The sequence below is a fragment of the Nonomuraea sp. NPDC001636 genome (assembly GCF_040298265.1).
Lineage (GTDB): Bacteria > Actinomycetota > Actinomycetes > Streptosporangiales > Streptosporangiaceae > Nonomuraea.
In genome coordinates this window covers 107,719-162,503 of record NZ_JBEOZT010000010.1, presented here as the reverse complement: position 1 = coordinate 162,503, position 54,785 = coordinate 107,719, and the positions used below count along the sequence as shown (strand labels likewise).

Below are 54,785 nucleotides of genomic sequence, written 5' to 3'. Positions count from 1 at the left end.
GCGACGATGATCGGCCGCAGATTCGGCAGCAGGTGGCGCAGGCAGATGGCGGTCGCCGACCGGCCCTGCACCCAGGCGGCGGCCACGTACGGCAGGCTGCGCTCACGCAGCGCCGCGCTGCGCACCACCCGGGCCACGTACGGCGTGTACGCGACCGCCAGGCCGATCACCACGCCGGGCACGCCGGGACCGAGCACGGCCACGGTGACCAGCGCGAAGACGATGCCCGGCACGGAGAACAGCACGTCCAGCAGGCGGGAGACGACCGCGTCCACCTTGCCGCCCGCCCACGCGGCGACGATCGCCAGCGTGGTCCCGGCGGCGCTCGCGACGCAGATCACCAGCACCGGGGCGAGCAACGTGGTCCGCGCGCCGTACATCAGCCGGGACAGCACGTCCCTGCCCAGGACGTCCCCGCCCAGCGGATGCGCGACGGAGGCGCCGCCCAGCGCGTTGAACAGGTCGGGCTGGTCGGGGTCGTAGGGCGCGAGCAGCGGCGCGAGCAGGGTGATCGCCACGACGACGGCCGGCAGGACGGCGGCGGCCACGCCCAGCCCGCCCAGGCGGCGGGTCACTGCCGCGACAGGCGCGGGTCGAGAGCGGAGTAGCACAGGTCCACCACCAGATTGATCAGGACGAAGGCGGTGACCAGCACGAGCACCACCGCCTGGACGATCGCGAAGTCGCGTTGCAGGATCGCGCGGACGAACAACGAGCCCAGACCGTCCAGGGCGAAGATGCTCTCCACCACGACCGAGCCCGCGATCAGCCCCGCGACGTTCAGGCCGACCACGGTCACCACCGGGATGGCCGCGTTGCGCAGCACGTGCCTGCGGACGATGTGCCCCTCGGCCAGGCCGCGGCTGCGGGCGGTCTCCACGTGCTCGCGGCCCAGCTCCTCCGACACCGAGGCGCGCGTGATGCGGGCGAGGAAGGCGGCGCTGGCCAGGCTGAGCGTGATCGCCGGCAGCGTGAGGTGGTGGATCCGGCCGCCGAACCTGTCGCCGGGCCCGAAGACCGGGAACCAGCCGAGTCCCAGCGCGAAGACGATGACGAGGATCACCCCGACCACGAACGGCGGCGTGGCCAGGAACACCGAGGAGACCAGGCTGACCAGGCCGTCGGCCCGGCCGCCGCGCAGCGCCGCGAGCAGGCCCATCGCCACGCCCCCGGCCACGATCAGCAGCGACGCGTAGACCACCAGGAAGACGGTCGTCGTCGCCCGGGACGCCATCAGCGCGGAGACGTCCTGCCGGTAGACCAGGGAGGCGCCGAAGTCGCCCGTCACCGCGTCGCGCAGCCAGGCGGCGTAGCGCAGCAGGAACGGATCGTCCAGGTGGTACTGCGCGCGGATGGCCGCGACCTGCTCGGGGGTGCCGCTGCGGTTGCCGAGCAGGAACGCCATCGGCCCGCCGGGCACCAGGTAGAGCAGGCCGTACACCAGGAAGGAGGCGACCAGCAGGACCACGATCAGCCCCGCCAGCCGTTTCGCCAGGAACCTCATGCCGCGCCGAGCCCCGCGGCCCACGGGTAGTACAGGTAGGGGAAGGAGGCGACGGCTCCGGTCACCCGCTTGTTCATGTACAGGATCACCGGCAGGTTGTTCAGCGGCATCCACGGCACGTCGGTGGTGACCTTCTGCTGGATCGCCGTCACCAGCCCCGCCCGCTCCGCCTCGTCGTAGGCGGCCCGCGCCTTGGTGATGTCGGCGTTCACCGCCGCGTAGTCGTTGAAGTTGGTACGGCCGCCCGCCAGGAAGACGGTGTAGATGTCGAGCGGGTCCGGCACGTTGCCGTACCAGGTGGAGAAGAAGGCGTCGATGCCCTCGCGGGCCTTGGGGTCGCTGTAGAGGTTCCCGTACTGCTCGACGGGGATCACCTTGATCTCGATCTTCAGGCCGAGCGCCTCGCCGGTCGCCTTGATCAGGTTGGCGGTCTGCTCGTGGACGGCCGAGCTGCCCTGGATCCCGATGGTGATCGTCTGGGTGGGGGAGCCGGCCTCGGTGAGCAGCTGCTTGGCCTTGGCCAGGTCGGGCGTCTCCGGCGGGATCGCGTCGTGGGCCTTCTGGAAGGCGTCCCGCTGGTATCCCCAGTACTCGGCGCCGGCCAGGGTGCGCTGCGGCAGCGCCGTCCCCTGGAAGACCACCTTGGAGATGGCCGCCCGGTCCAGTGCCAGCGACAGCGCCCGGCGGACCTTCGGGTCGGCGTACGGGCCGGACCTGGCGGCGCCGAGCAGCGTCCAGAAGGTCAGCGACCTGCCGAGCGTGACCGAGCCGGTCGGCGACTGCCGGAGCTGGCCGAGCCCCGCCGGCGGCAGGTAGAAGTACTGCCCGTCCACCTCGCCGGAGCGCAGTGCGTTGATGGCGGTGGTCTCGTCGGCGATGAACCGGAAGACCAGCTCCTTGGTCTTCGGCCGCAGCGCGGTGTCCCAGTAGGCGTCGTTGCGGATGATCGTCAGCGCGTCGCCGGACTTCCAGCTCCCGTACTTGTACGGGCCGGTGCACATCACCCCGCCGGTCGGCGAGCCCAGGTCCTTCTTCCCGGCGTACTCGGCCGACACGATCGCGCCGGCCGCGGTGGCCATCGCCTGGTTGAACAGCACGTCGGGCTGCTTCAGCGTGACGGTGACCTGCATCGGCCCGGTCGCCTTGATCGACTGCACGGTGTGGAAGTAGTCGCCCCACCAGGTGCCGAGCGCGGGGTCGAGGTGGCGGTTGAGGCTGGCCGCGACGTCCTCGGCGGTCAGCGGCGTGCCGTCCCAGAACTTGACGCCGTCCCGGATCCTGTAGACCCACGTGGTCGGGGTGGGGTTGTCGGCCTTCTCGGCCAGGCCGGGCTGGATGCCGAACTCGGGGGTCAGCCGCAGCAGGCTCTCGCACATGTTGGCCAGCACGGTGTTCTCGGCGTAGTTGAACGACCTGATCGGGTCGACCGTCTGCGGCTCGTACGGCAGGTTCCACGTCACCTTGTCCAGTTCCCCGGTGGCCGGGGCGGTGACGGTCTTGAGCTCCAGCTTGGGCGCCTCGCCCGAGCCCTGCTGCTGTTGTTGCGGTGCTGCGGCCTGCTGGCCGCATCCGGCCAGGGCCACCGCGAGTGCGGCGGCCACCGGTAGGGCTCGACGGATCATCAGGAGGACCTTTCGCGAACGCGTCCGTTGCGGACGACGAACTGGGGGATGGGCTTGTCCACGACCGCCTGGGCCATGGACTCGGCGCGTACCAGGAGGAAGTCGGCGGGATCTCCGGGCCGGAGCCGGGCCTGCTCCAGGCCCAGCAGCGCGGCGCCCCCGTGCGCCGCGATCTCGTAGCACCTGGCCAGCTCCTCGTCGGTGCGGGCGTCGGTGCGGTAGGCGAGCAGGTGGGCGCGGTTGATCATGTCGCCGTCGCCGAACGGCGTCCACGGATCCCGCACCCCGTCGGACCCGAGGCCGACCAGCACCCCGGCCTCGACCAGCGGCCCGACCGGCAGGACCGGGTCCGCGCCGAGCGCGCAGGTGGTCAGCGAGACCTTCGCCTCGGCCAGCGTCTCGGCGAGGTCCGCGCGGTCGGCCAGGCAGAAGGCGTGGCTGATTGTGGTCGGCACGCCGCTGGACCTCGCCCTGCGGGCGATCTCCAGCACCTGCGCGACCCCTTCGTCGCCGCCGTCGTGCAGATGGATGTCGAGGGGGACGGTGTGCCGCTCGGCCAGGCCGTACAGCAGGTCGAGGTGTCCGTGCAGGTCGCCGTCGATGCCCACGGGGTCGAGCCCGCCGAGGATGTCCGCGCCCTCCTTGAGCGACTGTTCCATGAGCTCCGCCGTGCCCGGCCGCGACAGCAGCCCGAGCTGGGGGAAGGCGACGATCTGCACGTCCAGCAGGCCGGCGCGGGCCTGAGCGGCCTCCCGTACGCCGTGCACGTTGCTCAGCCCGTACACCGGGGCGACGTCCACGTGCGCCCGCCAGGCCCGGGTGCCGCGGGCGATCGCGTGGTCCATGAGCGCCAGGGCCCGCGTGGCGACCGGGGCGGTCATCTCCGCCCGCGCCGCGACGTCGCCCTCGATCAGGTCGCGCAGCGTCCCGGCCGGGGTGCGGCTCAGCCAGGGCTGGCCCCAGGTGGTCTTGTCGGGGTGGACGTGCGCGTCCACCGGGGCGGGCAGGGCGAGCAGTCCGCCCGCCGCCACCACCTCGCAGTCCTCCGCCCGGCGTGCCAGTGGGACGACGCGACCGTCTTCGATCAGGACATCGTGGGGGCGTACATCGGTGAACAGAATCTGAGCCATACCGGCTGATCCCCTTAACCCGAGGGCGACAGTGGCCTAGAATTATCAGACATCAGATGATTAGAGAAGAGGACAAATGCGGCACGTGGGCCGGACCTCCCTCGTCGACTCCGCCATCCGGGAGCTCCGCCAGGAGATCACCAGCGGCGTCTGGCCGGTCGGGGCCAAGATCCCTACGGAGAGCCGGTTGGCCGAGGCGCTGGGCGTGAGCAGGTTGTCGGTTCGCGAGGCCGTACGCGTGCTCGTCCACGCCGGGCTGCTCACCACCCGTCAGGGCGACGGCACCTACGTCACCGCGACCGACGAGAGCGAGGTGGCGTTCAAACGCCGCCTCGACCGCGCCGCCACCATGGACATCATCGACGTCCGACGCGGCCTGGACCTCGTGGCGGCCCGCCTGGCCGCCGAACGCCGCAAGCCGGCCGACCTCGACGACCTGAGGACGGCCCTGGGCCGCCGCACCGCCGCCCACCAGGCCGCCGACCTCGACGCGTTCGCCGACGCCGACGTGGAGTTCCACCTGTCCATCGCCGCGGCCTCGCACAACCCCGTCCTGCTGGACCTGTACCGCGGCATGAGCGAGGCGGTGCGCGAGACCGTCCGCCGCGACCACTGCATGGAACGCGCCGTGCTCGGCTCCGACTCCACCCACGAGGACCTGTACGAGGCGATCGAGTCCGGCGACGCGGCCGGCGCGGCCACGATCGCGCTCACCATCCTCAACGACCAGGAACGCGACCTCTGACGCCCGCTCTGCCTATGATCCATCCCATGCCGATCCCCCGAGCGGTCGCCGTGGTCGTCGACGGCGCCCGGGTCCTGGTCATCAAGCGGTACCTCCGGCGCGGCCCCGGCGTCGCCTGCGGCATCTGCACCGCCAAAGGCCGGCAGGGGCAGCCGTGTCCCGGGCACCACTACGCGCTGCTCCCGGGAGGCCACGTGGAGGACGGCGAGTCGCCGGAGAGCGCCGCCGTACGCGAGCTCCACGAGGAGACAACTCTCACCGCGACGATCGACCGGCTGCTCTTCACCGGCTCGCACGGCGGCCGGCCCGCCTCCTACTTCCTCATGCGGGACGTGACCGGCGTCCCGTCGCTCTCCGGTGACGAAGCCGAGGACCACGGGCCGGACAACACCTTCGAGCTCGTCTGGGCGAGCGCCGCCGAGTTCGGGCGGCTCGACCTCTACCCCGCCGACGTGCGCGAGCCGCTCACCCGGCTGCTCCACGGCTGACCCCGCGCCCGGAACCGGCACGCGGCCGGGGGCGCGTGGGCCGGACAAATTCCGCCCTGGGGTGCTCCCATGAACAAGTCCCTACGATTGGCGCCCATCACGCCTGCCAACGTCGAGACGGCCCTCGCGGTGAACGTCCGTCCCGACCAGGAGCGTTTCGTCTCGCCGGTGGCGAAGTCTCTCGCGGAGGCCTACGTGCAGCCGCAGGTGGCCTGGCCGCGCCTCATCCTGGACGGTGGCGGCGGAGGCGCAGGGGCAGGGCGTCGGACGATTCGCCGTCCGGGCTGTGGCCGCCGAGGTCAGGCGTCGCGGCGGCGCGCAGATGTACGTCACGTGGGAGCCGGGGGAAGGCGGCCCCGAGGACTTCTACCGGAAACTCGGCTTCCAGCTCACGGGTGAGCAGAGCGGCGGCGAGAAGGTCGGCGTACTGGACCTGGCCGTACCGGGCATGCTCTGACAGAGCCCCGACGGTGTGCCGCCCGACCTCCAGCCCTGGGCACGGCGATCACCCCGGAGCCGCAGTGCCTCCCTCGTTGAACCGCACGAGCGTCCACCTGGGCGGCGGCCACTGCGTCGGCTCCTGGTCGGTGACCCATTCCGTCACCGAGGCCGGGGACACCCTGAGGTCGAAGGACCGGTAGACCGGCAGCAGCCCGAGGGCGTTGAACGAGATCTCGACCGTCTCGGCGTGGCCGACCACGACGACGGTCTCGCCGCGGTGGCGGTGGGCGAGGTCGCTGATGGTGTGGCTGGTGCGGGTCACCATCTCGGCCCAGGTCTCGTTGCCCTGCTGCCACGGACGGTAGATGCCGCCCCCGTCGATGTCGAGGCGCCGGAACTCCGCGTGGGTGAGTCCGTCCGCCTCCGGCGGTGTGTGCCACGTGCAGAGCCCGCAGTCCTGTGACGACGGCAGGCCGGCGGCCGTCGCGATCGCGGCGGCTGTCTGCACGGCGCGTGGCAGGGGCGAGGAGTAGATCGCCGCCGTGTCGTCGCCGATTTCCATGGTGAGCTGCCGCCCGAGCTGTGCCGCCTGCTGATGTCCGATGTCGGTGAGGCCGCGGCATCCCTTCGGGCCGCCTATGACGCCGTCCTGCTTGTGCAGGGAGTCCCCGTGGCGTACGAAGAACATCCGGGTTCGCATGCCGTGGATCATGTCAAAGGGGCGGCCGTCGAGGCGCCTGCGGCCCGATGCTCCCGGCGAGGGTGCGCCTCGTATTCTTGATCAGGTCGCCGAGGGCGCGGCCGTGAAGGGAACGGGATGAGTCGTTACTCACGGGTCGTGGTGAAGCTGAGCGGCGAGGCACTCGCGGGAGACGCCGGGTGGGGAACCGATCCGGTCAGTCTCGCCCAGCTGGCGGATGAGATCCTCTCCGTCAGCACGTTGGGCGTCGAGGTCGCGGTGGTCATCGGCGGCGGCAACTACTTCCGCGGCCGGATGGCCGACGGCTGGGGGATAGGCCGCGCAGAAGCCGACAACATCGGCATGCTCGGCACGGTGATGAACGCGCTGATGTTGCGTGGAGTGCTCACCGCGCGCTCGCGGACCGATGTGCGGGTGATGACTGCGGTGCCGATGCAGAGTGTCGCCGAGCCCTTCATCCGGCTGCGCGCCGACCGGCACCTTCGCCGTGGGCTGATCGTCCTGCTCGCCGGTGGCATCGGCCAGCCGTACGTCACGACGGACTATCCGGCTGTCCAGCGGGCTCTGGAGCTCGAAGCGGACGCGCTGCTGGTCGCCAAGCGCGGCGTCGACGGGGTGTACGACAGCGACCCGAACGTGAACCCGGACGCCAAGCGGTACACCAACCTCACCTATCGAGAAGCCCTGGCGGCCGGGGTGAGGGTGATGGACGAGAGCGCCTTCGTACTCGCCAATGAGCAAGGGCTGCTCATGCACGTGTTCGACGTGGCGGCGACGGGCGTGATGAAGGCGATCTGCGAAGGGGAAGACGTGGGAACGAGGATCACCCGGGATGCCGATTCCTCCAGATAGCCGATCTCAGGCGGGCATGAACGAGCAGGTTGCGGCCGCAGAAAAATACCTGTCACGGTGGCGTCGTGTCGCTGTCCATGACGAACCTTTCGGAGGGCACGTACGGCAGATCTGTCGTGGGCGGCTGGCAGGATCACCGTCGTGACGGACAGCGATGATCTCCTTCGGCGGGTGTCGGCGAAGGCGAACGCGACCACGGAGCACCTGCCTCCTCCCGCGACGGCGGAGGAGGTGGCGCAGGCCGAACGCATGCTGGGATTTCGGCTTCCTCCGGTGCTCACCCACCTCTACCGCGAGGTGGCCAACGGCGGCTTCGGTCCCGATTACGTCCTTCTCCCGCTCGCGGGAGAAGGACGTACCGTCGTGCGCGAATACCGCGAGGGCCGGGAGACCTCGGGGCCCGGCGCTGACGCGCACTGGCCGGCGGACGTGCTGCCCATCCTGGACTGGGGGTGCGGCATGTACGCCGCCGTGGACTGGCGCAGCCCCGAGGGGCCCGTACTGCTCTTCGAACCGAACGGGATCAGCGACGACCGGCACCACGCCTGGTATGTCGACTCGGAAACCCTGACCGACTGGCTGGAGACCTGGATCGCGGAAACGGGCTGGTACGAGGAAGACGCCGACGAAGACGGCGACATGCGGCCATGGGAGTCGGCTCAGCAGCGGCTGGCCGAATGAGCCGCCCTCCCCGGAACTCCGTTCGCCCTCTGCCTCGGAGGACAAAGCGGTTGCGCAGCGGGTGACCAGCGGCACATCATCTGGAACGTGGCCGCCCTGCCTGACCCCCTGCCCGTGTTCTTCGCCGTCTGCTGCGACGCGCTTGAGCAGCACATCCCGGTTCGTGCCCCCACCAGCCATCAGGAGACTCAGTGACAGAGGAAAGGGAAGTCCCCGTAGGCGAGGCGTTGAACGGCCTCGACGTCTACCCGCTTCCCGAAGGATGGACCGCTCTGGGCGCGATAGTCCTCGTGAAGTGCCTCGACGAGGAAGGCCACTCCTCATGGGCCTTCAGGACCACGGACGGGCTGAGCGACGAGGAACTCCTCGGCGCCCTGACCGTCCGAACCGACCTCCTCCGCCGCAAGCTGTACGAGGCATACACGGGCGACGAGGACGACGACGAATAAGACCGGATGCTCTTGCGGCGACGACCGAACGGACGGGAAATCCGACCCACAGTGTCAGCTTGGCAACCGCATTGATCACGGCCGGGACGAGGTGATGCTGTGGGATTCAGGACATACGCCAGACGCGTCCGCGACCGTGACCTTCCTCACAGGAGACGCTTGTCCGCGCTGAGGTGCGCAGTCGGCTGCTACCACCCGATCGGCTTCAATGCGACCTACTCATACCTTGCCACGGCAGGAAACCTCCGACGTGATGAGTCGGCTCTGCTCCGGGCGCTGGACATGCTGGAACTCAGCCGGAATGCCTGGCTGGCGGAGGTCGACGCCTTCGCGGACCGGCGCCGCCTCGAAAAGCCGAAGCATCGCCGTAGTCCGTTGGCGTCCGAGGTGCGGTACCTGCACGGATGGAGATGGCCCGGACCGGAGGGCCATCGGGTGATGCTCCGAGAGGTCGGGATCCTTTGGGACCGGCATGCGACCGACCCGTGTCCTGACGTACCAACTTCGGTGCGGCACGACCTCCTCGAATTGAACGCCACACTTGCCGGCTGCGTATCGACCTACCTACGCAACGACGGCACACTCGGTTCCGGTCACAAGGCCACTCTTCTCGGCTGCCTGCGCAAACTCCGACGGCATCTGCATCACCCGGGCTACCTCTCCTCTGTGCAAGACGCCTTTGGCTACTACAGCCGTCTGTTCAATGTGGCGGAACTGGTCCTCAACGACGCTTACCCGTTCTCTGCCAAGACGTAGGGCAAGGGCTGGTTCCAGAACGAGGATCAGCGCATGCTGACCGCTTCATATGAGCACGATCAACCACGCGGTCGTACGGTTCTCGTTGCGTAGAACGTCGGTTTCGGAGTCTGAATTGCTCTGCCTTCGTTCGTGGCTGTTGTTTTCACAGGTCCAGCGGCGGCAGTCCACGCATATCGCGGTAGCGCCGCCGCGCTGCGGTAAGGCTGTCCGACCCGTTGGGGCCACCCATGACGACCTCGGCGTTGTGATCGTCCTGGCCGTCGTCCTCCCAGGTGCACTCTTCGCAGAACCCGAAGCCGCCGCGGTCCAGAAGGGTGGGGTGAAAACAGCATGGGCACGTGTATGGCTCATCGGCCGGCGGTAAGTCCAGGCGATCTCCGCCCTGCTCTGCGATCACGGACAAGACCCATCCCTTGCGCTCGCGGATCTCCTCGATGCTGGGATGGTTCATATCCGTCCTGATGTCGTACGGCTCCGAACCCTTGTCATTCTGTCCAATCACACGCTGATTGTGCGGCGATCACCTGGTCAGGCTGGAAAGTGCTCGCATTGTTTGTTCGACTACGCTCGTCGACGAAGGAAGGCCATCGGCACGCAAATGAGCGTGGTGGTGATCATCACCACCAAGAAGGGCAGCATGTCGACTCGAATGTTCATCTCCGGCTGGTAGGTGTTCATGTACCACTCGTCCAACGCAGCCAGGAACCAGGCGGCTGCCGGCCACAAGAGGTAATGGGCGTGCCGCTGCGTGCGTCGAAACGCCAAGAACAAAGCCACGAAGACGACTCCGCCCACTGTCAGCGGGATCGTCCGATAAAGCATTCCGATCAGTTCGGCCACGCGAACACCTCAATATGTAGGTGAAGCTCCGCCACTATAGGTTTATTGCGGCGTCGTGCGCATCTTCATTGCAAGAAGCTCCTGTCCGCCCGCAGGTGAAGCGGGCCATCGTTACGGGGAGAGATAGAGCGTCTCAGGTCTGCTCGGTTTGTCCCCGGGGATGACGGGCGAACCAGCTCACCCACCTACGACTTCGGCGTGACGCCGGGTGACGAGAATGGAGTCCGCGCTGTCAGCTTGGGAACTGCAACGATCAACCGGCGTCGGGGCCCTGAGCTGGACGAAAGGCCGGTCGTGAATGTTCGTGATTGACTCTCGTTCCCCTGTCCGATCGCACGACGATCAGCTGACGACCAGGGACCTCACAGCTCGTGTCGGGGCTGGCTTTCTCGTGCAGTTCCCAGGTGTCCGCCCTGACCCACTCCGTACGCCTCGCGCATCCAGCCGGCGAATTCCTCATCTAGCTCAGCGAGATCAGAGATGCGGAAGGCATGAACGTACAGCCGCTTCGTGTAAGGAGCCACGCTGGTGATGCGAGCGTCGTCGCTGATCGCGCGCTGGATGTCGAAGTAGCCTCGGAGCCCTCGCGCGTCTGGCTTTGCTCCGGCGAATCCACGACGTGTTCCCTTGACGGTGATCATGCTCTTGGACACCGCATACGTGAAGGGCCCGCATGCCTCAACCAGCCTGACGAATTCGCGGTACAGGGCTACCGATGCGTCGGGCTTGCCGTCAAGATGATCGTCGATCGTCCAGGTCTCATGGTTCATGGACCGAGAAAGTAGCAGGCGGTGGCGACGGTTTTCGGACTGCGAACCCGTACGTTCTCCTCTGCCTGACACCCCAATGCGCAAGGACGCGTTGCGCGAAGTCTCGTCACGAGCAGTCCTTATCGGAGGACAAGGCCACGGCTCACCGTTGATCGCCGTCCGAACGGGCACGCAGTGGGCACGGCCTGGCGGCTCGTACACACCCGCTCGCTCTGCTCGGGCACTACCTCACCCGCTTACGGCCCACCGGAGCGTGACTCGTGATCATAAGCGTTGGACAGCACCTCTGCGCGGCCAAGAAGATCCCGGCATGGGAACCGACATCCATGGATTCATCGAGTGCCGCACATGGACGTCCGGACTCGATGTCGGTGAGACCGTCTGGTGCGCTGCCATCTCACTGAAGATGGTGGTCGGCAGAGACTACGAAGCCTTCGATTGCCTCTTCGGGGTTCGCAGCTCAGGCCACTGGCGACCGGTAGCGGCCGATCGCGGGCTCCCCCAGGATGCGTCGGAGACCACCAAAGCTGAGTTGGCGGAATGGGGGGAAGCCGCCTTCGGTGTCACGTGGTTGAACTGGGATGAGGTCACCGCGATCGACTGGGATGAACCCGCGCTTCACCCGACCAACGTAGCCCACTATCGGCAGCTTCCCGATCAGAGCCTAGAACTCGTTCGCCGCTCGGTATGGAGCCGTAGGTTCGCTCGGGTGAGTGGCGTGGATACCTTGACGGTCGACCCTAATCAAGTCGCTGTGTTGTGGGATGAAGGCACCGAGTGGAGGGACGGAGACACCGTCTTCCGCGTTGAGCGTGCTACGCGCCGCTGTGCCGTACCACCTGACAGCCTTTGGCACGGGGTGTGGACAGTTATGCGTACGCTCGCGCACGTCCACGGAGACGATGCTGTCCGCCTGGTGGCCTGGTTCGAGGAGTAGGCGATCCAGCATGCGGAGCAGCGTTTCCCATGCTTGGAAGCAGGTGACCGGAATCGAACCTGTTGCTGTCAGCTCGGGAAGTCTTTCCACATCATGCCGTTCCCCCTGTGAGAGCGGTGACCTGGGCGGATGCCGGTCGAGTGACCGTGAGTCTCCGTGGGTTCCCGCTGGTCGCCGTCCGAACGGGCACGCAACGGGCATGCTGATGGCTTTCCCTGTGATCTGGTCAGCTGTTGGTGTGGCACCCACCCTCGGACAGGCCGGATTCGCCTCGGATGTGAACAATGCGATCAGGCGTTCCGAGGGCGTCGGTACGGATTCCGCCCTCGACCAGACCCTGGCCTGTGTCTGCGAAAAGAAATCTATGCGCGTAGACCTGTCGAAACAAAAGCCAGTCGTAGCGAACGACCGGACGTCTCCAGATGGTTTCGAACCAATCGGCCGTGATCGCTGCCAACTCCACAGGACTACCGGACGCTGAGAAGGCGAGGGGCGTGGGTTCGGCGGGGAAGGTGAGTAGCTGGTTGTGGAGCTGGTCGCCGCGAATCTTGGATCCATCGAGGTAGACGCCTGCCGTCATGAGGCTGAGGCGTAATCCAGGGGCCGGCAGATCCGCGTAGACAAGGAGCTTGCCGAAGGATGTCTCTCCCTGCTGGAGGCGATACCCGTACGCAACATAGTCCGGAAGCAGCACCTCGACACCATCAGGTGTCAGCGACCACGAGGTTGCCTGTTCTCTCAAAGCGTCGATGAAAGCAGCCTGGACCTCGTCGGGCTCATCATCATCGTCAAGCGGCAACCATCGGTTCTCGGCCATGGGGCACTTTAGATCAGAGTGTGTCCGTCCGACTGTCCAATTCTCCTGCGAGAAGACGGTCCGGCACGCGATCAAGAAGGCAACGATCCACGTGCCTAGCCTGACATTTACGGTTACATCGAGTACGGCATGCCAGCGTTGGGTGCCTCACCCGTCGAGGCTCCGATGGGGCGCGGAAGGTCTCTGGAGCGAGGATCGAGTATGACCCGATGACGCGACTGGCCGCCCTGGGACCGGGCACCGGGTGGGAGCACGGCGCTGCGGTTCGGGCCTGGAGGCGTGCGATTGGTCGCCTGGTTCGACTGATAGCAGGGCGAGACGGTCAGGACGGTGACAGGGCTTCTGGGGGGCCGACTCGGTAAGCGGGAAGGACGTGGCGCGAAGGCGAGTGGAGCGAGCGTGGGATTGGGGGTCGAAGGGGGCGGAGCCCCCTGTGAACGCAGTCTGAAGCTCAAGAGGCGCGACGCGCCCATTTCGGGGGCGCCAGGCCGAGCAGTTGGAGCGGGTGACGGGAATCGAACCCGCGCTGTCAGCTTGGGATCCGCATCGATCACGGTCCGCTGGGGCACTGAGCTGGGCGGAAGGCTGGTCCTAAGTCACCGTGGTTGACCCATCGTCACCCCTCTTAATGGCCCGGTGATCAGCCTGCGACCTGGTGTTTCTCGCGCGACGCGTGCATCCCGGGCCAGTCGGTGCAGCGGGTCACCTCTGGGTCGCTGGCGAACGCGTGCACGGCTGCGTGATCACTGGCACGGAAGTCACGCAGCAGCAGCCGAGGCGTGGTCAGTTCCGTGATTTTAAGTATGGGCGCACCCAGAATTGAGAGCCGCAGCCCGGAGTGCGGCTCTACTAAATGTCTAGCTTCGTCACGATGCATGGTGACGATCCGTTACGCTGCCCAGCGTCAAAGTATGATCTTGAGGAGAGCGGGCCAGACAATGCGTAATTACAAGCAGGCAGCGGTGTTCACGGTCGCCACGGCAGTCGCACTTGCCAGTTCCGTGGTCATGAGCAGCCCGGCAATGGCCGCGTCATCGCCGACTGCGGTGTGCGGCGGCGGCAGCTACCACGTCATCGACAGCCACGCCATCAGCGGGCTCGCCACGATTTACCTGCTCTACAACGGCAGCACCAACTGTGTGGTGACGTGGAAGAGCAGCAAGTACCAGGGCGGTTACACCCTTACGGGGGCCACCATTCAAAAGAAGGGCGGCAGCAAGATCAGTGACACCGGCTCCTACAAGATCTATGCCGGTCCCGTGAAGGTCAACGCTGCCGGCACCTGTGTCTCGTGGGGAGGCCATGCTTCGAACAGCACCGGTGTAGGTGAGGGCTGGCAATCGAGCTGGACTCACTGCGGCTGATCACCGAGACAGGTCGTCATTTCAACGTCGGGGTGACTCGGGCCGGGGTTCACCGGGGCGCGAGTCCCCTTCCGTACGCGGGCGAACGGCTGGTGCCGAGAATGACTGCCCGCACGCTTGCGTTCCACCTCGGCCGGGCGCGCAGTGACCGTACTGGGCAGACAGAGACCTTCTGCCTAGGGTCGGCAGTATGAGCCAAGGCCCGGACGGGGATCGTGTCCCCACCTGGGTCTTCACAGTGAGAGCGGGTGACGGGAATCGAACCCGCGCTGTCAGCTTGGGAAGCTGATGTTCTGCCATTGAACTACACCCGCACGAACCGGAGTACGCGTCCACCACTGTAGCGGAAACTTGCCCCCCAACAGCAAACCCAACGCCCCACCTTTTCCGGCCGGGACGGTAAGTTGGCTCACCGTGTTGCTATCTGACCGTGACATCCTTGCTGAGATCGACTCCGGCCGGCTCGCCCTAGACCCCTTCCACCAGGACATGATCCAGCCGTCCAGCATCGACGTACGGCTCGACCGCTACTTCCGTGTCTTCGAGAACCACAAGTACCCCCATATCGACCCCTCCGTGGAGCAGCCGGATCTCACGCGGATGGTCGAGCCGTCCGGTGACGAGCCGTTCATCCTGCATCCGGGGGAGTTCGTGCTGGCCTCCACCTATGAGGTGATCACGCTCCCCGACGACCTGGCCTCGCGGCTGGAGGGAAAGAGCTCGCTCGGACGGCTGGGCCTGCTGACGCACTCCACCGCCGGGTTCATCGATCCCGGTTTCAGCGGGCACGTCACGCTTGAGCTGTCCAACGTGGCGACCTTGCCCATCAAGCTGTGGCCGGGGATGAAGATCGGGCAGTTGTGCGTGTTCCGGCTCAGCTCGCCCGCCGAGCACCCGTACGGATCGGCCAAGTACGGGTCCCGGTATCAGGGTCAGCGGGGCCCGACTCCGTCCCGGTCGTTCAGGAACTTCCACCGGACGAAGATTTGAGTGAACAACAGGTGAACATTTAGGGAACGTCGCGGAAGGATGAGCCCTCCGCGCACCCCACAACAGGCCACGTCACCGGTCGGATTTCCCTGCAAAAAGCGGCCAAACTACTCCGAACGCCGGTGTCGCACAACATACGCAGGGTAGCCAGAAGGCGAAGGAGACATGAAGTTCGCATTTCGCCTGGTAACCCGTACCCTCTTCCACGGACCATCCCCGCACATCTGGAGAACGACGTGCGCCTGCGTCTCACGCCACGTGAGGACAGCTACTACGACCTGTTCGCCGACTCCGCGAACAACCTGGTCACGGCATCCCGTCTGCTGGTCGAGATCATCAGTGACGGATCGGACAGGGAAGCCCTGGCCGAGAAGATGCGCGCCTGCGAGCACGCCGGTGACGAACGCACCCATGCGATCATGAACCGGCTCAACGAGAGCTTCATCACTCCGTTCGACCGTGAGGACATCTACCGCCTCGCCTCCAACCTCGACGACGTGATGGACGCGATGGAGGCCGCCTCCGACCTCATCGTCCTCTACCAGATCGACCATCTCCCCAAAGACGTGGTCCGGCAGGTCGAGGTCCTGGAACGCGCCGCCGAGCTGACCGCCGAGGCGATGCCCCGGCTGCGTTCCATGAAGAACCTCAACGAGTACTGGATCGAGGTCAACCGCCTGGAGAACCAGGGTGACCAGGTCTACCGCAGGCTGCTGGCCAAGCTGTTCAGCGGCGAGTACGACGCGCTCACCGTCATGAAGATGAAGGAGGTCGTCGACGCCCTGGAGGAGGCCGCCGACGCCTTCGAGCACGTGGCCAACACCGTCGAGTCGATCGCGGTCAAGGAAAGCTAGGCCCAGTGGACCTCACGCTCGCCCTCGTCATCGGCGTGGTCGTCATCTCCCTGGCCTTCGACTACACCAACGGGTTCCACGACGCGGCGAACGCCATCGCGACCTCCGTCTCGACCCGGGCGCTCACCCCCAGGGCCGCGCTGTTCATGGCCGCGGCGATGAACTTCATCGGCGCCCACCTGGGCACTCAGGTGGCCCAGACCGTCGGAAAAGGGATCATCGACGCTCCCAACGGTCCGCACGGCCTGGTCGTCGTGGCCGCGGCGCTCATCGGCGCGATCGTCTGGAACCTGATCACCTGGTACTTCGGGCTGCCCTCCTCCTCCAGTCACGCGCTCATCGGCGGCCTGGTGGGCTCCGCGCTGGCCTCGGCCAGCGTGGTGCACTGGGACGGCGTCGTCGACAAGGTCGTCATCCCGATGATCCTGTCGCCGCTGATCGGGTTCAGCCTCGCCGCGCTGATCATGATCGCAATCTACTGGATCTTCCGCAACAGCCAGCCGGGCAGGACCAACCGCGGCTTCCGCTACGCGCAGACCGTCTCGGCCGCCGCCATGGCGCTCGGGCACGGCCTGCAGGACGCGCAGAAGACGATGGGCGTCATCTTCCTGGCACTCACGGTCGGCGGGTACGCCAGCCCCGGCGAGGGGATCCCGCAGTGGGTCATCCTGAGCGCCGCCGGTGCGATCTCGCTCGGCACGTACGCCGGCGGGTGGCGCATCATGCGCACGCTCGGCCGGCGGATCATCGCGCTCGACCCGCCCCAGGGGTTCGCCGCCGAGTCGGCCGCGGCCACCGTCCTGTACGGAGCCGCGATCGGGTTCGGCGCGCCGATCTCCACCACCCACACCATCACCACGGCGATCATGGGCGTCGGCGCCACCAAGCGGCTGAGCGCCGTGCGGTGGGGCGTGGCCGGCAACATCGTGACCGCCTGGGTGCTCACCATCCCGGCGGCGGCCCTGGTGGCGGCGCTGGCCTACGGCGTCCTCCACCTGATGGTGGAGTAGGGCCTGATGGTGAGTCGGGCCTGACGGTGGAGTGGGGCGCCGGGGGCTGTCCGTCGGTGTACGTCAGCCGGGGGCGGCCCGTAGGTGTACGTCAGCCGGTGGCTGTCCGTCGGCGTACATCAGCCGGGGGCTACCCGCCGGCGTACATCACGTCCACGTCCCAGCGGGTGAAGCCCAGGGACTCGTACAGCCTGATCGCGGCCGTGTTGGCCTCGTCCACGTAGAGCATCGCGTGGGCGAGGCCGCGCGAGCGCAGGTGGGTCAGACCGGCCAGGGTGAGCGCCCGGCCCAGGCCGGTGCCCTGCTGGGAGGGGTCGACGCCCACGACGTAGACCTCGCCGAGCGGCTCGTGGCCGTGCTCGGACGAGCCGTGGATCTTGGTCCAGTGGAAGCCGGCGAGCCGGTCGCCGCGGACGGCCAGGAAGAAGCCCCTGGGGTCGAACCAGGGCTCGCGCTCGCGCCGGTGCAGGTCGTCGAGCGTCCAGGCGCCCTGCTCGGGGTGGTGGGCGAAGGCGGCGGAGTTCACCTTGAGCCACGCCTCCTCGTCCTGACCCGGGACGAACGTGCGCAGCTCCACACCTTCCGGAAGCGTGTAGGGCGGCAGCGGGTCGAGCAGCGAGCGGCGCATCTGCCACAGCGAGCGCACCCGGTCGAAGCCGAACGACGCGGCCAGCGCCCCGGCGCCGGCGTGGTCGCCGTGCGCCCACAGCCGCACCCTGCCGCCGGTCAGCTCGAGTACGGCCCGCAGCAGCCGCGTCCCGTGGCCCTGACGCCGGTAGGCGGGATGGATGACCAGCTCCGCGCTCGGCCCCTCGACCTCGTCGGTCGGGTCGACGTGCGCGTAGCCCGCGGGCGCGCCGTCGTCGGCGTGCAGCAGCAGCGAGCGGGCACGGGGGTCGCCGCCGTACCGGAGATGGAGCATCACGTGCTCGTTGAGCGGGCGGACCCCGTCCGTCTCGGTCGCCGCGTCAACGATGCGGAGAACCTGGGAGACCTCGTCGTCGTCGAGCCGTTCGCAGATCTTCACATGTGCACCCACATAAGGAACTCTAGGCGTACCAATGGCGAACAATGCCATGGGCGTCCCCGGTCAATCGTTACCTTTGCGACATTCGTTGCATAGGGAGACGTCGTAACGTCCCTCTCATGACGTCACGCACCCTCCTCCGGCTGTGCACGGCCGGCGCCGCCACCGCGGCCGGGATCGCCCTGGCCATGGCGCCCGCGGTCGCCGCGACCAGCGGCTCGGCCGGTCACGGAACCGGCCACGGCGGGCCGACCGTCCCGGTCCGCCTGCTGAGCATCAACGACCTGCACGGCAACCTCGAACCGCCGTCGGGCTCCTCCAGCCGCATCCTCGACCCGGACGGCCCCCTCGTCGACGCCGACGGCTCGCTGACCGGGCTGCCCGGCGGCAAGTACTCGATCGCCGGCGGCGCGTCGTACCTGGCGACGTACGTCAAGCAGGCGCGTACCGAGAACACGCTGCTCGTGGCGGCCGGCGACCTCATCGGCGCGTCACCGCTGATCTCGGCCGCCTACCACGACGAGCCCACCCTGGAGGTGCTCGGCTCGCTCGGACTCAACGCCACCGCGGCCGGCAACCACGAGTTCGACGAGGGGTACGCCGAGCTGCAGCGCCTCATGAACGGCGGCTGCCACCCGGTGGACGGCTGCTCGCCCGCCGGCCAGTGGAAGGGCACGGACTTCGACTTCCTCGCCGCCAACGTCCTCAAGGAGGGCACCGGCCAGTACGCCCTGTCGCCGTTCTACGTCAAGAAGATCAACGGCGTGCAGGTGGGCTTCATCGGCCTGGTGACGGCGACCACGCCGACCATCGTCACCGCCGAGGGCATCAAGGGCCTGCAGTTCACCGAGGAGGTCGCCGCGGCGAACCGGGCCTCGGCCTACCTGGCGCGCAGGGGCGTCAAGGCGCAGGTCGTCCTGATGCACGAGGGCGACTCGACCACCCCGAACCAGAGCCCGGACGCGTGCTCGGCGAACACCGCCAACGCCGGCTCGCGCATCGCCAGGGAGCTGGACCCGCAGATCGACCTGGTCATCAGCGGCCACTCGCACCAGGCCTACATCTGCAAGACCAAGGACCCGGCGGGCCAGGACCGCTACTACACGCAGGGCTCGTCGTTCGGCCGCGTGCTGACCCAGATCGACCTGCGGGTCGACAAGCGCACCCGGGACGTGGTCCGCTCCTCGGTCACCGCGGACAACAAGGTCGTCGCCCGTACGGTCACCCCGGACCCGCAGGTCGAGGCGCAGATCCAGACGTGGCGGACGCGCAGCGCCGAAGTGGCCAACCGCAGGATCGGCTCGATCACCGGTGACATCACCAACGTCGTCACCAACACCTCGGCCGCGACCACCAGGCCGGAGACGCCGCTCGGCGACCTCATCGCCGACTCCCAGCTGGAGGCGGCCAAGCCGGCGGGCGCCGAGATCGCGCTGATGAACCCGGGCGGCATCCGCACCTCGCTGACGTACGCGCAGTCGGGGGCTGAGGGCGACGGCGTCGTCACCTACGGCGAGGCGTTCGCCGTCCAGCCGTTCAGCAACATCGTGCAGGTGCGCACGTACACGGGCGCGCAGCTCAAGGCGCTGCTGGAGCAGCAGGTCTGGACGCCCAACCCGGCGACGGGCGCGATCAACCACCGGCTGCTCCAGGTGTCGTCGTCGTTGACCTACACCTTCGACACCACCAAGCCGGTGGGGTCGCGCGTGTCGGACGTCAAGCTCAACGGCGCCCCCGTCACGGACACGCAGTCGATCAAGATCGCCGCGAACAACTTCCTGATGGGCGGCGGTGACGGCTTCTCTGTGTTCACGCAGAGCACGGACACGTGGAGCGGGCCGGTCGACCTCGACGCGTTCACGGCGTACCTGACCGCGCACTCGCCGATCAGCCCGTCGGCGGCCGACCGCATCAAGATGATCAAGTGACCCCCGGGCCGGAGGTCCCGCCCTGCGGGCCCTCCGGCCCTCCCGGCAGGCGGGCTCAGGCTCGGCGCGGTGAGTCGGTGGGGGCCTGTTCGCGGTGCAGCGGCAGGCAGGCCACCAGGCGGGCGCCCGGTTCGTGGTCGGCGACCTTGAGCGTGCCGCCGTGCGAGGCGCAGATCTCGCGCGACAGCGCCAGGCCGAGCCCGCTGCCGCCCTTCTCCTTCCGGCGGGCGTCCTCCAGCCGGGTGAAGCGTTCGAAGACGCGCTCGCGGTCGGCGGGCGGGATGCCGTCGCCGTCGTCGGTGACCGAGACGCAGACGTGGTCGCCCTCCACCCACACCTTGAGGTCAATCCGGTGCGCGGCGTGCCGGGTGGCGTTGTCCAGCAGGTTCGTCAGCAGCCGGTCGAGCTGGACGGGCGAGCCGAGGACGGGCGCGTGGGCGCACATGTCCACGACGATGGGGATCTTGCCGCCCGCGCGGCGGCGCACCTGCTCCTCGGCCAGGCGGCACATGTCGACGACGCGGCGGTCGGGGATGGCGCCGGCGTCCAGGCGGGCCAGCAGGAGCAGCTCGTCGATGATCCCGGTGAGGCGTTCGGCGGCGGCCAGGGCGCGGGCGCCGGTGGCGGGCCAGTCGGTCTCGTCGGGGTAGGCGTTGGCGACCTCCAGCTGGGTGCGCAGGGCGGAGATGGGGCTGCGCAGCTCGTGGGAGGCGTCGGCGACGAAGCGGCGCTGGGTCTCGGCCGAGCGTTCGAGGCGGTCGAGGGTGTGGTTGGTGGTGGCGGCCAGGTCGGTGATCTCGTCACCGGTCTCGGGGACGGGCACGCGCCGGCTCAGGTCGCGGCCGGTGATCTCGGCCAGCTCGGCGCGGATGCGCTCGACCGGGCGCAACGCGGAGGCGACCACGACCCAGGTGATGCCGGCGACGATCACCAGGGCGATGGGCGTGCCGAGGAACACCACGGCGTTCAGCCAGGACAGCGCCCGGTTGACGTCGCTGAGCGAGGAGGCGCCGTACACCGTGACGAGCCGGCCGTCGGGGGTGCGCACCTTGATCGCCATGATCAGGTACTGGGCCTCCTTCTCGTCCCTGAGGCCGGTGAGCGTGCTCTCGGCGCTGTAGAGGGTCTCCGGCTTGTCCACCCGCATGCCGGACAGCCGCTGGCCGTGGTGCAGGCCGGGGCTGGTGGCCAGCACGCGTCCGTCGGCGTCCACCACCTGGAGGAGCTGCACCCGGGCCGGGGCCTCCAGCGACGCGGGCAGCTGCCCGGCGCGGGCCTCGCTGGCCACCCTGCGGACGGCCAGCTCCACCCGGGTCTCCACCAGCCCGTGCAGGTTGTCCGGCCCGAGGGTGAGGGCGAGCGTGCCCGTGACGGCCAGGACCACTGCCGCCACCAATGTCGCGAGCGTGGTCAGGCGCCCGCGGATCGAGCGGGGAAAGAGCCTTTTCGCCATCCCCTGAGACCTACCCATGGAGACCTGAACGGGGAAAACGCCGGATCGAGATTCGGCAAGCGGCCCGCAAAGAGGGGTGTCCCGCCGGGCCGGCCCGGCGTCCCGCTCGAATAGTGGATCACGTGGGAGGCGCCACGGGCAGGCCGCCGGTCCTCGCCGGGCGGCTGCCGCGACACATGGGCGAGGTGATCGATCTGTGCCGCATCATCACCACCTGAGCGGCTTCTGGGCCGCGCCGGCGTTCGTCGTCCTGGTGACGTACGTGGTGCTGGCCGGGCGGACGGCGTGGAGCCGGTGGCGTACCGCGAGCTTTGCCGGGGGCTGCGCGCTGGTGACCGTGGCGCTCACCGATCCCGTCGCCGCGCTGGCCGCGACCGACTTCCGTGGCCAGGTGCTGCAGCGCCTGCTGATCGGCATTCCGGCGCCCCTGGCCCTGGCCCTGGGCGCGCCGGTGACGCTGCTGCTGCGCTCGTTGCCGGTCGCGCAGGCCCGCCGGCTGACCCTGGCGCTCCGCGGGCCGGCCGTCCACCTGCCGGCCAACCCGTGGACCGCGCTGGCGCTCAGCGCCGGCGGCATGGCGGCCCTGTACTGCACGCCCCTGTACGGGGTCGTCCCCGCGCCGCCGGTGCACGCGTACCTCCTGCTGACCGGTTACCTGTTCGCCTGGGTCGTCGCCGGGCCCGACCCCGCGCCGCGCCGCCCGCCGGCGCCGGTACGGCTGGCCGTGGTGGGCGTGGCGATCGCCGTACACGCGGGCCTGTCCTGGGTCATGTACGCCGGATGGCTGGACCTGCCGGTGCCGTCCGAGCAGCTCAGGGGCGCGGCGCAGATCATGTTCTACGGCGGGGTCGCCGCGGGGCTGCTGCTCGCCCTGGCCCTGGCGGCGTCCCGGCGGGCCCGGCGCACTCCCGAGAACGCCGACGTCGAGCTGCTCGCCCCCGGGCTGACCGTCCGGGTGCCGGGGGAGCCCGAGCCCGTCCGGCGGGTCCGCGTCCCCGACCGCGAGCCGGCCAGGACGCGCGGCCCGCTCACCCCCGCCGAGTACGGCGACGAGGACGAACCGGACCCCGCCGATCTGTAGCCGCCCGGCAGCAGCCCGGTCAGCGGGCGGCGCGGGAGCGGAACAGGTCGTAGAGGGCGGCGGCCAGCGCCATGACCACGAACCCCAGCACCACCCACAGGCCGTGCCGGAAGGCAGTCGGCCAGCCCTGCGGCAGCGAGCCGAAGAACGCCGAGCCCGCCGCCGCGATGCCGATCGCCGACCCGAGCCGCTGCCCGGTCTGCAGCACCCCGGCGGCGCTCCCGCCGCCCGCGGGCGGCACCTCCGACAACGTGATCGCCTGGTTGGGCGAGATCACCAGGCCGCTGCCGATGCCCGCGACCAGCAGCGGCAGCGCGGTCGCCGCGCCCACGCCGGCCCCCGGCACCAGCAGCGTCGCCACCATGGTCGCCAGCAGGCCCGCGATCACCGTCCCGAGCCCCACCGCGACCAGCTTCCTGCCCGCCCGGCCGACGAGCCTGCCGCCGACCACCGACGACCCGGCCGACCCCAGCGCGAACGGCGTGATCGACAACCCGGCCAGCAGCGCGCTGTAGCCCTCGCCGCTCTGCAGGTACAGGGTGAAGGCGAAGAAGATCCCGGTGAACCCGGCGAAGTAGAACAGGGCGATGGCCGACCCGAGGCTGTAGGACCGCCTGGCGAACAGCGACAGGTCCACCAGCGGCTCCCTGCGGTACAGCCGTTCCCAGAGCACGAACCCGGCCAGCACGAGCAGCGCGGCCGGCACGAGCAGCCACTTGGCCTCGCCCTTCCACTGGTGCTGCTGGATGAACGGCAGCAGCAGCGTCGCCACGCCCACGCCGAGCAGCAGCACGCCGACCGGGTCCATGCTCTCCCGCCGCCCGGTGCGCACCGGTCCAGGGGCGGGCTCGGGCAGCCACTTCCAGGCCAGGGGCAGCAGCGCGATCCCGATGGGCAGGTTCACCAGGAACACCCAGCGCCAGCCCTGCTCGGCGCCGAACCCGGTGACCAGCGCGCCGCCGATCAGCGGCCCGGCGGCGGTGGACACGCCGATGGTCGCGCCGAGCGCGCCGAAGGCCCGGCCGCGTTCGTGGCCCAGGAACATCTGCTGGATCAGGCCGGACACCTGCGGGTTCAGCATCCCGGCCGCCATGCCCTGCACGAGCCGGGCCGCGATCAGCACCGGCATGCTCCAGGCGAAGCCGCAGGCCGCGCTGGCCGCCGTGAACAGCACCACGCCCCACATGAACAGCGTCCTGCGGCTTCTGGCGTCGCCCATCCGCCCGGCCGGGACCAGCAGCAGGCCGAACGTGAGCGCGTAGCCGGACAGCGTCCACTGCAGCCCGTCGTCGGAGGCGTGCAGGCCCGCGCGGATGGAGGGCAGGGCGACGTTGACGATGCTCACGTCCAGGCCCGACATGAACGCCGCGACCAGGCACACGCCCAGCGCCCGACGGCGCGGGTCGGAACCGGATGCCTGCATCGCGACCTCTCTGCGGAACAGCGGCAGCGATCATGATTCCCCCCAGGCTGGGAAATATCGTCCTAGGCGGACAATGATTTCTTTGCCGGCCCCCCGCGAAGGAGCAAGTGATCATGGACACGATGGCCGTGGAGCGGAACGGCATCAACGCCGTCCCCGACAGCGAGCGGCGGGGAAGGCCGTCCGACCTGTTCTGGCCCTGGGCGGGGGCGAACCTGTCCCTGTTCGGGGTGGCCTTCGGCGTGTACGTCGTCGGGCTCGGCCTCGGCGTCGTCCCCGCCGTCGTGACCGGCGCGGTCGGGTACGCGTTGTCGTTCCTGCTGGTCGGCCTGGTCGCCGTCGCGGGCAGCCGGTCCGGCGTGCCGACGATGACGCTGGGCCGGGCGCCCTTCGGGTACCAGGGCAACAAGCTGCCCGCGGTGTTGTCGTACGTGTCGAACGTGGGCTGGGAGATCGTGCTCGTCACGCTCTCCGCGCAGAGCGGCGCCGCCATCCTGCGCCGCGTGGCGCCCGGGATCCCCGAGACGACCGCCACCGCCGGCTGCTTCGCCGTCGCGGCGCTGGTCGTGATCGCCGTCGGCGTGTACGGCCACGCCATGATCATGGTCGTCCAGCGTTACCTGACGTACGCGTTCGTCGTGCTGACCGTCGTCTACCTGATCCTCATGCTGCCCAAGCTGGGCGGCTCGCTGGAGACGACGGCGGGCCCCGGCGGCTGGGTGGGCGGCGTCATCCTGTCCATGACCCTGCTCGGCCTCGGCTGGGTCAACTGCGGCGCCGACTACTCCCGGTACCTGCCCGCCGGCTCCCGGCCCAGGTCGGTGGCCCTGTGGACGACGCTGGGCGGCGCGCTGCCGCCGGTGGTGCTGCTGGTGTTCGGCGTGCTGCTGGCCGGCGGCGACCCGAAGCTGGCCGAGGCGGCGGGCGGCGACCCGGTGGGCGCGCTGGCGGCGGCGTTGCCGACCTGGTTCCTGCTGCCGTACCTGCTGACCGCGATCGGCGGCTTCCTGGCCGGGGCGATCATGGACATCTACTCGTCGGGGTTGTCGATGCTGGCGCTCGGCGTGCCGGTCAGGCGGCACCTGGCGGTGCTGATCGACGGGCTCCTCATGGTGCTCGGCGGCTACTACCTGCTGTTCGTCTCCGACAACTTCTTCGGCACCTTCCAGGCGTTCCTGGCGATCATCGGCGTGGTGATGGCCGCCTGGGTGGCGATCTTCCTGGTGGACATGTGGCGGCTGCGGGACGGCGGCCGCGCCTACGACGAGCGCCTGCTGCGTCCCGGCGCGCCCGCTCTCAACCCGGCCGGGCTGGTCTCCCTGGTGGTGGCCTCGGTCGCGGGCGTCGGCCTGATCACCTCCGCGGACCGGCACATCGCGGCGGTCGTCGGGTTCCTGATGAGCGACGAGCTGCGGAACAGCACGTTCGGGGCGGCCAACATCGGCGTGGTCATCGCGCTGCTGCTGGCCGGGGTGCTGTACTTCGTGCTCACCCTGCGCCGCCGCTGACCTTCTCAGGACCGGGGAGCTTCCGTTACTGTTGGTGAACAGTTATGGACTTTCCGTGGTTGTCTACCGTATTGCGGTTGCTCAGGTGGTCCGTCCACGGCGCCTTCTGGGCGTCGCTGGTGATCGCCGTGCTGGCCGTGCTGGGCGAGGGGCGGTCCGCCGAGGCCGCCGGAGGCGTGCTGCTCGGGCTGCTCTACGGCCTGGGCCAGGTGATCCAGGGCGGCCCGCCGCGGCCGATGCTCGGGCGGGTGTGGCTGGGGCTGGTGACCGCGTGCTGGGCCGTGCTCGCGGTGACGGCGGCGCCGTTCGTGTGGGCGGCGTTCCCGCTGGTGTTCGCCTACCTGCGGCTGCTGCCGCTGTGGGCGGCGACGTTCAGCGTCACGGTGCTGACGTCGGCGGCGATCACGGCGGCAGAGTGGCACGCGGGCGAGCTGTCGGCGGCGCTCGTCGTGGGGCCCGCCGCGGGCACGGCGGTGGTGACCCTGCTGGCGCTGGCCTACCGGGAGCTGTGCGCCGGGAGCGCCCGGCCGCCGGCCGGCTGAGGTCAGTCCGGGCCGGGCCGGCGCCAGGTCTCGAACGGCGCGGGGGAGCTCATGCGCTCCTTGAACTCGCGCGCCCTGGTCAGGCAGTCGGGGCAGACGGGCTCGGGCACCGACCGGGCCAGGGCCTCCGGGGCCGGCTCACGCTGGGTGCCGAGCACCGTCCGGTCCGGAGGCAGACCGGTCTCCGGGTCGATGGTGATCATGGTGACGTTCGCGGTGGTGTAGGGGAACGTGCGCTTGCACGCGAAGCACGTGCCGATCGTGGTGATGTGGTCGTCTTCCATGGATCCGCCCTCCCTCACCGCACCGTACCCCGCGATCAGGGATTGCGGCGCAACGCCCATTCCACCGCGGGGCAGCGGTCCATGACGACGTCGAGCCCGGCGTCGAGGGCGCGCTGGGCGGCCGCCTCGTCGATCACGCCGATGGGCAGCCACACCGCCTTCGCGCCGGCCGCGATGGCCTCGTCCACGACCTGGCCGGCGAACTCCGAACGCCGGTAGACCGCGACCACGTCGGGCTTGACCGGCACCTCGGCCAGCGACGTGTAGCCCGGCTCGCCCAGGACCGGCCGGCCCGCCGGATGGACCGGGATGATCTTCTTGCCGCGCGCCTGGATGCGCTGGGCCTGGTCGTAGGCCGTGCGCTGCGGGTCGTCGCCGAGCCCCACGAACACCCACGTCCCGGCCTCGTGCAGCAGCTGCCTGATCACGCGCTGATCCGCGAAACGATCGTCCATGCAGGCGTCAACACGCCGGACGCGCGCGGGCTTCCCGCCTACGCCTGGGCGGTCGGCAGCACGACCACCTGGCGCAGGTTGACGTGCCGGGCCCGGCTGACCGTGTAGCCGATCAGGTCGGCGATCTCGTCGGCGGTCAGCGGGGTGAACGCCTCGAACATCCCGGCGAGCTGCGCGCCCAGCTCGGCGTTGTCGATGTGGTCGCCGAGCTCGGTCGCGGTCAGGCCGGGTTCGAGGTTGGTCACGCGCACGCCCCGCGGGCCGAACTCCGGGCGCAGCGAGGCCGACAGGTGGGTCAGCGCCGCCTTGGTCGCGCCGTAGACCGCGTAGTTGGGGAACGTGACGTGCGCGCCGATCGAGGAGATGTTCACCAGGTCGGCCGTCCGCCCGGCGTCCGCGGCGGCCAGCAGGTCGGCGGCGAAGGCGCCGGTGACGCGGAGCACGCCGGCGACGTTGGTGTCCAGCATGCGCGTCCACTCGTCGAGGCGGCCGTCCTGGACGGGGTTGGGCAGCATCACCCCGGCCGCGTTGACGACCAGGTCGGCCCGGCCCAGCCCGGTGTGGACGACCTCCACGGCGGCGGCCACGCTCGCGTCGTCGGTGACGTCCACGGTGACGGGCAGCGCGGTGCCGCCGTCCGCGGCGATCTTGGCGGCCAGCTCGGCCAGCCGGTCGGCGCGGCGGGCGAGCAGGGCCACCTTGGCGCCGTTGGCGGCCAGCAGGCGGGCCGTGGCCTCGCCCATGCCGCTGGCGGCTCCGGTCACGACGGCGATGCGGCCCGCGAGGTTCTCGTAGTTCGTCATGCCTCTCACCTTGGCCGAGCCGCACGGACTTACCCAGCGCACGGCTTTTCCTGGTAACGGCGGTACTACCCTGAAGCGGTGGAAGGTGATTTGGGGCAGTTTCTCCGTTCTCGTCGGGCCCGGATCCATCCGGCGGACGCCGGACTGCCCACGTCGGGGCGGCGGCGGGTCAGCGGCCTGCGGCGCGAGGAGGTCGCGCTGCTCGCCGGGGTGAGCGTCGACTACTACATCCGCCTGGAGCAGGAACGCGTCCAGAACGTTTCCGACGCCGTGCTCGACGCCGTCGCCCGGGTCCTGCGCATGGACGACACCGAACGCGCCCACCTGCGCGACCTGCTCCGGCCGGCCAGGCACGTGAGCCGGCCCGTCCTGCGGCCCGGACTGAGCAGGCTGCTCGACCTGGCCGACGGCATGCCCGCCTTCGTCCTCGGGCCCCGGATGGACGTGCTGGCCTGGAACGCGCTGGCCGACCGCGTCAGCGGCTTCGCCGGCGTCCCGGACGGCCGGCGCAACCAGCTCCTGCAGGTGTTCCTGGCGCCGCACACGCGCACCCTCTACCCCGACTGGGCCGAGGTGGCCGCCGACACGGTCGCGTACCTGCGGCTGTACGCCGGCCGCCACCCGGAGGACCCGCTGCTGGCCGAGCTGGTCGCCGAGCTGTCGGCCGACCCCGACTTCGTCCGCCTGTGGGCCGAGCACGGGGTCGCCGAGAAGACGTACGGGACCAAGCGCCTGCGCCACCCCGAGCTGGGCGAGCTGGAGTTCGGGTACGAGACCCTGGCCGTGCCCGGCCAGCCCGACCTGGTGATCGTCATGTACACGGCCGACCCGGACTCGGAGACCGGCCGCGTGATCGCCCGGCTGCGGGAGGAGATCGGCTCCTCGCGGGAACTCGCCCGGTCCGGCCGTGGTTGAGCCGTGGTTGACCCGGGCGCGGGCCGGTGGGCATCGTGGGGCGGGTGACCGCCGATGACGTCGCCCTGACCAACCTCGACCAGCCGCTGTTCGACGGGTCCTGCGCCACCAAGCGCGACCTGGTCGACTACCTCGACGCGGTCGCCGACCGCATCGTCCCGGCGCTGCGCGGGCGCGCGCTGTCGGTGCTGCGGGTACGGCCGGGCCAGGAACCCTTCATGCAGAAGAACCTGCCCAAATACGCCCCTTCCTGGATCAGGACCGTCAGCGTGTGGGCCGAGGCGTCCCGCAGGCAGGTGTCGTACGCGCTGTGCGACGACCGGCGCACCCTGCTCTGGTTCGCCAACCAGCGGGCCGTCGAGTACCACCCGGCGCTGTTCCTGGACGGCCGGCCCACGCACATGATCCTCGACCTCGACCCGCCCGAGGGCGACGACTCCTTCCCGCTCGCCGTACGAGCCGCCCACCTCGTCCGCCAGGCGCTCGCCGACGCCGGGCTGGCGGGCGCGGTCAAGACCAGCGGGGCCAAGGGCGTGCACGTGTTCGTCCCCGTCCCGCCGGGCACCGCCATGGACGACCTGGCCGCGGCCACCCGGGCGCTGGCCGCCCGCGCCGAGCGGCTCGACCCGGCGCTGGCCACGACGGCCTTCATCAGGGAGGACCGCGCGGGCAAGGTGTTCATCGACTCCACCAGGGCCGGCGGCGCGACGGTCGTGTCGGCCTACAGCCCGCGGGTGCGGCCGGGCGTGCCGGTCTCCTTCCCCGTCCCCTGGGACGAGCTCGACCGGGTCGTGCCCGCCGACTTCACCATCCACAACGCGGCCGGGCTGCTCGGCGGGCGCGACCCGTGGGCCGAGCTCATGCCGGAGCCGCGCGAGCTGCCCGCCGACCTGGTCGCGGAGGGGCACACCATCCCGGTGGCCCGTGTCCAGGCGATGCACGAGGGCAAGCGTCGCGCCCGCGCCCGGCGTGCCGAGTCACCGTAGTGTCCGGATATTGACGCGTTGCCGTGGGCCGGTAGACCTTCTCAGGGCTGCCTCGACGGGCTACGTTGCGAATCATTGCGGCTCGGGGGATTTCTCCGCATCTCACTCCTAGGGGAGCCTGCATGCGCAGAATCATCATCGCTTTGGTCGCCGCTCTCGCCTTACCCGTCGCCATGGCGGTCCCGGCGAGCGCGGGCCCGCTCGACGACGTCTTCGCCAAGCTGCTGGTGAAGCAGGTCAGGGGCGAGAACGTGAAGAAGCACCTGGAAGCACTGCAATCCATCGCCAACGCCAACGGCGGCACCCGCGCCGCCGGCACACCCGGCTACAACGCCTCCCGCGACTACGTGGCGGGCAAGCTGCGCAAGGCCGGTTACAAGGTCACGTTCCAGCCGATCAACTTCGTCGAGAGCTGGACGGAGAACAGCCCGCCCACGCTGAACCGGACCGCGCCGGACGCCAAGACGTACGTGCCGAACGAGGACTTCTACTCCTTCCAGCCGTCCCCCGCCGGGGACGTGACCGCGCAGGTCCAGGGCGTGGACCTGACCCTGCCGCCGACCCCGACGCCCACCTCGACCAGCGGCTGCGAGGAGTCGGACTTCGCCGGCTTCGTCGCCGGGCGCATCGCGCTCATCCAGCGCGGCACCTGCGCGTTCGCCCAGAAGATCCGCAACGCGGGCCGGGCCGGCGCGTCCGGGATCATCGTGTTCAACGAGGGCCAGCCGGGCCGGACCGACGCGTTCCCGCTGGACATCGGCGAATGGCGGGCGAACGTGCCCATGGTCTTCGCCGACTTCGCCGTCGGCAACGAGCTGGCCACCGGCTCGCCGACCGTGCGGCTCAAGGTCGACGCCAACCTCGTCCTGGGCACCAACGACAACGTGATCGCCGAGTCCCGGTTCGGCGACCCGCGCAACGTCGTCATGGTCGGCGGGCACCTCGACAGCGTGACCGTCGGCCCCGGCATCAACGACAACGGCTCGGGCAGCGCGACCATCCTCGAAGTGGCCGAGGAGATGGCGCTCTTCCCGGTCAAGAACAAGGTGCGCTTCGCGTTCTGGGCCGCCGAGGAGATCGGCCTGCTCGGCTCCGACCAGTACGTCGAGAAGCTGTCCCAGGCGGAGCGCGACCGGATCAGGGTCTACCTGAACTTCGACATGGTCGCCTCGCCCAACTACGCGTACAAGCTGTACGACGGCGACGACTCCGACGGCCAGGGCTCGCCGGCCGGTCCGCCCGGATCGGCGCAGATCGAGCGGCAGCTCGCCGACTTCTACGCCTCCCGCCACCTGCCCACCGTGGGCACCGACTTCGACGGACGCTCCGACTACGGGCCGTTCATCGCCGTCGGCATCCCCGCGGGCGGCATCTTCACCGGCGCCGAGGGCATCAAGACGGCGGAGGAGGCCGCGCTGTTCGGCGGCGTCGCGGGCCAGCCCTACGACTCCTGCTACCACCAGGCGTGCGACACGATCGCCAACATCAACGCGACCGCGCTCGACGTGGACGCCGACGCGGTGGCCGACTCCACGGCCAGGTTCGCCTTCAACCTGAACGGCATCCCGCCGCGGACCGCCGCCGCCGCGAAGACCGCGCTGTCTTCGCAGTCGGCACGCTGAGCAGGCGATCCCGGGCGGGTCGCCGCCCGCCCGGGATCCTTCAGCGGGTACGGCTCGGGGAGCGCAGGGCGGCGACCGCGGCGGCGGGGTCGTCGGCGAAGAAGCGGATCGAGGTGACCTCGGCCCGCCCGCCGAGCGGCCGCACCGCGACGACCGGCCCGCTCAGCTCCACCGTCACGTTCGTCCTGGACGCGACCGCGACGCCCAGCCGGCCGCCGTCCACGCTGATCAGCCCCGCCTCGTTGTAGCTCTGGACGGTCCGGACGGAGGCGATGAGGTCGCGCGGCACGCGCAGGTCGAAGTAGGCGGCGTACCGGACACGCAGCTCGTCCTCGGTGACCACGTGCGGCCTGGTGACGGAGGCGGCGGCCATGAAGACCACGAACAGCAGGCTGTACAGGTCCCCGACCAGCACCGGGACGCGGATCGCCGCCGGCACGTCGTTCACCACCAGCAGCAGGTCCACGACCGCCGTCTCGACGACCATCGCGAACATGAACAGGCCCAGGGTGAACGCCTGCTCCTTGGCGTACGGCACGACGGTCGCCCCCGCCGGGACGCCGTGCCGCCTTCGGGCCGCCCACAGGGCCACGCTGGTCAGCCCCGCCAGCTCGAACCTGAGCACCGCGCGCAGCACGCCCATCATCACGTCTTCTCCTTGGCGTCGGTCTCCGTGAGTTCGGCGAACAGCAGCCGGAGCACCTCCGCCTGCGCGGGCGACAACTCCCCGAGCATCGTCTCCATCCAGGACAGGTCGGCCCCCGGGCCGGAAGGCACCATTCCGGCTAGTTCGTCCGGTATGTGGGCGGCCATGTCCGCGGCGAGCGGCCCGATCCGCTCGTCCCCGGCCCGCGCGTCCGCCAGCTCGTCCAGCCGCCGGTACAGCTCGTGCCCGGTGGCGAGCGCGCCCGGCTCGGTCATCGGACGCATCAGCTCGGCCAGGCCCGCCTGGCCCTCCTCGTCGGACAACATGGTGGCCAGGGTCAGCAGCTCGTGATCGAACGCCCCGAACGCCGACCCGCCGCCGCCCAGGTCGCGCAGCACGGCCGCCGCGTCGGGGGACATCATCGACTCCGGGCTCAGGCCGGGCTGCGCGAGCAACGCCGCCAGCCGGGCCCGCCGCGCCGCGATGGCCTCCTGCTGCCTGGCCAGGTCGGCGTCCAGCTCCTGCAACGCCTCCCGGAAGTCCACGCCCCGGTCGTCGGCCAGCGCGTCCCGCAACTCCTCCAGCGACAACCCGAGCCCGGCCAGATGCCGCACCCGCGCCAGCCGTACGGCGTCACGCAGCCGGTACTCCCGGTAGCCGTTGGGCAGACGTTCGGGCTCGGGCAGGATTCCCAGGTGGTGGTAGTAGCGCACGGTCCGGGTCGAAACCCCGACCAGCGCGGCAAGCTCGCCGATCCGCATGCCCTCATTGAACAGTTTGACGTCGCGTCAAGGTCAAGCCGGTCTCAGGCGGGCCGGCTCGCGGGGACGTCCGCATGGTCTGAGGAACGTCTGGTCTGGGCCGTTCGTCGTCATTGCGTGAGCCTCTCCCCGGAACTTGACGAACGGCTGCGCGAGGCGTCCGCCAGGATGCACCGCGCCGAGCACGTCCGGCGGCTGCGCGGGAACGCCGCGCAGCAGCTCGCGGACGTCCGCGACACCCTGAAGGGCCTGGAGTCCGAGCTGGCCGACGAGGAGCGCGACGTCGCCCGGTTGGAGGGCGGGCTGTCCGCCGTCCTGTCCCGCCTGCTGGGCAACCGGGAGGAGCGGCTGGCGCGTGAGCGCGCCGAGGTGGTGGTGGCCAGGGAACGCGTGGACGGTCACCGCGCCCGGCTCGCGCAGCTCGAAGCCGACGTCGCGGCGGCCGACGCCGAGCTGGTCGTGCTCGACCCCGCCTCCCGCGAATACGCGCGGCTGCTGGCCGAGAAGGAGCAGCAGATCGTCCGGGGCGGCGATCCGCGGGCGCGGGAGCTGGCCGACCTCGGCGCCGCGCTCGACCGGGTGAGCGCCGAGGTGCGCGAGTGCGACGAGGCCCACCAGGCGGGGCAGGGCGCGGACGAGGCGCTGGCCGTCGTGCTGCGCCTGCTCGACTCCGCCAGGACGGCCTCCACCTTCGACGTGTTCGGCGGCGGCCTGATCGCCGACGCCTTCGAGCACGACCGGCTGACCAGCGCCGACAAGGCCGCCTGGCACGCCCAGCGAGCTCTGGACGTCTTCTCCCGCGAGCTGGCCGACACGGGGATCGCGTCCCGGCCGGTGATGCCCAAGGTGGACACGCGGTGGTTCGTGGACGCCTTCTTCGACAACATCATCAGCGACGTGCTCAAGCATCAGCGCATCGAGAAGACCAGGGCCGAGGTGCAGAGGCTGGCGCAGTGGGTGCGCGAGACCAGGGCGCACCTGCGGGGGCGGCGCGGCCAGCTGCTGGCCGAGCAGTCGCGGCTGCTGACCAGGCGCGAGCAGCTGCTGCGCCCCGAGTAGCCGCCCGTCCGGCGTGAAACCGATCCCTGTCGTCACGGACAGTAGTTGTGCGACTGCGATACGTGAATGATGGCGAGGACGCCGGCGCCACGGCGCCGTACCTCAAGGGACAGGAACGCGCTCATGCTCCGTACCACGACCAGCCTGACCGGCCTCGCCACCGCCGCCGCACTCGTCCTGAGCCTGGCGGCCCCCGCCTCGGCCGCGACCGGCACCCTCTACATCAACCGGGCGCAGTACGACGACCCCAGCGGCTGCTACACCTCCGACAGTCCGAACCCCTTCGTCTACAACCGGACCGACGAGCTCGCCATCGTGTTCCTCCGGCCGGACTGCCAGGGGCCGGTGACCGGGACGGTGCCGCCGAACGACGGCCAGGAGATCGTCGGAACCAGCGTGTTCATCCGGTAGGGAAAACGGTCCGGCCACGGCCCCGCGGCGTTGTGCGGGGTCGTGGCCGTCGTCGTTCCGGGGGAGGGGCGGCTCACATCGAGGCGGCGCCGGAGGCGAGGGCGACGATGCCGACGACGGTCATCAGCAGCGTCGTGCCGGGGTGCATGGTGATCGAGATGCGGATGTCCTGCTTCTTCCAGGCCAGCCAGACGCCGGGGTAGAGGAAGACGAGCTTCGACAGGACCGTCCAGGGGGCCCAGAAGTGGTACACGGAGAACAGCAGGGTGTTGAAGATCGGGGCCCACTTGCCGAGCTGCGGCAGGCGGGGCAGCAGGAAGCCGCGGAAGTAGTACTCCTCGATCAGCGGCAGGGTGAAGCCGGTGAACGGCCCGCAGACGAGCAGCGTGGTGAGCACGACCGACTGCGGGTAGCCCTGGAGGTAGGTGGTGCCGCTGGGGCCGGCGCCCTGGTAGTCCACCCAGGTGAAGAACCAGTCGTAGACGAGGTTGTCCAGCGGGGTCAGCGCGAGCGAGACGACGGTCATCCACACGAGGCACGCGCCCCCGAGCCACATGACCGTGCGGCGCGTGAGCGGCTTGTCGCGGTAGCGGACGACGCCCTGCATCGTGAAGCGGCCGGTCCGCTTCTTGCCCAGCCACAGCAGGAACAGCTGGAGCGGGAAGAGCACGATCGCGAGGGCCATGGCCCAGGCCGCGAAGATCGGCGCGCCCATCGCCCGCACCAGCGGGGCGGCGACGAACGCGTACACGGCGACGATGGCCGCGCCGGGCACCAGGTGCAGTGCGACGGAGAGCGGGACGGAGTGACGGTCCGCGAGGAGCTTCGCGACGAAGCCTGTCGGGTGGGAGCCGGCCGGGGGCCGCGTTGCTGTGTCCATGCCGGTAATCGTGGCCGGGCGACCCGACACGGCCCTGACATCGTTCTGACACGGCTTCGAGCCCCGTGAAAGGCGCACGTCACGAAGGGGCAGGGAGGTCTCAGGCGGGCCAGCGGCCGGTGCTCTTGGCGGCCTCGATCGCGGCGTGGCCCGCCGGGCGCATCCGCCCGGCGGCCGTCAGCGCCTCGGCCTTGGCGACGTTGATGTCGGACCAGGGGCTCCGGCGGGTGCGCGGCGAGTAGCGCTGGAGGTAGTAGTCGCCGTCGAAGGCCCTGCGGTGGCTGTCGATCCAGCCATGGCACAGGGCCTCGTCCAGGGCCTCGTCGAGGGTGACGGTGGTCGCGGCGCTGTTCTTCTTGGCGATCAGCAGCCAGACGTCGGCGGCCGTCCCGTGGTGTTCGGTGAGCCAGGACTTCCAGGCGGCGGCGTCGTCCAGGCGCAGGGCGTCGGCGGTCATCGTGGTCAGCCCTTCCGGCTCGCGAGGACGTTGAGGTAGTGGTGGTTGATCATGATGCCGAGGATGTTGCCGAAGGGGTCGCGGACGGAGGCGGTGGTGAAGCCGGGGCCGCGTTCGGTGGGCTTGTCGTAGGGGGTGGCGCCCATCTCCAGCAACCGGTCCCAGGTGGCTTCCAGGTCGTCGACGGCCCAGTAGACGATGGCGCCGCCGTCTTCGGCGCTCCAGTTCTGCGGGGCGTAGCGGGCGTCGATGATGCCGAGTTCGTGCTGGTAGTCGCCGACGCGGAACTCCACGTAGGCGGGGTCGCCCTGTTCGGGGCGCTGGAAGTAGGCGGGGGTGCCGAGGAGGTCGGCGTACCAGTCGCGGGCGGCGGCGACGTCGTGGGCGTAGAAGCTGATGGTGGTGAGTCCGCGGAGCATGTCCTCGTGCCTTTCGTGCGGTGGCTTGCGAGATCGATACTGCCAGGCAAAGTGCTCATCGAATGAGCACTTTTTCTGGCATCGTCGTAGACATGAGAGCGGATCGACTGGTGGCCGTCCTGCTGCTGATGCAGGCGCGCGGACGGGTGACGGCGGCGGACGTCGCCGCCGAGATGGAGGTCTCCGTCGCCACGGCGCGCCGTGACCTGGAGGCCCTGTCGGCGGCGGGCATCCCCGTCTATCCGCAGGCCGGGCGCGGCGGCGGGTGGGCCCTGCTCGGCGGCGCCCGCACCGACCTGTCCGGGCTCAAGGCCTCCGAGGCCAGGGCGCTGTTCCTGCTGCTCGGTCCGGCCGCGGCGATCGCGCCGGAGGCCAAGGCGGCGCTGCGCAAGCTCGTACGCGCGCTGCCTTCGACGTTCCGGCAGGAGGCCGAGGCGGCGGCGGACGCCGTCGTGGTCGATCCGGCCCGCTGGGGCGAGCACCGCCGTACCCGGCCCGCGCTCGTCAACCTGCTGGAGGACGCGGTGGTCCGGCGCCGGAAGGTGCGCCTCACCTATTCCGGACGGGAGCGCGTCGTCGAGCCGTACGGCCTCGTGGACAAGGACGACACCTGGTACCTGATCGCCGGCACCCCCGACGGGCAGCGCACCTTCCGCGTCGACCGGGTCACCGACGCCGAGGTCACCGAGGAGCCGGCCGGACGCCCGGCGGACTTCGACCTCGCGGCGGCCTGGGACGAGGTCGTCACCGCGATGGAGGCGCGGCGCGCGACGACCACGGCCACCGCGACCATCGAGGCCCGCTACCTGCGCGTCCTGCGCGACCGCTTCGGCCGCCACTGCGAGGTGATCTCCCACGGGGAGCGAGTGCGCGTCATGCTCACCGCGCCGACCGCGCTGGACATCGCCCGCCAGCTCGCGGGCTGGGGCGACCTCGTCGTCGTGGAGGGCCCGGAGTCCGTCCAGAAGGAGCTGGCGAAGCTGGCCGCGCAGCTCACGACGCTGTACGGCGGCGTCTGACGGCCCCTACCGGGCGGTGTCGCGCCGGTAGGTGTAGAGGATGAGGCCCTCGTGGAACCTGCCGATCCTGTCGTACAGGGCGCGGGCCTCGGCGTCTTCGAGGGTGTTCCAGTAGAGGCTGGGGTAGCCGTGGTCCTTGGCGTCGCGGGCCACCCACTCGATCATCGCCGTCGCGATGCCCTGCCGCCGGAACCCGGCGTCCACGAACAGGTCCGCCATGTAGCACCTCCCGGCGTACCAGACGCTGGCGTGGAACAGGTAGTGCGCGATGCCCACCATTTCGCCGTCCAGGCGGGCGGTGATCCCGCGGGTCTGCTCGTCGTCGATCAGGCGTCGCCAGGTCCGTTCGTAGGCGTCGTCGTCGCGTTCGGTGTCGAAGTAGGCGTCCTGCCCGCGGGCCAGCACTTCCCAGCGGGCGCGGTCGGGTTCGGTCAGGAAGTCGATCTCCAGCATGGCGCCATCCTGCCGCAGGCCGCCGCTCAGCGGTCGCGGACGAGGGCGAGCATCTCGTCCACCGAACCGGCCGGATCGGTGATCGGGAACTGCACGGCCCGGACGACCGCGCCGGGGTCGACCAGCAGGGTGAGGCGCTTGAAGCGGTCGACGCCGGCCGTCCGGAAGGTCGGCAGCAGCAACCCGGCGGCGAGCCGGTCGTTCTGGTCGGACAGCAGGGGAAAGGGCAGTTTCGCGTGCGTGACGAACGCGGCCAGCTGGTCGGGGCGCTGGGTGCTCACGCCGCGGATCGTGGCGCCCGCCGCCTCGAAGTCGGCGAACCGTGACGCGTAGGTGAGAGCCTCCAGGGTGCAGCCCGTCGTCCCGGGGATGTCGGCCCAGCCGGGCGGGTAGTCCTGGGCGCCCGGGGCGAACGCACCGGGGAAGAAGTAGAGCACCGTCCAGACGCCGGGCGCATTGGGCGCGACCAGCTCGCCGTCGTGGCGTTCCAGCAGGACGCCGGGGATCTCCCGGCCGACCAGCTCGTGCACGCGTCGGCTCTCGGCGGAGCCGTTCTCGCTGGTGGCGGTCAGGGCGCCGTCGCCCATCACGTGCCTGACGCCCCAGTCCTGGAGGGCGATGAGCGCGGGCAGCAGACCTTCGCCCTTCGCCGTCAGCACGTAGTCGTGGCGCGGCGGGCGGGTGGAATAGGGCCGGCGTTCGAGCACGCCGTGTTCGACCAGCTTGGCCAGGCGTTCGGCCAGGGCTCGGCGGCTGACGCCGAGCTCGCGCTGCAGGCCGTCGAAGCGGGTAGTGCCGCCCGCGATGTCGCGTACGACCAGGAACGTCCACCAGTCGCCGATCACGCCGAGCGCTTGCGCGATGCCGCAGTCGGAGTCGGGGAGATCGGCGCGCTTCACGGGCTCCAGTATAGTGCGTTCCAGTTTGGAACTGACTAGGCGGGAGGTGCGGGATGGGGCTCGACGGCGGAGGCGGTGCGGCCGTCTTCTGGCGGTGGTGGACGGCCGGCACGACCAGCGCGGTCGGCTCGGCGGTCGGGGCGGTGGCGTTACCGCTGACGGCCCTGACCGTGCTCGACGCCTCCGCGTTCGAGATGGGCGTGATCGCCGCCGCCGCTTACGTCGCCTGGATCGTGATCGGCCTGCCCGCCGGGGTGATCGTGCAGCGGCTCCCGATGCGGACGGTGCAGGTCGCCGCCGACCTGGCGCGCGCCGCGGCGATCGTGTCCGTCCCGGTGGCCTGGTGGCTGGACGAGCTGACCATCGCCCAGCTGGTGATCGTCGCCCTGGTGACCAGCTTCGCGAACGTGCTCTTCGACGTCGCCAACGCGACCTTCCTGCCGTCGATCGTGAGCAAGGAGCAGTTGCAGTCCCGCAACAGCCTGACCTCCGGCACCCACGCCACCACCCAGCTCGGCGGGCCGTCGGTCGGGGGGCTCGTCGTCCAGGTGCTCGGGGCGGTGCCCACCCTGCTCGTGGACGCCGTCAGCTACCTCGTCTCGGCCCTGCTGCTGCGGACCCTGCCCGAACGCCGCCCCGAGACCCCCGGCCACCAGCCGCCGATGCGCGAGATGATCCGCGAAGGCCGGCGGTTCGTCGTGCGCCACCCGGTCATGGGGCCGTGCATGTGGGCCGCCACCGCGGTGAACACGGTCTGCGGGGCTCAGCACGCCCTCTACGCGCTCTACCTGGTACGCGAGCTGCACGCCGAGCCCGGCCTGGTCGGCCTGCTGCTGGCGGTCGAGGGCGTCGGCACGCTGGTCGGCGCGGCCTCGACGAGCCGGCTCACGGCCCGGTTCGGCACCGCCCGTACGCTTGTCGGCTCGGGCTTCGTCGTGGTGGCCGGGGCGCTCGTCATCCCGCTCGGCGACGGCTGGCCGGGCTTCGTCGCGTTCGCCGTCGGCAACGTGGTGTTCGCCGGCGGGGTCGTGGTGCTCAGCGTGGTGACCCGGACGTACCGGCAGCTCGCCAGCCCACCCGAGCTGCTGTCGCGGGTGATGGCCACGGTCCGCTTCGTCTCCTGGGGCGCGATCCCGGTCGGCGGGCTGGCCGCGGGGGTGATCGCCGGGCTGCTCGGCGCGCGGGCGACCTTGTTGATCTTCGTCGCCGCGGCCGTCTGCGTGCCGCTGGTCCTGCTGGCCTCGCCGATCCGGCGCCTGCGCGACCTCACCGACCATCAGGGGAGCGAGGAGAGCCCAGGCGCGCAGGGCGTGCCGATCACATGATGATTCGCGGAAGTGGCGGTGACGTCACGGCGATCTCGCGGCGACAGGATCACAGCCATGAAGCGCATCCCCCTCTTCCTCTCCACCGCCGCGCTGCTGACGCTGGTCGCCACGCCGGCCCAGGCCGCCGCACTGCGCCCGATCGTCGTGCAGCCGTACAGCGACCTCACCGAGGGCGTCACCGTCGCCCCGGACGGCACGATCTACGTCGGCCTGCTGACCAAGGGCGAGATCAGGAAGGTCGACCGCACCGGCACCGACAGCCTGCTGGCCGCCCTGCCCATCGGTGAGGGCAAGCTGAACGGCCTGGCCACCGACCGCCAGGGCAACGTCTACGCCGCGCTCAACTCCGGTGCGGCCGCCACCAACGGCATCTGGCGGATCACCTCCTACGGCGAGGCCAAGCTCTACGCCGCGCTGCCGATCGGCTTCGCCAACGGCCTGGCCTTCGGCCCCGACCGCGCGCTCTACGTCACCGACACCACGAACAGCGTCGTCTACCGCGTGACCGACGGCAAGGCGGCGGTCTGGGCCAAGTCGTCCCTGTTCGTCGGCTCGGACGGCACCGGGGCGAACGGCATCGCCTGGCGTTCGGGCGCGTTCTACGTGGCCGTGTCGGACGAAGGGCAGATCGTCCGCGTCCCGTACGGCAAGGGCGGCAAGGCGGGCGTGCCGACCGTGTACGTCAAGGACGCCAAGCTGGCCGGGGCCGACGGCGTGGCCTTCGACGTGCGCGGACAGCTCTACGTGCCGAGCTACACGGGCAACACCCTCAGCGTCGTCCGCACCGGCGGCGGCGTGGAGGTGCTGGCCGACAAGCTGGACAGCCCGGCCAGCCTGGCCTTCGACGGCAAGGCGCTCTACTTCGTCAACATCGGCGGCAACGGCGCGCCCAGCCTGATGAAGACCAAGGTCAAGCTCCCCGGCCAGCCGCTGCTGCGCGGCTGACCCCGCCCTCACCGCCGGACGGCGGGCCGATCAGCCCGAGGAACGCCGTGGCCGCCGCGGACGGGTGGGCGCCCCAGATCAGGTGCTCCACCCGGGCCGGGGCGTCGCGGAGCCGGACGAGGCCGAGGTTCGGGAAGCGGGGGGCGAAGGCGGCGGGGAGCAGGCCCACGCCGAGGCCGTGCCGGACCAGGTCGACCATGAAGTCGGCGGAGGTGACCTCGAAGGCGACCTCGCGGTGGACGCCGGCCGCCGCGAACGCCACGTCCGACTGGATGCGCCCGGCGTGCCCGGCGCGGAAGTCGATGAACGGCTCGTCGGCGAGGCCGCGCAGGTCGCTCTCGCCGCCCGCGAGGGGGTGGTCCGGCGCGACGACGGCGACCAGCTCGCCCCGGGCCAGCGGGCGGCTCCGGACGGCCTTCGGCTCCGCGCGGGTCGGCAGGCCGAGGAAGGCGACGTCGGTCTCGCCCCGCCGGACGCGTTCGATCAGGTCTTCGCTGCCGGCGGAGACCAGCGTGATGCGCACCCGCGGGTGCCGGCGGCGGAACTCCTTCAGCACGACCGGCAGGTCCACGGCGGAGACCGTGGGGATCGCGCCGACGGCGAGCCGCCCGCGGATCTCCCCGCTGGCTGCCGCGACGTCGGTCCGCACCCGGTCGGCGGCCGCCAGGCAGTCGCGGGCCGCGGGCAGGAACGCCTCCCCGGCCGTGGTCAGCCGCACGCGGCGGCTGGTGCGCTCGAACAGCCGGGCGCCCAGCTCCCGCTCCAGGGCGGCGATCTGGTGGCTGAGCGCCGACTGCACGACCCGGCAGCGCTCGGCGGCCCGGGTGAAGTTGCTGGTCTCGGCGACGGCGAGGACGTACCGCAGCTGTTGGAGCTCCATGAATCAATCGTGTCAGACGATCGATCGCGATGAAAACTATGTGTTGGACTCATTGATGGAGTGTCGGCAGGCTGGTCGCATGACGCAAACTCTTTCTCCGCAGGCGACGCGCTCCGCCTTCCGGGCGTGGGCGGGGGTCGCCGCGATCACGGCCAGCCTCTTCGTCTTCCTCACGACCGAGTTGATGCCGGTGGGGCTGCTGACCCCGCTCAGCGAGGATCTGGGCATCTCCGTGGGCGCGGCCGGGTTGATGGTGACCTTGCAGGGCGTGTCGGCCGGGCTGGGCGTGCCGTTCATCGTGGCGTGGTCGAGGCGGGTCAACCGGCGGGTGCTGCTGTCGGTCCTGCTGGCGGTGCTCGCCGTGGGCAACCTGGTGACCAGCATCGCGCCGAGCTACACGGTGATCCTGTCGACGCGGCTCCTGCTGGGCTTCGCCAGCGGCGTGTTCTGGGCCATCGGCGTGAGCATGGCGATGCGGCTGGTCGAGGAACGGCACGCCAACCGGGCCGCGGCCATCGTGATGTCCGGCATCTCGGTCGCCACCGTGGTCGGCATCCCGCTCGGCACCTTCCTGGAGAGCCTCACCGACTGGCGCACCACGTTCCTCATCTGGAGCGGGCTGAGCGCGCTGGTGTTCCTGGCGGTCGCCGGCACGATCCCGTCGCTGCCGTCGGCGAACGCCGTCTCGGTCCGCGAGGTGTTCGGGCTCCCGCTGCGGAACGTGCCGCTGCGCATGGTGCTGTTCACGGTGGTGCTGTTCGTGCTCGGCCACTTCGGGGCCTACACCTTCGTCCGGCCCTTCCTGGAGGCCAACGCGGGCGCCTCGCCGCTGCTGGTGACCGGGGTGCTGATGGTGTTCGGGGTGGCCGGCGCGATCGGCAACTTCCTCGCCGGGCACACCGTGAGCCGCAGCCTGCGGGGCAGCTTCGTCGTCGGCGCCGCGGGGCTCGTGACGGCCATGCTGCTGCTGCTCGCGCTCGGCGGCAGCGCTACGGGGGCGATCGTGGCGCTGGTCGTCTGGGGGCTGTCGTTCGGGGTGGTGCAGCTCGCCCAGATCAACATGACGCTCGCCGCCGCGCCGGAGACCTTCGAGGCTGCCATGTCGCTCAACACGATGGCGTACAACACCTCCATCGCGCTCGGCGCGCTCTTCGGCGGGCTGTTCGCCGACAACGTCGGCGTGACCAGCGTCGTGTGGTTCGGCGTGGCGCTGACCGCGGCCTCGCTGCTGCTCAACCTCGCCACCGGCCGGCGGACCTCGCGGTCCGTCCAGCCGGTCGCGTGAACGAAGGGGACGCCCGCCTCAGGGCAGTCGCCGCGCGGCGGTCGCCTCCCAGGTCCGCAGGTACGATTCCGCGCCGCTCGCCAGGTCACGGACGATGTCCTGACCGGCGAGCAGCCGCATGTCCTCGATCCAGTCGGGGACCAGGCCGTAGTTGGCCACGCCGTCGACGTTGACGTCCCAGACCCGCTGCCCGGTGCGCTGGCGGTCGAGGCGCACGCTCCCGTCGAAGGACGTGAACGGGTACGTCACCGGGTTCGCGGCGTTGCCCGCGCGCGGGGCGGGCAGGCGGCCCATGCCGTTGACGTCCAGGCCGTAGCCGTATCCGGGCACGTTGTACTGCTGCCGCAGCGGTGCGGTGCGCCGCCACTCGGCGACGAAGTCCGGGGAGTTGTGGCCGTACTGGGTGATCATGCCGCCGAGGGCGTAGATCCGGCTGAAGAAGCCCGGGTCGGCCCAGCTGTGGGAGGAGATCACGCCGGGGTAGCGGGCCGCCTCCAGCAGGCCGAGCGTCTGGGCCGCGGCCTTCACGCTCATGTGGTCGATCTCCACCATCATGCCGCGCCGGATCAGCCCCTGGACCATGTACGTGCCGAGCGAGGTCAGCCCCCGGGTGTTGCAGTGGGGCGCCGGCGGGTACAGCGGCAGCGAGACGCCCGGCGGCAGCAGCCGCGCGATCTGGTCGGGCAGCACGCCGGCCGGGTCGATGGTGTTGTCGTGCTCGGGGCCGGTGCAGGTGCGGGCCTGCCAGAACGAGCCGGTGGACAGCAGGTTGCCGACGTTGACGATCGCGCCCTGGGTGCCGGAGTCGAAGCGCACGCCGCACAGCGCGTTGTCGTACTTGTGGCAGACGAACATGCTGCGCACGCCGAGCGCGTACATCTCGTCCAGGCCCCGGTCGATCTGGGACTTCGTGCACTGCGGGATGCCGAGGATCTGCCGGCAGCCGAACGGCTCCGACGTCTCGATCCCGAGGACGACGGCCAGCTTGCCGGCCGCGGCCACGCTCCTGGCCTCGGCGGGGTCGTTCACCAGGCGGAACCAGCCGCGGCCGGGGCCGCCCGACTCGGCGTCGATGTGGTCCTGGAGCTCGCGGGCCCGCTGGGCCTGCAGGCGGATGGACGTCATCTCGTCGCAGGAGTACTTCTTCAGCGGGTAGATCGCGCACAGCTGCCGGTTGGCCACCAGGTCGTTGACCAGCACCCGCAGCCCGCCGCGCCAGGCGCGCTCGACCCAGGTGTAGTACGCCTGCTGGTGGGTCAGCGAGTCGTTGGCCGGCCAGTCGCGGAAGGTGGGCCAGCCCACCGGGTCGTGGGTGCCGGTGGGCTTGCCGATCCTGGTGAAGTTCTCGTACCAGGCCAGCTCGCCGTTCGGGTAGTGGTCGGGGCAGTCGGTCAGCGCGTGCTCGATGCCGTCGGGGTCGAACGGCTTGCCGCACATGAGCATGCCGCCGAACGTCTCGTACGAGAACAGGTGGCTGTGGCCATCCACGAAGCCGCTCACGGCGGCGGCGGCGTGCGCGGCGGCGGTCGGGACGGACGGCGCGACCAGCGCGCCGGTCAGGAGAAGGACGGCTGCGGCCGCCCGGCGGATGAGACGGTGGAACACGGGACCACCTCCCAGGCTGCGGTACCGGGGTCGCCGCAAGCATCCACCGCCGGAGGGGTCCCGGCAAGACCGAACATGAGCTGATCTCATCTAAATTTGCGACCGAAATGTCAGGCGCCCACGTCGTCGGCCAGGCGGCCGAGGTAGGCGCCGAACCGCCGCCGGTCCGGCTCGTCCCAGGACGCGGTCAGGTCGTCGAAGACGTGCCGCTGCCATTGCCGGGCGGCGGCCAGCAGGGCCTCGCCGCTGCCGGTGACCCGCAGCGCGGCCCTGCGGCGGTCGTGCTCGCTGGTCTCGCGGACGAGATGGCCGGCGGCGACGGCGTCCTTGACCATGCGGCTGGCGCCCGAGTGGTCGAGGCCGAGCTGGTGGGCCACGGTGGCGACGTCCGCCTCGCCGGGGGAGCTGCGCACCGCCCCACCTGATCGTCCCCGCCGCCGACAAGGACGTGGCGGCGGCCTTCCTCGCCGGGCTGCTGGGCCTGGACACCCGAACGGCCACAGCTACGAGTTCTGCACGGCCGTCCCATGAGATTTCCGCATGGGAGCCGTTGAACCCGGCCCGCGCGGGACGGCGTACACCCTGACGACGAGCACCGAGCCGGAGGACGGCGATGGACAGTCAGGGATGGGGTGGCGGGCTGGCCCTTCGGCCGCGCGACTACCTGGGGATGGGCGAGCCGCTGGCCGACGTGGTCGCGGCGGCGGGGCCGTACGAGGGGGAGGCGCTGCACCGGCTCGCGCTGGGCACGGCCGCCACCATGGCCAGGCTGCATCTGACCGGGATCGCGGGGTTGCGGCTCGGGCCGCACAACGTGCTGGTCGGGCCGCTCGGCGAGACGTCGTTCGCGCCCGGCCCGCGAAGCAGCGACCTGCCGCCGGCCGACGTGCGCGAGTGGGCCGACGTGATCGTCTTCGCCGCCGCCGGGCATGCCGGCGACGGCGACGATCTCGGCCGGTTGCCGGCCCCGCTGCGCGGCCTGGTCGAGCGGTGCCGCCGGCCGGACCCGGCCGCCCGGCCGACGGCGATCGAGCTGGTGCGCGTCCTGCTCGGGCACGCGGCCTCCGCCCGGCACGCCTCGGTGCGCGACCTGCTGCGCGAGGCCGAGGCATGGGCCGGTCCGCACGAGCCGGCGCGTCCTGAGGCGCGTCCTGAGGCACATGTGGAGGTACGCCCGCGAGCGGCGGGTCGGCACGGGCGTGCGTCATCGGGGGAATGATCAGCTTTTTCGTCGATGAATCAACAGGTGGGGTGATTGATGCAAATCCCGTATCTTGTTCCTCGCCCGTGCTAGAGCAATAATTCAATATCAGTAGTTATCCGGGCGACATTTCATGATGTACGCAGCGCGAGGAGTCGCCGCGTGAATCATCGTGTGACCGACGAGGCCATGGTGCGGGCCCTGTACCGCGAATACGGGTCCCCGCTGATGGCCTTCGCCGTGCGGCTGACGGGCGGCGACCGGCGCTGGGCGGAGGACGTCGTCCAGGAGACGCTGGTACGCGCCTGGCGCAACCTCGGGGACCTGCGGACCGACAACGGCTCGTTGATGCCCTGGCTGGCCACCGTGGCCCGCCGGGTCGTGATCGACGACCGGCGCCGGGCCGGCACGCGTCCCCTCGACACCGTGGAGGAGGTCCCGGAACGGGCGAACGCCGTGGCCGCCGAGGACGACCGCCTGCTGCGCGAGATCGTGGTGACCGACGCCATGCTCTCGTTGTCGCCGGCGCACCGCCAGGTGCTCACGGAGACCTTCCTGCGCGATCGCACACTGCAGGAGGCCGCGGAGACGATCGGCGTGCCCGTGGGCACGGTGAAGTCCCGCGTGTACTACGCGATGCGGGCGTTACGCATCGCCTTGGAGGAAAGGGGGGTGGGGCTCCCGTGAACGAAGTGCACCACGAGGACGTGGCGGCGTACGCGCTGGGCCTGCTGGACGACGACGAGCGCAACGCCTTCGAACGCCACCTGCACGGCTGCCCGAGCTGCGCCGGTGAGGTCGGCGCGTTCGCGGCCATGGGGGAGCTGATGCGCGACGTCGACCCCGACGACCTGCGCGCCGGAGTCGATGCAGAACTGGACTCCCCGGTCGAGTCGCTGCTGGTGCGCCGGGCCGCCGTGGAGCGCCGCCGCCGCACCCTCCACCGGGGGCTCATGTCGGCCGCCGCGTGCTTCCTCGTCGCGACCGGCGTCTTCCTCGCCGTCAACGCGGCGACCTCGGGCCCCAACCCCGACAGCGTGCACAGCCCCGCCCGCGCCCTGCTCATGACCGGCCGCACCTACCCGGTCAACGACCCCGCGACCGGCGTGTCCGGCGTGGTGGGCGTCGAGGACAAGGGCTGGGGCACCCACGTGGCGCTGGAGCTCAAGGGGGTCAAGGGGCCGCTGAAGTGCCGGCTGGTGGCCTTCGGCGACGACGGCCGCTCGGAGACCGTGGCGAGCTGGGGCGTGCCCGACAAGGGGTACGGCGTCCCGGGCGCCCCCGACCCCCTGCTGCTGCACGGCGGCACCAGCCTGACCCAGGACGACCTCAACCACTTCACCATCGAGACCCTGGACGGCCGCATCCTCGCGACCGTGCAGGTGTGACCGCCTACCATCGAGCGATGCGCATCGACCTGCACAGCCACAGCACCGCCTCCGACGGCACGCAGCCGCCGGCCGACGTGGTGCGTCGCGCCCGCGAGCGCGGCCTCGACGTGCTCGCGCTGACCGACCACGACACCGTCGCCGGGCACCGCGGGGCCGTCGAGGCGCTGCCCGAGGGCCTGACGCTGGTGCCGGGCATGGAGCTGTCGTGCCGGCGGGCCGGGCAGAGCATCCACCTGCTCGCCTACCTCTTCGACCCCGCCGACCCCGAGCTGCTGGCCGAGTGCGAACGCATCCGCCGGGCCCGCGAGGAACGCGGCAGGCTGACCGTCGAGCGGCTGGTCGAGCTGGGCGTGCCGATCACCTGGGAGCAGGTCGCCGAGGTGGCCGGCGACAGCCCGGTCGGACGGCCGCACATCGCCCGTGCCATGGTCGCCGCGGGGGCCGTGGCCGCGCCGGAGGAGGCGTTCACGCCCGAGTGGATCGGCGCGGGCGGCCGCGCGCACGTCACCCGCTACGCCCTCGATCCCGTACGCGCGGTGCGCCTGGTGCGGTCGGCCGGCGGGGTGCCCGTGCTGGCCCATCCGAAGGCGGCCCGGCGCGGCGAGGCGGTGCCCGACGAGTGGATCGCCGAGCTGGCCGCGGCCGGGCTCTTCGGCCTGGAGGCCGACCACCTCGACCACGACGACGAGGCCCGCGCCCACCTGCGCCGCCTGGCCGCCGGGCTCGGCCTCGAAGTGACCGGGTCGAGCGACGACCACGGCGAGCTGACCGGCCACCGCCTGGGCTGCGAGACCACCGACCCCGAGGTCTACGCACGCCTGCTCGCCGAGGCGAAGGGCGCCGCACCGATCACGGCGCGTTGAAAGCCGCACCGATCACGGGCCGTTGAAAGCCGCACCGATCACGGGCCGTTGAAGGCCGCACCGGTCACGGCACGTTGAAGTACGTGGTGAACCAGTCGCGGGCGTGTTCGGCGACGCTCTCCAGCGCCCCCGGCTCCTCGAACAGGTGGGTGGCGCCGGGCACGACGGTCAGGCGGTGCTCGGCGCTCAGGTGCCGCTGCGCCTCCTCGTTCAGGTCGATCACGATCGGATCCCGGCCGCCGACGATGAGCAGAGTGGGCGCGCGCACCGCGGCCAGCCGCTTCCCCGCCAGGTCGGGCCGCCCGCCGCGGGAGACGATCGCCGCGATCCGGTTGTCCGGCTCGGCCGCCGCCCACAGCGCCGCCGCCGCGCCCGTGCTCGCGCCGAAGTAGCCGATCGGCAGCCCCGCCGCCTCCTCGTTCCCGCGCAGCTCCTCCGTACGCTCCAGCAGCCGTCCGGCCAGCAGTCCGATGTCGAACACGTTGGCCCGGTCGGCCTCCTCCTCCGGAGTGAGCAGGTCGAACAGCAGCGTCCCCAGGCCGGCCTTGTTCAGCACCTCGGCCACGTACCGGTTGCGCGGGCTGAGCCGGCCGCTGCCGCTGCCGTGCGCGAACACCACCACCCCCCGGGCGGCGTCAGGGACGACCAGGTCGCCGGTCATGCTTCACCTCCGACGGGCGCGCTGCCCCGCTGCGCCACAACCTTGCCGCTACCCAGGGACGGCGACCTCTATCCACCGCTCGAATGGGCATTGACCTGGGAGTATGGACAAGGAGCCGGGGCGCAAGCAGCAGAGCGCCGGCGCGCCGCTCGGGCGGATCTTCTCGGGCGCGGCGGCCGGGCTCGCGCGCCTGCGCGCCCAGGGGTTCCGGCAGTGGCTGGGGGCCGAGCGGGAGGCGTTCGCCCAGACGGTCAAGGTGACGCTGGCCTGCGTGTTCGGGTGGTGGCTCGCCACGTTCGCGCTGAAGGTGCCGCTGCCCGTGCTGGTGCCGATCGGGGTGCTGCTCACGGTCTCGGCGACCGCCTACAGCACGGTCGTCCGCGGGTTCCAGCAGGTCGGGGCGGTCGTGGTCGGGGTGGCGGCGGCGACGGGGCTGATCTGGCTGATGGGCGTCAACGCGCTGACGCTGGGCGTGCTGGTGGCGGCCGGGCTCGTGCTGACCCGGCTGCTCAACCTGCCGGCCCAGAACGTGCAGATCCCGATCACCGCCCTGCTGGTGCTCTCGCTCGGCCGCACGTACGGCTTCGCGCGCTTGGCCGATGTCCTGCTCGGCGCGGCCATCGGCATCGCGGCGAACCTGCTCATCCTGCCGCCGCGCTTCGTCGAGCACGCCGCCAGGGAGTTGTGCGACATGTCGGCCGAGCTGGCCGACCTGGCCCAGGACATGGCCGACGGGCTGAGCGGCCACTGGACCGAGGACATGGCCCGCGACTGGCTCGACCGCTCCCGCGAGCTGTCCCAGCGCCTGGAGGAGACCAAGGACACCGCCGACCAGGCGGCCGAGTCCCTGCGCCTGACCTTCCGCCGGCGCCGCCGCTACGACCGGCGGCTGCGCCAGTCGGCCGAGGCCGCGACCTGCCTCGACCACGCCGGGCACCAGCTCAGGAGCATCGCGCGCGGGCTGGTGGACCTGGTCGCCGGCGCCCGCGGCCTGCCCGGCGAGAAGGCCGCCGACCTGCCCGAGCCCCTGGCCGGCGAGCTGCGCGCGCTGTCGCGCATCTTCCGCGACTTCGGCCTGATCCAGGTGGGCAAGGCCGCGTCCAGGGACATGGCGAACCTGTGCGCGGCCCTGCGCGAGGGCGAGCACCAGCAGCGCCACCTGGCCGCCGAGCTGGCCGGCTCCCCGCCCAAAGGCCCTTTGTGGCCTTTGTACGGCGCCCTGCTCGACGACTGCGCCAGGATCCGCCACGAGTTCGACCCCGACACCGGCCCCCACCGCTCCGCCTTCCCCTGACCCCCACACCGGCCCTCATCCGGCTGCCCGGCGATCTCGAAGCCGGTTACGCGCCCCCGTTCAGGCCAGGAGCAGCGCGGAGACGAACTGGAGCAGGTGCCAGGCCACGTACGCGGCCAGCGAGCAGAACGCCCACTCCTTGCTCCTGCTCACCCGCGCCACCCAGACCAGCACCTCCACCGGTTCGGAGCGCGGCCTGACCGCCCGTACCGCGAAGTAGGCCGCCATCAGCCAGGCCGCCCCCGATGCGGTGAGCAGCCCGACGGACAGGGCGAGCAGCACCCCCGGCCCCGCCGGCGGGTCACCCGGCGAGAGCTGCCGGGTCCAGGCCGCCAGCACCCCGGCCAGCAGGCCGAGCGTGACCCGCCGGTCCCTGCGCGCCTGTCGCTTGAGTGACTGCAGGTCTCGACGCATATGGTGCTTGAGCATCCGGATCACCTCCGTGTCGTCGCTGGTGGCACCAGCTAACGAGAAGGCGCGGAGAAGATCTGCGACCTCACTTCCGAGATTTCCCGACTTTTAGCGGTCTTTCAGGAGAGCTCCCGCAGCTCCTGCGCCGCTCGCCGGCCCTCGAAGACGTCCCCCACCTCGTCCAGCGTGCGCACCGCCTCGGCCAGATGGGCCACCGCCGCCTCGCGGTCCCCGAGCCTGGCGGTGATCAGGCCGAGCGCCCTCAGCGCGCATCCCAGGTCCCGCCGCGTCCCGCACTCCAGGTGCACGTCCCTGGCCTGCTTGGCGTGGACCAGCGCCTCCTCGGCCCGGTCCAGGTCGAGCAGCACCATGGCCAGCGTCGTGAGCGCCGCCCCCCACCGGTCCCTGGTGCCGGTCACGTGCTGCAGTTCGAGGGTCTCCATGGCGTACTCCAGGGCCGCCGCGGGCTCGCCCGCCGCGTGGAGCGCGTGCGCGATCGACAGCAGCGCACTGGCCCTGCTGTCGCCCGTCTCCTCCCGGATCGCCAGCGACGCCCGCGCCGCCCGTACCGCCGGCTCGTGCCGCCCGAGCGACAGGTACGTGTAGGTCAGCGTCTCCTGCACGTCGGCCTCGGCCCGCCGGTTGCCCAGTCCCTGGACCAGGTCCAGCGCCTCCAGCGCGTACACGAAGGCCACCTGGGGCAGGCCCTGGCGGCGGCGCACCCGGGCCAGCCGGTTGAGCATGCGGGCCTCGACGGGCTCGTCGCGGATCACCCGGCTGATGACGAGCGCCTGGTTGAGGTAGTCGTCGGCGCGCAGGTAGTCCGACAGCCGCCAGTGCACCAGCCCGATGTCGCCGAGCGTCTCGGCCTTGCCCTGCTCGTGGTGGAGCTCGACCTGCACCGCGAGCGCCTGCTCGTAGCAGGCCAGCGCCTCGTCGTAGCGCGAGCCGTTGCGCGCGATGCGGCCCAGCGCGCACAGCGCCCGCCCGCAGCCGTGCTGGTCGCCGGTGGCCGTGTACCCGGCCAGGGCGCGTTCGGCGTCGCGGCGGGCGTCCTGCTGCAGCCCGAGCTGGTCGTAGATCTCGGCCAGGCAGAGCAGCGTCTCGGCCTCGGCGTGCTCGTCGCCCAGCTCGTGGCAGATCGACAACGCCTCCAGGCCCTCCGACAGCGCCGCGTCGGGCTCGCCCAGGCTCCGCCGCACCCGGGCCGAGATGATCAGGCTCTGCGCGGCGCCCCTGCGGTCGCCCAGCTCCTCCCGTACGCGCCGCGCCTGGCCGGCGTACCGGAGCGCCAGATCGTTGCGCTCCTGCGACAGGTGCAGCCGGGCGAGCGTGTGCAGGCACTTCGCCACGCCGGGCAGGTCTCCGATCTCCCGGTGCACCTCCAGCGCCTCACCCGCGCGGCGCAGCGCCTCGTCCCTGTTGCCCGCGATGCCGTGCACCTCGGCCAGGTCGTTGAGCGCGCGGGCCAGCCCCGCGCGGTCGCCCAGCGAGGTGAAGTCGGCCAGCGCCTCGCCGATGAACCTGGCCGCCAGCGTGGACGGCCCGATGTCGCGGTGGATCGAGCCGAGGTGGCTGCGCATGAGCGCGACGGCCCGCCGGTTGCCCACCTGGAGGGCCGAGGTCAGCCCGGCCTGCTGCACCTCCAGGTTGTTCTCGTAGTACCGCAGCCTTCTGAACGGCTCGAACACCGCCTCGGCGAGCTGCCAGGCCATCCCGTACGCCGCGCTCTCCTCGGCCAGCCGCACCGCCGAGACCAGCGACCGCCGCTCGGCCTCGAACCACTCGCGCGGCGTGTCCGGACCGGTCGCGACCGCCAGGTAGTGGTCGAGCAGCCGCACCCTGGCCTCGCGCACCCCCGCCTCGGCGTGCCGGCCCAGCTCCCTGGCCTGCCACTTGACCAGGTCGTGCACCCGGTACCGCGACCCGGGCAGCGGCTCGACCAGGTACGCCCGGTGCAGCCCCTCCACCGCCGCGACCGCCTCGCCCACCGGCACGCCCAGCGCCGCCGCCAGCACCTCCGGCGCGAAGTCCCGCCCGGGAAGCAGCCCGACGTGCCGGAAGGCCCGCCGCTGCGCGGGGCTCAGCGACTCGTACGCCAGGTCCAGCGCCGACCTGAACGCCTCCTCCGGGTCCCCGGCCAGCGGCCGGTCCGGCGTACGCAGCTCGGCCGCCCGCGCCCGCACGCTCAGCCCCGGGTCCTCGGCCAGCTTGGCCGCCGAGATCCGCAACGCGTACGGATGGTACGAGCACACCCGGGCCAGCTCGGCCAGCGCGTCCCGGTCGGCGGCCCGCGGCGAGCCCTCGCCGAGCACCGACACCAGCAGCGCCACCGCGTTGCCCGGGTCGAGCACCGACAGGTCCATGAGGTCGGCGTGCCCGGTGGCGCGCAGCGGCGCCATCCGCGTCCTGCTGGTCACCAGCACCACGCAGTCCTTGCCGCCCGGCAGCAGCGCCCGCACCTGGGCCGGGTCGGCCGCGTTGTCCAGGACGAGCAGCAGCCTGCGCCCGGCGATCCTGCTGCGGTAGAGCAGCATCAGCTCGGCCTCGTCGGAGGCCGGCATGTGCTCGCCGACGCCGAGCGAGCGCAGGATCTGCCCGAGCGCCTCGGCCGAGCTCATCGGCGGCTGGGTCGGCGAGTGGCCGCGCAGGTCGATCATGATCTGGCCGTCGGGGAACCGGTCGGCGTGCAGGTGGCCCCAGTGCGTCACCAGCGCGGTCTTGCCCACGCCGGTCAGGCCCTGCACGACCATGGTGTTCGTCCGCCGCGGCCGGTCCAGCCAGGCCGTGAGCAGGTCGAGGCTCTGCTGGCGGCCGGTGAAGTCGGACACGTCGGCGGGCAGCTGGCGCGGCTTCGGCAGCTCGCCGACCGGCAGCGGCCCGGCCTGCGCGCCCGGCCGGGTGAGGAACGGCGTCACCCGGCCGCGCCACGGCTCGGACAGGTGCTCCCAGGCACCCGCGGCCTCGCGCAGCGCCGCCGGGTCGGCGATCCGCAGCCTCCGGTACCCCGGCCGCACCAGCCAGCCGCGCCTGACCCACTGCGTGAGCTGCCGCTGCACGACGTCGGGCGCGCTGCCCACGAGGTCGGCCAGCGTCTCCATGGACAGCGGCGGCGCGGCGGGGGAGGCCAGCTCGTACCGCTCGTCCAGGTGCAGCAGCCACACGGCCAGCCGGGCGGCGACCGGGGCTCGGGCCAGCGCCTCGTGCCTGCGGGCCGCCAGGTTCCTGGCGAACAGCTCCTGGACGAGCGCGGTCGCCACGGCCGGGCCCGCCGAGGCGTGCTCGCGTAACCGCCGCAGGTCGATGGGCCAGGCCCGGACCTCGGTCAGGGCGTCCACCTTGACGCGCTCGCCGGGGCTCCAGAAGGCCAGCTCGCCCACCAGGTCGCCGGGGCCGCGCAGGTCGTGCACGACCTCCCGGTCGCCGCCGGGGACGTGCTCGCGGGCGTACCCGTGGTCGATCAGGTGGACGCGGTTGACCGGCCGGACCGGCGAGCAGATCAGCTCGCCGCGGCGGAAGAGGCGGGGGCTCGCGCCCTCGTCCACGAGTGACCTGAACAGACCCACGCCGCCACCACCACCAATCTTGGGGACGGCGGTGTCCTCGACATGACAGGTTGGAAACAGTCCCAACGCCAAAGTGTCACATCAGGCGAACACGGGTCAACGGATCACACGTGCGCCGAATCGCTCCGGTCGGGCACGAACCGGTAGCCGACGTTGCGGACGGTCCCGATCAGCGACTCGTTCTCGGTGCCGAGCTTGGCGCGCAGCCGCCGGACGTGCACGTCGACCGTCCTGGTGCCGCCGAAGTAGTCGTAGCCCCAGACCTCCTGCAGGAGCTGGGCGCGGGTGAAGACCCGGCCGGGGTGCTGGGCCAGGTACTTCAGCAGCTCGAACTCCTTGAACGTCAGGTCGAGCACGCTCCCGCGCAGCCGCGCGGTGTAGGTGGCCTCGTCGATCGACAGGTCGCCGCTGCGGATCTCGTCGGGGACGTCCTCGGCGGCGGCCTGCGACCTGCGCCCGGTCGCCATGCGCAGCCGCGCCTCCACCTCGGCGGGCCCGGCGGTCTCCAGCAGCACGTCGTCGACCCCCCACTCGGCGGTCATCGCGGCCAGGCCGCCCTCGGTCACCACCACCAGCAGCGGGCAGTCGATGCCCGTGGTGCGGATCAACCGGCACAGGCTCTTGGCCTGCACGAGCTCCTTGCGCGCGTCGACGACGACGGCGTCGGCGGGCGGCGTGTCGATGAGCGCGGACGCCTCGGCCGGCGAGACCCGCACGGAGTGGAGCAGCAACCCCAGCGCCGGCAGCACCTCGGAGGACGGCTCGAGGGCGTTGGTCAGCAGCAGCAGGTTGCTCATCACGGCCTCCTCTAACACACAAGGACCCGGAGGCGACGTCGCCCAGGTCCTGTACGCGAGGATATCCCACGGCTTAGTCGCGTCCATTGCGCGTCCACCAGATGAACAGCGGGCCCTTTGAAACAAGCGTGTTAAGGGCGTCGCACAATAGAGCGAAGGCGATTGTGAGGCAACGCGTGGCCACAGGAAAAGTACGTTATTGGGCGGCGGCCAAGGAGGCCGCCGGAGTCGCGGAAGAGTCGTTCGAAGCGGCGACTCTTGACGAACTGATGACCAAAATCACACAGAACAGGGCCGAGCTCGCCCGGGTGGTCGGCCGCTCGTCGTTCCTCGTGGACGGCGAACCCGTGGGCCGGCGCGCCCACGACACGGTGGTGCTCGGCGAGGGCGTCACGGTGGAGGTGCTGCCGCCCTTCGCCGGCGGGTGATCGACGGCTCCGGCGGGGAAGGAGACCGCCGGATCGATAGGCTCGACACCCCCGCCGACGACAGGGAGCCCCCATGCGCAAGCTGATCATCTTTCTGATCGTCCTGGTCGTCCTCTTCGTCGTCGTCGACCGCGTCGCGGTGGCCG

General features: G+C 70.9%; 61 protein-coding genes and 1 tRNA gene (2 of these 62 only partly in view). 32 read left to right on the top strand and 30 right to left on the bottom strand.

What is annotated here, in order from left to right; translation table 11 throughout:
• The 4 genes in view from ABT158_RS20930 to ABT158_RS20915 are tightly spaced (each overlapping or abutting the next) and all read right to left on the bottom strand, a layout consistent with a single transcriptional unit that may run on beyond the window.
• Positions 1–575: the 5' portion of an ABC transporter permease gene (locus tag ABT158_RS20930; protein WP_352355635.1), read on the bottom strand. It extends 226 nt beyond the left edge of the window; 575 of the gene's 801 nt are visible here — the first part of the coding sequence; its start codon is at positions 573–575; its stop codon lies beyond the left edge, outside the window.
• Positions 572–1,504, bottom strand: a complete 933-nt coding sequence (locus ABT158_RS20925) for an ABC transporter permease (RefSeq protein ID WP_352355633.1) — start codon at positions 1,502–1,504, stop codon at positions 572–574. Before ABT158_RS20925 ends, ABT158_RS20930 begins: the two co-directional genes overlap by 4 nt.
• Positions 1,501–3,126, bottom strand: a complete 1,626-nt coding sequence (locus tag ABT158_RS20920) for an ABC transporter substrate-binding protein (protein WP_352355631.1) — start codon at positions 3,124–3,126, stop codon at positions 1,501–1,503. The genes ABT158_RS20925 and ABT158_RS20920 overlap by 4 nt, the downstream gene beginning before the upstream one ends.
• Entirely contained in the window at positions 3,126–4,256 is a 1,131-nt protein-coding gene (locus tag ABT158_RS20915; RefSeq protein ID WP_352355629.1) for an amidohydrolase family protein, read from the bottom strand. The genes ABT158_RS20920 and ABT158_RS20915 overlap by 1 nt, the downstream gene beginning before the upstream one ends.
• A gap of 76 nt (positions 4,257–4,332) precedes the next feature.
• On the opposite strand from ABT158_RS20915, the gene ABT158_RS20910 reads away from it, so the two are divergent.
• The 3 genes from ABT158_RS20910 (at position 4,333) to ABT158_RS20900 (ending at position 5,946) form a co-directional block, all read left to right on the top strand.
• Positions 4,333–5,001: a FadR/GntR family transcriptional regulator gene (locus ABT158_RS20910; RefSeq protein ID WP_352355627.1), complete on the top strand. Its 669-nt coding sequence runs from the start codon at positions 4,333–4,335 to the stop codon at positions 4,999–5,001.
• A gap of 26 nt (positions 5,002–5,027) precedes the next feature.
• Complete coding sequence (locus ABT158_RS20905; RefSeq protein WP_352355625.1) at positions 5,028–5,489, top strand: NUDIX hydrolase; 462 nt, start codon at positions 5,028–5,030, stop codon at positions 5,487–5,489.
• Between the two features lie 235 nt (positions 5,490–5,724).
• Positions 5,725–5,946, top strand: coding sequence for a GNAT family N-acetyltransferase (locus ABT158_RS20900; protein WP_352355623.1), 222 nt, complete (start codon positions 5,725–5,727; stop codon positions 5,944–5,946).
• 48 nt (positions 5,947–5,994) lie between these two features.
• Here the strand turns inward: ABT158_RS20900 and ABT158_RS20895 are convergent, their stop codons facing one another.
• Positions 5,995–6,630, bottom strand: coding sequence for a histidine phosphatase family protein (locus ABT158_RS20895; protein WP_352355621.1), 636 nt, complete (start codon positions 6,628–6,630; stop codon positions 5,995–5,997).
• 138 nt (positions 6,631–6,768) lie between these two features.
• Between ABT158_RS20895 and pyrH the strand changes: the two genes are divergently transcribed.
• The 4 genes from pyrH (at position 6,769) to ABT158_RS20875 (ending at position 9,368) form a co-directional block, all read left to right on the top strand.
• Positions 6,769–7,482: a UMP kinase gene (gene pyrH / locus ABT158_RS20890; RefSeq protein ID WP_352355619.1), complete on the top strand. Its 714-nt coding sequence runs from the start codon at positions 6,769–6,771 to the stop codon at positions 7,480–7,482.
• A 141-nt stretch (positions 7,483–7,623) separates the two neighbouring features.
• The gene (locus ABT158_RS20885; protein ID WP_352355617.1) at positions 7,624–8,163 is read left to right on the top strand and encodes an SMI1/KNR4 family protein; all 540 of its coding nucleotides are present in this window, start codon (positions 7,624–7,626) and stop codon (positions 8,161–8,163) included.
• A gap of 191 nt (positions 8,164–8,354) precedes the next feature.
• A complete protein-coding gene (locus ABT158_RS20880) occupies positions 8,355–8,612 on the top strand; it encodes a hypothetical protein (protein ID WP_352355615.1) in 258 nt (85 codons plus the stop codon).
• A 282-nt stretch (positions 8,613–8,894) separates the two neighbouring features.
• Entirely contained in the window at positions 8,895–9,368 is a 474-nt protein-coding gene (locus ABT158_RS20875; protein ID WP_352355613.1) for a hypothetical protein, read from the top strand.
• A gap of 145 nt (positions 9,369–9,513) precedes the next feature.
• Here ABT158_RS20875 and ABT158_RS20870 read toward each other — a convergent pair whose 3' ends face one another.
• From ABT158_RS20870 to ABT158_RS20860, 3 genes are all read right to left on the bottom strand, one after another.
• Complete coding sequence (locus tag ABT158_RS20870; RefSeq protein WP_352355611.1) at positions 9,514–9,873, bottom strand: CPCC family cysteine-rich protein; 360 nt, start codon at positions 9,871–9,873, stop codon at positions 9,514–9,516.
• A 59-nt stretch (positions 9,874–9,932) separates the two neighbouring features.
• Complete coding sequence (locus tag ABT158_RS20865; RefSeq protein WP_352355609.1) at positions 9,933–10,211, bottom strand: hypothetical protein; 279 nt, start codon at positions 10,209–10,211, stop codon at positions 9,933–9,935.
• A gap of 362 nt (positions 10,212–10,573) precedes the next feature.
• Positions 10,574–10,981 carry a DUF5655 domain-containing protein gene (locus tag ABT158_RS20860; protein ID WP_352355607.1) on the bottom strand — a complete coding sequence of 136 codons (408 nt, stop codon included), beginning with the start codon at positions 10,979–10,981 and terminating at the stop codon, positions 10,574–10,576.
• A gap of 310 nt (positions 10,982–11,291) precedes the next feature.
• Between ABT158_RS20860 and ABT158_RS20855 the strand changes: the two genes are divergently transcribed.
• The gene (locus ABT158_RS20855; protein ID WP_352355605.1) at positions 11,292–11,918 is read left to right on the top strand and encodes a hypothetical protein; all 627 of its coding nucleotides are present in this window, start codon (positions 11,292–11,294) and stop codon (positions 11,916–11,918) included.
• Positions 11,919–12,144: 226 nt separating this feature from the next.
• Here ABT158_RS20855 and ABT158_RS20850 read toward each other — a convergent pair whose 3' ends face one another.
• Positions 12,145–12,735 (bottom strand): hypothetical protein, encoded by a 591-nt coding sequence (locus ABT158_RS20850; protein ID WP_352355603.1) that lies wholly within the window; start codon positions 12,733–12,735, stop codon positions 12,145–12,147.
• Between the two features lie 938 nt (positions 12,736–13,673).
• Here ABT158_RS20850 and ABT158_RS20845 point away from each other — a divergent pair.
• Positions 13,674–14,099, top strand: a complete 426-nt coding sequence (locus tag ABT158_RS20845) for a spore-associated protein A (protein WP_352355601.1) — start codon at positions 13,674–13,676, stop codon at positions 14,097–14,099.
• Between the two features lie 243 nt (positions 14,100–14,342).
• On the opposite strand, the gene ABT158_RS20840 is transcribed toward ABT158_RS20845, so the two are convergent.
• Positions 14,343–14,413 (bottom strand) — tRNA-Gly (locus ABT158_RS20840).
• 100 nt (positions 14,414–14,513) lie between these two features.
• Here ABT158_RS20840 and dcd point away from each other — a divergent pair.
• The 3 genes from dcd to ABT158_RS20825 all read left to right on the top strand — a co-directional run bounded on the left by dcd (position 14,514) and on the right by ABT158_RS20825 (position 16,953).
• A complete protein-coding gene (gene dcd / locus ABT158_RS20835; RefSeq protein WP_352355599.1) occupies positions 14,514–15,089 on the top strand; it encodes a dCTP deaminase in 576 nt (191 codons plus the stop codon).
• Positions 15,090–15,325: 236 nt separating this feature from the next.
• On the top strand, positions 15,326–15,943 hold the full coding sequence (locus ABT158_RS20830; RefSeq protein ID WP_106243913.1) for a DUF47 domain-containing protein: 618 nt from the start codon (positions 15,326–15,328) through the stop codon (positions 15,941–15,943).
• 5 nt (positions 15,944–15,948) lie between these two features.
• Positions 15,949–16,953, top strand: a complete 1,005-nt coding sequence (locus tag ABT158_RS20825; protein WP_352327959.1) for an inorganic phosphate transporter — start codon at positions 15,949–15,951, stop codon at positions 16,951–16,953.
• Positions 16,954–17,083: 130 nt separating this feature from the next.
• Here the strand turns inward: ABT158_RS20825 and mshD are convergent, their stop codons facing one another.
• On the bottom strand, positions 17,084–17,992 hold the full coding sequence (gene mshD / locus ABT158_RS20820) for a mycothiol synthase (RefSeq protein WP_502911556.1): 909 nt from the start codon (positions 17,990–17,992) through the stop codon (positions 17,084–17,086).
• 107 nt (positions 17,993–18,099) lie between these two features.
• Here mshD and ABT158_RS20815 point away from each other — a divergent pair, with 107 nt between their 5' ends.
• Positions 18,100–19,908, top strand: coding sequence for a bifunctional metallophosphatase/5'-nucleotidase (locus ABT158_RS20815; protein ID WP_352355596.1), 1,809 nt, complete (start codon positions 18,100–18,102; stop codon positions 19,906–19,908).
• Between the two features lie 55 nt (positions 19,909–19,963).
• Here ABT158_RS20815 and ABT158_RS20810 read toward each other — a convergent pair whose 3' ends face one another.
• A complete protein-coding gene (locus ABT158_RS20810; protein ID WP_352355594.1) occupies positions 19,964–21,301 on the bottom strand; it encodes a sensor histidine kinase in 1,338 nt (445 codons plus the stop codon).
• Between the two features lie 256 nt (positions 21,302–21,557).
• Here ABT158_RS20810 and ABT158_RS20805 point away from each other — a divergent pair, with 256 nt between their 5' ends.
• The gene (locus tag ABT158_RS20805) at positions 21,558–22,442 is read left to right on the top strand and encodes a cytochrome c oxidase assembly protein (RefSeq protein WP_352355592.1); all 885 of its coding nucleotides are present in this window, start codon (positions 21,558–21,560) and stop codon (positions 22,440–22,442) included.
• Between the two features lie 19 nt (positions 22,443–22,461).
• On the opposite strand, the gene ABT158_RS20800 is transcribed toward ABT158_RS20805, so the two are convergent.
• Positions 22,462–23,865 (bottom strand): MFS transporter, encoded by a 1,404-nt coding sequence (locus tag ABT158_RS20800; protein WP_352355590.1) that lies wholly within the window; start codon positions 23,863–23,865, stop codon positions 22,462–22,464.
• A 113-nt stretch (positions 23,866–23,978) separates the two neighbouring features.
• On the opposite strand from ABT158_RS20800, the gene ABT158_RS20795 reads away from it, so the two are divergent.
• Together ABT158_RS20795 and ABT158_RS20790 are read left to right on the top strand one after the other, a co-directional pair.
• Entirely contained in the window at positions 23,979–25,373 is a 1,395-nt protein-coding gene (locus ABT158_RS20795; RefSeq protein ID WP_352355589.1) for a purine-cytosine permease family protein, read from the top strand.
• A 77-nt stretch (positions 25,374–25,450) separates the two neighbouring features.
• Complete coding sequence (locus ABT158_RS20790) at positions 25,451–25,915, top strand: hypothetical protein (protein ID WP_352355587.1); 465 nt, start codon at positions 25,451–25,453, stop codon at positions 25,913–25,915.
• A 2-nt stretch (positions 25,916–25,917) separates the two neighbouring features.
• Here the strand turns inward: ABT158_RS20790 and ABT158_RS20785 are convergent, their stop codons facing one another.
• The 3 genes from ABT158_RS20785 to ABT158_RS20775 form a co-directional block, all read right to left on the bottom strand.
• Positions 25,918–26,199 (bottom strand): hypothetical protein, encoded by a 282-nt coding sequence (locus tag ABT158_RS20785; protein WP_352355585.1) that lies wholly within the window; start codon positions 26,197–26,199, stop codon positions 25,918–25,920.
• Between the two features lie 35 nt (positions 26,200–26,234).
• The gene (locus ABT158_RS20780) at positions 26,235–26,627 is read right to left on the bottom strand and encodes a CoA-binding protein (RefSeq protein WP_352319836.1); all 393 of its coding nucleotides are present in this window, start codon (positions 26,625–26,627) and stop codon (positions 26,235–26,237) included.
• Between the two features lie 65 nt (positions 26,628–26,692).
• Positions 26,693–27,457 carry an SDR family oxidoreductase gene (locus tag ABT158_RS20775; RefSeq protein ID WP_352355583.1) on the bottom strand — a complete coding sequence of 255 codons (765 nt, stop codon included), beginning with the start codon at positions 27,455–27,457 and terminating at the stop codon, positions 26,693–26,695.
• Between the two features lie 78 nt (positions 27,458–27,535).
• On the opposite strand from ABT158_RS20775, the gene ABT158_RS20770 reads away from it, so the two are divergent.
• From ABT158_RS20770 to ABT158_RS20760, 3 genes are all read left to right on the top strand, one after another.
• Entirely contained in the window at positions 27,536–28,372 is an 837-nt protein-coding gene (locus ABT158_RS20770; RefSeq protein ID WP_352355581.1) for a helix-turn-helix transcriptional regulator, read from the top strand.
• Positions 28,373–28,416: 44 nt separating this feature from the next.
• On the top strand, positions 28,417–29,358 hold the full coding sequence (locus tag ABT158_RS20765; protein ID WP_352355579.1) for a DNA polymerase domain-containing protein: 942 nt from the start codon (positions 28,417–28,419) through the stop codon (positions 29,356–29,358).
• A gap of 122 nt (positions 29,359–29,480) precedes the next feature.
• Positions 29,481–30,980: a M28 family metallopeptidase gene (locus tag ABT158_RS20760; RefSeq protein ID WP_352355577.1), complete on the top strand. Its 1,500-nt coding sequence runs from the start codon at positions 29,481–29,483 to the stop codon at positions 30,978–30,980.
• A gap of 40 nt (positions 30,981–31,020) precedes the next feature.
• Here the strand turns inward: ABT158_RS20760 and ABT158_RS20755 are convergent, their stop codons facing one another.
• Both ABT158_RS20755 and ABT158_RS20750 read right to left on the bottom strand, forming a co-directional pair.
• Positions 31,021–31,629 (bottom strand): hypothetical protein, encoded by a 609-nt coding sequence (locus tag ABT158_RS20755; RefSeq protein WP_352355575.1) that lies wholly within the window; start codon positions 31,627–31,629, stop codon positions 31,021–31,023.
• The gene (locus ABT158_RS20750) at positions 31,626–32,387 is read right to left on the bottom strand and encodes a MerR family transcriptional regulator (protein ID WP_352355573.1); all 762 of its coding nucleotides are present in this window, start codon (positions 32,385–32,387) and stop codon (positions 31,626–31,628) included. Before ABT158_RS20750 ends, ABT158_RS20755 begins: the two co-directional genes overlap by 4 nt.
• A 117-nt stretch (positions 32,388–32,504) precedes the next feature.
• Here ABT158_RS20750 and ABT158_RS20745 point away from each other — a divergent pair, with 117 nt between their 5' ends.
• The gene (locus ABT158_RS20745) at positions 32,505–33,446 is read left to right on the top strand and encodes a hypothetical protein (protein WP_352355571.1); all 942 of its coding nucleotides are present in this window, start codon (positions 32,505–32,507) and stop codon (positions 33,444–33,446) included.
• Between the two features lie 123 nt (positions 33,447–33,569).
• Positions 33,570–33,857: a hypothetical protein gene (locus tag ABT158_RS20740; protein ID WP_352355569.1), complete on the top strand. Its 288-nt coding sequence runs from the start codon at positions 33,570–33,572 to the stop codon at positions 33,855–33,857.
• Between the two features lie 73 nt (positions 33,858–33,930).
• On the opposite strand, the gene ABT158_RS20735 is transcribed toward ABT158_RS20740, so the two are convergent.
• From ABT158_RS20735 to ABT158_RS20725, 3 genes are all read right to left on the bottom strand, one after another.
• Positions 33,931–34,737 carry a CPBP family glutamic-type intramembrane protease gene (locus ABT158_RS20735; RefSeq protein WP_352355567.1) on the bottom strand — a complete coding sequence of 269 codons (807 nt, stop codon included), beginning with the start codon at positions 34,735–34,737 and terminating at the stop codon, positions 33,931–33,933.
• 100 nt (positions 34,738–34,837) lie between these two features.
• Entirely contained in the window at positions 34,838–35,194 is a 357-nt protein-coding gene (locus tag ABT158_RS20730; RefSeq protein ID WP_352355565.1) for a YdeI/OmpD-associated family protein, read from the bottom strand.
• A gap of 5 nt (positions 35,195–35,199) precedes the next feature.
• Positions 35,200–35,613 carry a VOC family protein gene (locus tag ABT158_RS20725; RefSeq protein ID WP_352355563.1) on the bottom strand — a complete coding sequence of 138 codons (414 nt, stop codon included), beginning with the start codon at positions 35,611–35,613 and terminating at the stop codon, positions 35,200–35,202.
• 92 nt (positions 35,614–35,705) lie between these two features.
• Between ABT158_RS20725 and ABT158_RS20720 the strand changes: the two genes are divergently transcribed.
• Positions 35,706–36,632: a helix-turn-helix transcriptional regulator gene (locus ABT158_RS20720; RefSeq protein ID WP_352355561.1), complete on the top strand. Its 927-nt coding sequence runs from the start codon at positions 35,706–35,708 to the stop codon at positions 36,630–36,632.
• A gap of 6 nt (positions 36,633–36,638) precedes the next feature.
• On the opposite strand, the gene ABT158_RS20715 is transcribed toward ABT158_RS20720, so the two are convergent.
• Entirely contained in the window at positions 36,639–37,085 is a 447-nt protein-coding gene (locus ABT158_RS20715; protein ID WP_352355559.1) for a GNAT family N-acetyltransferase, read from the bottom strand.
• A 26-nt stretch (positions 37,086–37,111) separates the two neighbouring features.
• On the bottom strand, positions 37,112–37,984 hold the full coding sequence (locus ABT158_RS20710) for a winged helix-turn-helix transcriptional regulator (RefSeq protein WP_352355557.1): 873 nt from the start codon (positions 37,982–37,984) through the stop codon (positions 37,112–37,114).
• Between the two features lie 53 nt (positions 37,985–38,037).
• Between ABT158_RS20710 and ABT158_RS20705 the strand changes: the two genes are divergently transcribed.
• Together ABT158_RS20705 and ABT158_RS20700 are read left to right on the top strand one after the other, a co-directional pair.
• The gene (locus ABT158_RS20705; RefSeq protein WP_352355555.1) at positions 38,038–39,309 is read left to right on the top strand and encodes an MFS transporter; all 1,272 of its coding nucleotides are present in this window, start codon (positions 38,038–38,040) and stop codon (positions 39,307–39,309) included.
• 57 nt (positions 39,310–39,366) lie between these two features.
• Positions 39,367–40,257 carry an SMP-30/gluconolactonase/LRE family protein gene (locus ABT158_RS20700; RefSeq protein WP_352355553.1) on the top strand — a complete coding sequence of 297 codons (891 nt, stop codon included), beginning with the start codon at positions 39,367–39,369 and terminating at the stop codon, positions 40,255–40,257.
• Here the strand turns inward: ABT158_RS20700 and ABT158_RS20695 are convergent.
• Positions 40,223–41,137 carry a LysR family transcriptional regulator gene (locus ABT158_RS20695; protein WP_352355551.1) on the bottom strand — a complete coding sequence of 305 codons (915 nt, stop codon included), beginning with the start codon at positions 41,135–41,137 and terminating at the stop codon, positions 40,223–40,225. The genes ABT158_RS20700 and ABT158_RS20695 overlap by 35 nt on opposite strands.
• A 79-nt stretch (positions 41,138–41,216) precedes the next feature.
• Here ABT158_RS20695 and ABT158_RS20690 point away from each other — a divergent pair, with 79 nt between their 5' ends.
• On the top strand, positions 41,217–42,422 hold the full coding sequence (locus tag ABT158_RS20690; RefSeq protein WP_352355549.1) for an MFS transporter: 1,206 nt from the start codon (positions 41,217–41,219) through the stop codon (positions 42,420–42,422).
• Between the two features lie 18 nt (positions 42,423–42,440).
• Here ABT158_RS20690 and ABT158_RS20685 read toward each other — a convergent pair whose 3' ends face one another.
• Both ABT158_RS20685 and ABT158_RS20680 read right to left on the bottom strand, forming a co-directional pair.
• Positions 42,441–44,027 (bottom strand): amidohydrolase family protein, encoded by a 1,587-nt coding sequence (locus ABT158_RS20685; protein WP_352355547.1) that lies wholly within the window; start codon positions 44,025–44,027, stop codon positions 42,441–42,443.
• 110 nt (positions 44,028–44,137) lie between these two features.
• Positions 44,138–44,440 carry a MarR family winged helix-turn-helix transcriptional regulator gene (locus tag ABT158_RS20680; protein ID WP_352355545.1) on the bottom strand — a complete coding sequence of 101 codons (303 nt, stop codon included), beginning with the start codon at positions 44,438–44,440 and terminating at the stop codon, positions 44,138–44,140.
• 200 nt (positions 44,441–44,640) lie between these two features.
• On the opposite strand from ABT158_RS20680, the gene ABT158_RS20675 reads away from it, so the two are divergent.
• The 4 genes from ABT158_RS20675 (at position 44,641) to ABT158_RS20660 (ending at position 47,482) form a co-directional block, all read left to right on the top strand.
• Positions 44,641–45,246 carry a hypothetical protein gene (locus ABT158_RS20675; RefSeq protein WP_352355543.1) on the top strand — a complete coding sequence of 202 codons (606 nt, stop codon included), beginning with the start codon at positions 44,641–44,643 and terminating at the stop codon, positions 45,244–45,246.
• A gap of 144 nt (positions 45,247–45,390) precedes the next feature.
• Entirely contained in the window at positions 45,391–45,915 is a 525-nt protein-coding gene (locus ABT158_RS20670; RefSeq protein ID WP_357706187.1) for a sigma-70 family RNA polymerase sigma factor, read from the top strand.
• Positions 45,912–46,616 (top strand): zf-HC2 domain-containing protein, encoded by a 705-nt coding sequence (locus tag ABT158_RS20665; RefSeq protein ID WP_352355541.1) that lies wholly within the window; start codon positions 45,912–45,914, stop codon positions 46,614–46,616. The genes ABT158_RS20670 and ABT158_RS20665 overlap by 4 nt, the downstream gene beginning before the upstream one ends.
• Before the next feature lie 17 nt (positions 46,617–46,633).
• Complete coding sequence (locus ABT158_RS20660) at positions 46,634–47,482, top strand: PHP domain-containing protein (RefSeq protein WP_352355539.1); 849 nt, start codon at positions 46,634–46,636, stop codon at positions 47,480–47,482.
• Positions 47,483–47,546: 64 nt separating this feature from the next.
• Here ABT158_RS20660 and ABT158_RS20655 read toward each other — a convergent pair whose 3' ends face one another.
• Positions 47,547–48,143: a dienelactone hydrolase family protein gene (locus ABT158_RS20655; RefSeq protein ID WP_352355537.1), complete on the bottom strand. Its 597-nt coding sequence runs from the start codon at positions 48,141–48,143 to the stop codon at positions 47,547–47,549.
• A gap of 103 nt (positions 48,144–48,246) precedes the next feature.
• Here ABT158_RS20655 and ABT158_RS20650 point away from each other — a divergent pair, with 103 nt between their 5' ends.
• Entirely contained in the window at positions 48,247–49,437 is a 1,191-nt protein-coding gene (locus ABT158_RS20650; protein ID WP_352355535.1) for an FUSC family protein, read from the top strand.
• A 60-nt stretch (positions 49,438–49,497) separates the two neighbouring features.
• Here ABT158_RS20650 and ABT158_RS20645 read toward each other — a convergent pair whose 3' ends face one another.
• The 3 genes from ABT158_RS20645 to ABT158_RS20635 form a co-directional block, all read right to left on the bottom strand.
• A complete protein-coding gene (locus ABT158_RS20645) occupies positions 49,498–49,866 on the bottom strand; it encodes a hypothetical protein (protein ID WP_352355533.1) in 369 nt (122 codons plus the stop codon).
• A gap of 101 nt (positions 49,867–49,967) precedes the next feature.
• A complete protein-coding gene (locus tag ABT158_RS20640) occupies positions 49,968–53,480 on the bottom strand; it encodes a tetratricopeptide repeat protein (RefSeq protein ID WP_352355532.1) in 3,513 nt (1,170 codons plus the stop codon).
• Between the two features lie 38 nt (positions 53,481–53,518).
• Complete coding sequence (locus ABT158_RS20635) at positions 53,519–54,211, bottom strand: winged helix-turn-helix transcriptional regulator (protein WP_352355530.1); 693 nt, start codon at positions 54,209–54,211, stop codon at positions 53,519–53,521.
• A gap of 176 nt (positions 54,212–54,387) precedes the next feature.
• Between ABT158_RS20635 and ABT158_RS20630 the strand changes: the two genes are divergently transcribed.
• Together ABT158_RS20630 and ABT158_RS20625 are read left to right on the top strand one after the other, a co-directional pair.
• Positions 54,388–54,639 (top strand): MoaD/ThiS family protein, encoded by a 252-nt coding sequence (locus ABT158_RS20630; RefSeq protein ID WP_352355529.1) that lies wholly within the window; start codon positions 54,388–54,390, stop codon positions 54,637–54,639.
• Positions 54,640–54,712: 73 nt separating this feature from the next.
• A protein-coding gene (locus ABT158_RS20625; protein WP_352355527.1) for an LmeA family phospholipid-binding protein crosses the window boundary here: on the top strand, positions 54,713–54,785 show its 5' end (the start). The gene runs 593 nt beyond the window's last position; the window shows 73 of its 666 coding nt (coding positions 1–73); its start codon is at positions 54,713–54,715; the stop codon falls past the right edge of the window.

Coding starts and splice junctions, on each gene's coding strand:
- ABT158_RS20660 (WP_352355539.1), top strand. CDS start 46,634: ATGCGCATCGACCTGCACAGCCACAGCACCGCCTCCGACGGCACGCAG.
- ABT158_RS20650 (WP_352355535.1), top strand. CDS start 48,247: ATGGACAAGGAGCCGGGGCGCAAGCAGCAGAGCGCCGGCGCGCCGCTC.
- ABT158_RS20815 (WP_352355596.1), top strand. CDS start 18,100: ATGACGTCACGCACCCTCCTCCGGCTGTGCACGGCCGGCGCCGCCACC.
- ABT158_RS20760 (WP_352355577.1), top strand. CDS start 29,481: ATGCGCAGAATCATCATCGCTTTGGTCGCCGCTCTCGCCTTACCCGTC.
- ABT158_RS20800 (WP_352355590.1), bottom strand. CDS start 23,865: ATGCAGGCATCCGGTTCCGACCCGCGCCGTCGGGCGCTGGGCGTGTGC.
- ABT158_RS20690 (WP_352355549.1), top strand. CDS start 41,217: ATGACGCAAACTCTTTCTCCGCAGGCGACGCGCTCCGCCTTCCGGGCG.
- ABT158_RS20895 (WP_352355621.1), bottom strand. CDS start 6,630: ATGCGAACCCGGATGTTCTTCGTACGCCACGGGGACTCCCTGCACAAG.
- ABT158_RS20915 (WP_352355629.1), bottom strand. CDS start 4,256: ATGGCTCAGATTCTGTTCACCGATGTACGCCCCCACGATGTCCTGATC.
- ABT158_RS20695 (WP_352355551.1), bottom strand. CDS start 41,137: ATGGAGCTCCAACAGCTGCGGTACGTCCTCGCCGTCGCCGAGACCAGC.
- ABT158_RS20700 (WP_352355553.1), top strand. CDS start 39,367: ATGAAGCGCATCCCCCTCTTCCTCTCCACCGCCGCGCTGCTGACGCTG.
- ABT158_RS20675 (WP_352355543.1), top strand. CDS start 44,641: ATGGACAGTCAGGGATGGGGTGGCGGGCTGGCCCTTCGGCCGCGCGAC.
- ABT158_RS20775 (WP_352355583.1), bottom strand. CDS start 27,457: ATGACGAACTACGAGAACCTCGCGGGCCGCATCGCCGTCGTGACCGGA.
- ABT158_RS20875 (WP_352355613.1), top strand. CDS start 8,895: ATGCTGGAACTCAGCCGGAATGCCTGGCTGGCGGAGGTCGACGCCTTC.
- ABT158_RS20910 (WP_352355627.1), top strand. CDS start 4,333: ATGCGGCACGTGGGCCGGACCTCCCTCGTCGACTCCGCCATCCGGGAG.
- ABT158_RS20845 (WP_352355601.1), top strand. CDS start 13,674: ATGCGTAATTACAAGCAGGCAGCGGTGTTCACGGTCGCCACGGCAGTC.
- ABT158_RS20655 (WP_352355537.1), bottom strand. CDS start 48,143: ATGACCGGCGACCTGGTCGTCCCTGACGCCGCCCGGGGGGTGGTGGTG.
- ABT158_RS20715 (WP_352355559.1), bottom strand. CDS start 37,085: ATGCTGGAGATCGACTTCCTGACCGAACCCGACCGCGCCCGCTGGGAA.
- ABT158_RS20855 (WP_352355605.1), top strand. CDS start 11,292: ATGGGAACCGACATCCATGGATTCATCGAGTGCCGCACATGGACGTCC.
- ABT158_RS20720 (WP_352355561.1), top strand. CDS start 35,706: ATGAGAGCGGATCGACTGGTGGCCGTCCTGCTGCTGATGCAGGCGCGC.
- ABT158_RS20705 (WP_352355555.1), top strand. CDS start 38,038: ATGGGGCTCGACGGCGGAGGCGGTGCGGCCGTCTTCTGGCGGTGGTGG.
- ABT158_RS20735 (WP_352355567.1), bottom strand. CDS start 34,737: ATGGACACAGCAACGCGGCCCCCGGCCGGCTCCCACCCGACAGGCTTC.
- ABT158_RS20795 (WP_352355589.1), top strand. CDS start 23,979: ATGGACACGATGGCCGTGGAGCGGAACGGCATCAACGCCGTCCCCGAC.
- ABT158_RS20635 (WP_352355530.1), bottom strand. CDS start 54,211: ATGAGCAACCTGCTGCTGCTGACCAACGCCCTCGAGCCGTCCTCCGAG.
- ABT158_RS20740 (WP_352355569.1), top strand. CDS start 33,570: ATGCTCCGTACCACGACCAGCCTGACCGGCCTCGCCACCGCCGCCGCA.
- ABT158_RS20645 (WP_352355533.1), bottom strand. CDS start 49,866: ATGCTCAAGCACCATATGCGTCGAGACCTGCAGTCACTCAAGCGACAG.
- ABT158_RS20785 (WP_352355585.1), bottom strand. CDS start 26,199: ATGGAAGACGACCACATCACCACGATCGGCACGTGCTTCGCGTGCAAG.
- ABT158_RS20905 (WP_352355625.1), top strand. CDS start 5,028: ATGCCGATCCCCCGAGCGGTCGCCGTGGTCGTCGACGGCGCCCGGGTC.
- ABT158_RS20850 (WP_352355603.1), bottom strand. CDS start 12,735: ATGGCCGAGAACCGATGGTTGCCGCTTGACGATGATGATGAGCCCGAC.
- ABT158_RS20920 (WP_352355631.1), bottom strand. CDS start 3,126: ATGATCCGTCGAGCCCTACCGGTGGCCGCCGCACTCGCGGTGGCCCTG.
- ABT158_RS20925 (WP_352355633.1), bottom strand. CDS start 1,504: ATGAGGTTCCTGGCGAAACGGCTGGCGGGGCTGATCGTGGTCCTGCTG.
- ABT158_RS20860 (WP_352355607.1), bottom strand. CDS start 10,981: ATGAACCATGAGACCTGGACGATCGACGATCATCTTGACGGCAAGCCC.
- ABT158_RS20730 (WP_352355565.1), bottom strand. CDS start 35,194: ATGACCGCCGACGCCCTGCGCCTGGACGACGCCGCCGCCTGGAAGTCC.
- ABT158_RS20750 (WP_352355573.1), bottom strand. CDS start 32,387: ATGCGGATCGGCGAGCTTGCCGCGCTGGTCGGGGTTTCGACCCGGACC.
- ABT158_RS20725 (WP_352355563.1), bottom strand. CDS start 35,613: ATGCTCCGCGGACTCACCACCATCAGCTTCTACGCCCACGACGTCGCC.